Source organism: Micromonospora sp. NPDC006766, assembly GCF_040636055.1.
Taxonomy (GTDB): Bacteria; Actinomycetota; Actinomycetes; order Mycobacteriales; family Micromonosporaceae; genus Micromonospora.
Genome location: NZ_JBEYIX010000021.1, coordinates 1 through 55,545, shown reverse-complemented (window position 1 = coordinate 55,545; position 55,545 = coordinate 1). Strand labels below are relative to the sequence as shown.

The window sequence follows — 55,545 nt, the reverse complement described above, 5'->3', positions numbered from 1 at the left end:
GGCGGCCCCAGCTTCCCATGGCCACTAATGTCTGCTACACTTTGGGGTGTAGGCGGGTGAGCGACCCGCCCCAACCGAGGGAGACCCCGATGATCACTGAGGCCATGTTCGTCCGGACCGCCGAGATCCTCGAAGCCGGCCTGGCCGACGCCGTCGCGCAGGGCTGGGGCCGCGAGGCCCGCGCGGTGCTCGCCCCCGTCCGCGCCAGCCTCACCCACACCGCTGACGAGGCCCGCGCCACCATCACCGACCAGATGCGCGTCGTCGCCGCCGACCCGATCGCCGCCCGGGGCCTCTACATCGAGGAGATCCTCCAGCGGGCGATGGACGCGCTCACCACCGACGCCGACCGGGAGGCACACGCCCGGTGGGAGGCCGCACTGCTGGCCGACATGCGGTCCTTCCTCTACCCGCCGACCACCCCGGCCGTCGAGCCGGACCCGGCGGCGGTGCTGGTGGGCGCGCTGTTCTGACAGCCAGACGAGGGGCGGCACCGCCGGGTGCCGCCCCTCGTCTGTGTCCGGTATTGCCCACACGGGTTAATGCCGGCTACATTGAAGGGTGTGAGTGGGTGAGCGACCCGCTCCAAACGACTGGAGACCCCAGATGGACGCCATCGACACCGCCACGCGCGACGCGAAGCAGCTGCTCACCGAGATCGACGGACCGCCGCGGATGCGCCCGAAGGCCCCACGGCCGGCCAGCTCGGTGCCGGAGATCACCGTCGTCTCCGGGACGCGGCGCCCGTGCCCGCACTGCCAGCCGGGCAGCCGCCGCCACCGACACTGACACGACGTTAACCTCTGTTACGGTAAGGGGTGGCAGGTCGCCTGGCCGCCCCGCGAACCCCCTGGAGACCCCATGAACACGACCGAACCCGTCGACACGTACCGAAACCGTCTGGCCGAAGCGGCGGAACGCGCCGGCCCGGACCGGCCGACCGCCGGGAAAATCCTCGCCGGTGAGCTACGCGCCGCGCACCGCCGCGCCCTGGCCGAGCGGAACCGGTGGGGCGCCGCCCTGCACTTCCACCACGGCTGGACGTGGACGCAGCTGTGCACCGAGATTCACGGACGCCCAAACAAGGTCGCCCAGGTGCGGGAGGCCGTCGAGGGTGTGACACCGCCGCGCCGGGTGTCGAAGGCCCGCGCCGAGGAGACGTTCAAGGCCGCGCAGGGCGACGTGAAGGAGCTGTGGGCGCTCTACAAGCAGGCCAGCGCCCTAGCCGCCGAGGAGGCGACCGGCGCCGACGTCGCGGACACCGACGTGGTGCTGGACCTGCCGGATGCGTCGATCGCCCGGCTGGAGGCAGCTGCCGAGCAGCTGAGGACCGTCAGCGACGAACACGCGGACGCGATGGAGGCCCGCAACCGGGCCGCCGCGGCGCTGACCGTTCACGCGGGCTGGTCGAACCGGCAGGCCGCAACGCTGGCCGGCGCGGCCGTGCGGGACGTCTACCCACACCAGGCCGGGGCGCAGAAGGCGGAGGCCGACCCGGAGCTGGTCGCCGACCGAGCCGGCGAGGTGCGGCGCCTAGCCGCGCGGCGCACGGCGCTGACGCGGGCGCGGGACGAGGCGATCCGGGAGCTGTCGGCGGGGGGCATGGGGCCGGCTGATCTGGCGCGGCTGGCGCGGATCACCGACGAGCGGGTGGTGCAGATCCGCGACGCCAGCTGACCTGCGGAAACAGCGTCGGGGGTCGGCCTCGTGTCCGGCCCCCGACCTACATCCCGGGGCGAAATTCTGCTACACTTTGGGGTGTGCGGGTGAGCGACCCGCCGAAGTAAGGAGACCCCATGCACCTCCCTGACGTCCTCCTCATCACCGGCAGCGACCACCGCCGGGAGGAGTTCCGCGTCTACGCCGACCACACCGGCGCGTCCGTCCACATGACCGCCGACACCACGGCGGCCACCGACCTGTGGAAGGCCGCGCCGCTGGTCGTCATCGCCCCCGACATGGCAGCGACCGTCATCACCTCCACCCTGCCCGACAACGAGCACTGCGGGGACGTGGTGCTGCTGACCGCTTCCACCCTGCCGCTGGCCCTCCAGGCCGGCATCGCGGCCGGCGCGGGCTACGTCGTGCACGAGGGAATCGGCGCACCGTGGCTACTCACGATGATGCGCAAGGCCGCCGTGCGGGGCACCGAGGCCCGCCGCGCGTTGGACGAGGCACGCAACACCGACCGCTGACCATTCCACGCCGGGGGCGGGAGAGCGACCCGCCCCCGGCGCGACCAGGGGAGACCCCAGTGCAAGACGGCACCACCATCCAGCTGACCGCCCGCCGGTCGATCACCTTCACCACCATCCCCGACCAGTACGGCCGCTGCGTCTACCAGGTCCAGGGCATCGGCGCGTTCACCATCGAACCGGACGCCCACGGTCGCCTGTACGACGAGCGGGACTACGTGCACGTCACCTTCGGCCGGGTCGAGGGAGAGCACCGTTGGATCCGCACCGACCAGCTACCCGACCGGCCGGTGGTGTGCCGCGTCGAGCTGGAAGGCGCGAGCACCTTCAACCCTGCCGCCACCAACCCCGCCAGCCCGTACGGCTGGCTGTCCGTGCGTCGCTCCGGCGGCGGCAGCGCACCCACGGGCACCAGCCGCCGCGCCGGGGAGATCGTGCACGCCCTCGTCCGGCACTGGCTCGCCCGTGACGACCACGACGAACTGGTCGGCTACCACCGCTGGCACCTCGCCCCCGAGCGGATGCGCGGCCATGGCGTCCGCATTGACCGGCTCAACCAGCAACTCAGCCAGGTGCTCACCGTTCTCGCCAAGGAGCACGCCGGGTACGCCGAGCAGGCCGCGATCCGCGACCGGCAGCCCCTCGACCGAGGGTGGACGCCCGACCCGTCAACCAGGGAAGGGCAGACCATCCTGCGGCTCTACGAGCAGCTCGCCATGGTGAAGAGCGAGCACCGGGGCCTACCCGGCGCGGAGGTCGTGCCGCTGCTGGAGAAGTGGCTGACCACCATGAACCTGACCCTGCCCGACCGCTGACCGCGCCGCCGGGCCGACCTGAACGTCGGCCCGGCGGCGTACCCTCACCGAGAGCGATAGAAGGAGACCCCCGTGGCAGAGAAAACCAAGCCCTTCTGGCTTGACTGGGACTACGACCGGCGCAACGCCGACACCGGCACCAAGTCCCGCTACGGCAACTACCTGTACCAGCACGACAAGTCGTTCCGCGACATCTGGACCGACGACCCGAGCGTGGAGTTCGCCCGCATCGCCTGGCGGGTCGCCACCGGTCCCATCATGTCCCCGCCGCTGGTGCGCAGCCACCCCCGCATCATGGACGTGAGCCTGACCCGCAGCGACTGGAACGGCGAGATGACCGCCGACGTGCGGCTCGTCTCCCACCGCCCGCAGCCGCTCGGCAACGCCAAGACCGCCGACGGCGCCTACTACCGCGACTACCGGCTCAACGCCTGGGACGAGTACGAGGGGATCGGCGAGGACGACCTGACCCGCAGCTCGTACCTCCTCACCGAGGTCCGGCTGCTCTGGCAGCTCCCCGCCGGCAAGCTCCCCACGATCACGGAGGTGCCGACCGGCAGCGACGCCATCTTCCGCCAGGCCGTCGAGTGCCTGGACGTGCTGGTCTGGGCGCTCAACCGCGAGGTCGCCCCGGTGATCGAGCAGCTGGAGGCGTCCTGATGAACCGCATCGACCCCGCGACCGCAGCCGCCGAGCTGCACGCCCTCGCCGACGCGATCGCCGCCGGCACGGCGCCGCTGCCCGCGATGCGCCGCGACGAGGTGGACGGCTACCGAATGCGGATCGTGCCCCGCATCATCCACGACGTGCTCTGCACGTGGCGGATCGCCACCCCGCAAGAAACCGACCCCGTGGTGCTCGGTTGCGCCGGCTGCGGCCTCTGCTACCCGCCGGCCAGCGTCGACCCGACCGGCATGACGACCGGGATGCCGGTGGACCCCGCCATGCATGATCTGGTGAAGGAGATCAAGGCCACGCACGCCCAGCTCGCAAAAGCGGCGCGGAGGGAGGCCTGATGGACCAGAGCGAGGTGCGGCGGCTCCGGGACGAGATGCTGCGGCGCGCACGCCTGGCCGCCCAGCGGTACAACGTCGACCAGACGAGCGTGCAGCACTACGTCACGGCAATGGGCCAGCGCTGGAATATCGGCCAGGCCGCCTACATCGCCGGCAGCGCTCACCGCGTCCTGCTCGACCTGGCCGAGGCTCACGCCGAATGCGTCACGCCCGCCTGCCGGGAGTGCAGCCTGCTCGGTGAAGCGGTCGCGCAGATCATCGCCATGGACCAGGCTGACGTGGACGAGCAGTTCGCGGCCCTGGCCCAGGAAGCCCGTAGGCCCGGGTGGACGAGGTGGCCACGGCCACGACGCAAGGACGACCCGCGGTGACGGTCGACGGGATCGGCTTCGCCATCGCAGTCATGGGCGTCGCCCCGGGCATCCTGCTCACCGGCGCGGTCGTGAACCTGCGCCGGCGCGGCCGGGTGACCCGGGCGGCGGTGGGCATGGTGCTGGCCATCACCGCGGTGTCGACGGCCGGCGCGGTCGCCCACCTGGTCCTGCGTACGCCGCCGGTGTGGCTGCCGTGGGTCACGGCCGTGGTGTCGCTGGCGATCGGGTACGGCTTCCTCGCCCGCCAGCTCGTCCGGCACCGTGGGGCCCTCTGGCCGACGCGAGGGGGCGGCCGTGAGCGGGCAGCCGGGTGACGGGTGTGACGACCCTCGCGCTGTCCACCCTCACTGGTGCGGGTTCTGCGGGGCGGAGCTGCTCTTCAACGCCATCCAGTGTCGCCAGCTGGTGATCGTGCCGCCCTGCTCGCGCTGTGGTGAGAAGCAGTGGCGCAACGAGGTTGACGAACTGACGGCACCAGACCACCGGGAGAGGACGTGACGACCCCCAGCGGTAAGGCCGCCCAGGCGTGGGCCGGGCTAAACGAACGCCAGCAGGCGTATCTGAAGGCGATCTACAACGCTGACCAGGACCGGGAGAAGGAGATCGCCGGGAAACGTCTCGCCCGGATCGAGGTGCCACCGGCGGCGGAGTGGCGGAAGCTGTGGTTCTCCCTGAAGCTGCCCCGCAAACTGTTCGGGTACACCACCATCCAGGACGTACTGCGGGCTGCCGGCGAGCATGACTCCGGTGCCGGAGCGACGCTCGCGGCCCTGCGACGGCGCGGCCTGGTGAAGACCGAGCACGGGTGGGCGGACCTGGGCATCATGACGGTGGAATGCGTGTACGTCACGCTGACCACCGCTGGCCGAGCAGCTGCTCGCGCCGGTCTCCCGGCCGAGGCCGGGCCGGTGAAGAAGCCGGCCGGGTTGCTCGCCGAGTGGCTGTGGGAGTCCCTCGCGAAGCTGTACCGGGCCGGCGAGGACGGCATGACCCGCGGCCTGCAACCCCGGGGCACGCCGATGTCGGAGCGCACCCCGACCTGGACAGCGTTGCAGAAGCTCCGCGACGACCAGCGCGACGGCGAGTACATCGAGGAGTTCCAGCCGCAGGGGAGCCGCGACTGGTGGGTGCGGATCACGCCGGTCGGACGCAGGCACTACGAACTGCACCACGCCTGTTACCAGCAGCTCTATCCGGACATCAAGGCGGTCGCCCCGGAGCCGGTCAACGGCGCGCACACTGGCCTGGCGGACCACTCGCCGTCCCGTCGGCCGAAGCATCTGGTGCGGGAGCCGGACTGGCGGATCCTGGTCGAACTGACCGAGCTGGAGACGACAGGCCGGTGCCCGCTGCGTAGGTGGATGATCTACGAGTACGACAGCTCCAACCGGGTAGAGGCGGAGAAATACCGCGTTGAGGTGCCCGACGAGGTCAGGGCGATCCCGTCGGGGATGACAATGCCGCACGTCAAGAAGGTTGCCCGGTCGACGGCCGTCGTGGACCGGCTGAAGGCGTACCCGGGCGGCGGCTTGGTCGAGGTGCTCGATATCCGGATGCCGCTTCCTTACCGTGCCCCGGTCTGCGCCCAGCTCGTGTGTCTCACCGACGCTGGACGGGCGCACGTCGCCACGCACCGCGGCGAGTACCTGCGGCTGTACGCGGACGTGCAGGCTCCCGAAACACCATCCACCACCCCGAGCGACGGACCGCCCTGGTGACCACCGCCTCGGCGGGCAGCGGTGGTCGGCCGCTGGCACGATAGATCCATGCCAGAGCCGATCCCGAGGTACGCCGGCCCAGCGATGCAGATGCGCGAGTCAGCGTTCGAGCTGGCCGACTGCCTTCGAGGTGACGTTCAGGTCGACCACCCCGACGTGCTGCTCGCGCTGATCCGCGCCACGGCGATCGCCGTCGGCAACAGCGTCTCGGAACTGGCGGACGCCGCTGATGCGGCTGGCCAGGGCCCGGCAGCGGCGGCGCTGCGGCGGGCCCTGTCCAGCCAACTGGAGTCGGCGCAGGCGTTGGCGGAGGCGGTGCAGGCCCTGACGTCGCCTCGGGTGCTGCGGGGCTAGGTGGTGAGGGCGTCGGCCGCGGTCCGGCTGAGGGACCAGCGGGGCGTGGTGAACAGGACGTAGATCCGGGTGAAGCCGTACGGCCAGCGGGCGACCGCCCCGTATTGCATGAGGTGCATCAGGGTGCGGGAGGCGTCGGTGTGGCCGATCTCCAGCGGGATGTTCTCCCATGCGTCGGCGTCCCGAGCTGGGCGGTCCGGCTCGGCGTCGTCCAGCACTGTGAGCCCTTCCGGGATGGTGAGCATCGCGTCGCCGTCGAAGCCGTTGCCGTCGACCAGCTCCGCCGTGATGCCGTCAGGCAGGTTGGCGAGCTTGGCCTGGTTGCCGGTGCGGTCGGCGTCCCGGCCCGGCGTTGCCTCGACCTCGAAGTACGCCAGCTCGTACCGGCCGGTGCGGCCGTAGTGGAGCAGCTGCGACAGTGCCTCCACTTGGCCGGGCGTCCAGCCGCGGAAGGGCTGGCCGAGGATGTCCCGCAGCGTTGCGTTGTCCGGGTTCTGGAGCCAGGCGGTGGTGTGGTCGAAGATGCGGCGGCCGGCGGGGGTGGCGAGCAGCTCGATGGCGGCCTGGTCGGCGACGCGGGCGTGGGAGGTGGTCATAGTGTCTCCGCTCGTCAGAGTCCGACGCCGGTGAGGGCGTTCGAGGTGACCCGGTCAACGTCTTCGATGTAGCCGGCGAGAGTGGGGGAGCCGTCTTTCCAGCCGCCGTGGCGGCCGATGCGGATCTGGTCGTGGCCGGCGCGGCGGGCCTCGGTGGCGAAGCCGCGCCGCAGGGAGTGGCCGGAGAACGCGGATGCGGCGTCGATGCCGGCGGCGAGGGCGGTCCGCTGCACGATGATGGCCACCGTCTGGCCGCTGATCCGGCCGTCGGCCGCGCCGCGGCCGTGTGGTGCGCGGCCGAGCTGGCCGTGCTTGTCGATCCGCCGGAACAGTGCACCGCTGGTGACGCCGTGCTCGGCGAGGGCGGCGAGCCACGCCCGGACGGTCCGGACGGGGCACGTCTCGGCGTTCGTGCCGTACGGGACGTGGACCTTGCGACCCGCCGCCTCCTGGTCGGTCTTCGACCGGCGGATCGTCACCTCCAACCCGTCGTCGGTGAACTCGAGGTCGGCGATGTTGAGGCCGGCGATCTCGGAGCGGCGGGCGCCGAGCGCGAACCCGAGGACCAGGACGGCGCGGTCGCGGATGCCGGCGAGCTTCGTGGTGTCGAGGGTGTCCACCATGGCCCGCAGCGTGGTGACGACCAGCGGCTTGGCCCGGCGCACTGTTCGGCCGGCGTCGGCCGAGTCCCGGCGGTAGGTGCGCAGCACGTCCCGGGCCGCCTCGGTGGCGAGCCGACCGGCCCCTGCAGAACGGTGCGCGACCGCGACGGCGGCCAGGGCGCGGTCGATGGTGGCGGGGGCCTTGCCCTCGTCGGCGAGGTGGTTGACGTACTCGGTGGCCACCGCGTGCAGCTGCCCGTACCGGTGGAGGAGCGCGGCGAACGCGTCGGCGTTGAGGGCGTCGTTGATCGGGCCCCGGTCGGTGGGGGTGAGGTCAGCGGGGATCATGCCCCGGGCACCGGCCCAGGCGAGGAAGCGGCGGAGGTCGCCTCGGTACGCGCGGAGGGTGGAGTCGGCCTTGGCGCGGCGAAGCCGGTCCAGCGCGGACGAGGACAGGACGAAGGGGGCCGGCCGGTCGGGGGAAGCCGGCGCGGTGGGTACGAGGTCGGTCACAGCTGACTGTCCTCCTCCTGAAGGCGATAGGTGCAGGCGTGGCACAGGTCCAGCCAGCGGGGTCCGAGCTTCGTTTCGGCCACAAAGGCACACTCGGCACGCTGCCCGCAGCCCAGGCAGGTCTGCACCTCGTCAAGCCGGCGGTGGTCCATGTGCGCGCCGCCAACGAGCGCCGCCTCGGGCGCCGGCGGCAGCAGGGTCGGCTCGGCCCTGATCAGGGCGAGGAGGCCGATCATTGGTCCCATCAGCTCTCCTCGGCGTACGGGGTGAGGCCGAGCTCGGCGGCGGCCTGGTCGACGGCGACAGCGAACGACTCCGGGGGAGCCGGGTACAGATGCCGGCCGGTGGTGTTGCGCAGGGTGACGAAGACGCGCAGCGCGGGAGGCAGGTAACGGACAAGCCAGGCGAGTTCGTCGCGGCGCTTCTCGATGTTGGCGTACTGCCGGCGGAACTCCTTCTCTACGTCGTGGAACCGGCGGGCGTTGGCGTCCCGCTCGCCTTCTGCGGCTGCCACTCGCTCCGCAGCGTCCCGCTCGACCTCGGCGATACGCGGGGCGGCGATCTCCTGGGCGCGCTGCTCGATGTACGCAGCGAGGTTGGCGGTGGTGTCCCGCAGCGCGTTCGCGAGGCTGAGCTGCGGGGGGCCGGCTGGTGCCGGCGGGGCGTCGCCCGAAAGATCATTGATCTTGACGGCGGAGATCCGGGCGCGTCCGTGTTCGTCGGTGCCGACCCGGCTGACGAGGAGCACGGTGTCGTCGGGGAGCGCGCCGGCCGGCGCGATCTCGATGGGGAGTCCGAAGGGGTTGTTGGGGGTGTCCGGGTCGCTCACCCGGGGCCGATTCTCATTCACGAGAAGTAAGGTTATCGTGAATGAGCGCGCTAGGGCGACGCGACACGCACGACACGCCGGACGGGTTCGGCGCGCCCCCCACGCCTCCCGCTACTTGCCGGGCTTGTTCCAGGTGCCGAGGGCGTCACGGTGGCGCAGCTGGCAGAACCCCCACGCCCGGTCGCTGCTCATGTGCTTGGACGCCTCCAGATGACAGGCCGTGAGGTCCCCCGGCTGTCCCCACACCCATTTGCCGTCGCCTCCCCTGTTGAACCAGGCGATGAGGTGGCGGGCCCGCCAGCGGCCGGCGAGGTTGCTGCGGCTCCGCTGGCGGCGGTCGTCTTTGGCTTCGCGGCCGTCCCAGGGGGCGACAGCGTAGCGGGTGGTGGGGAGCGCGTCGTTCACATAGCGGACGGTAGATGGCGTGGTGGTTAGGGTCTGTCTGGGCAACGTGAAAAGCCTGGCTAGTTCTGCTACAGTTAGGGGTGTGCGGGTGAGCGACCCGCGCAGGATGGAGACCCTCGTGACGCCCATCAAGGTGCTCGGCAGGCTCGCGAACAGGTCGCGTAGCCCGTACCTCGCCGAATCGGTCGACGGGCTGTGGGGCTACCGCTGGGATGAGACCCCCGGCACGCCGTGGTGCGTGGAGTACCGGCCGACCGGCCAGTTGCTGTTCTTCGCCTCGCTGCGGGCCGCGCGGATCGCCACCGCGGCCGGCGACGCCATGCAGCAGTTGGTGTTCGACTGCGAGGCCGTGCTGCGCAGTCGAACCAGCACCACCGCCGAGCAGACCCGGGCGCAGCAGCGCCTGACGGTGTACCGGGAGGTGATGGCGCAGCACGGCGCGGCTGAGGCCGCATAGCTCTACCCGACGGCCGGGTGAGCGACCTGGCCGCAACGATCGGAGACCCTGTGACACCTGAGCAACTGGAGCAGTTGGCCCGCCGGCTGCGCACGTTCACGGCCGGCGCGTTCGTCGTGCTGGCCAAGTCGGAGAGCATCAAGCCGACCCGGCAGCTGGTGTACCTGACCGTGCACCAGCACGCCGACCTGATGCTGCGCCACCCCGACGGCTACCGATACACCACCGCCGGGGACGTCGCCGCGCTGATCGTCCTGGACCGGTCCACCGTGAGTGGGCACCTCGCCGCGCTGTCCCGCACTGGTGTGATTGCCCGCGTCGACACGAACGGCCGGGAGGTCGGCTACCGGCCGCTGCCGGAGATGGCGGCGTGGGTCGGATGAACGCCGATGCCTCCGCGCGTGCTGTTTACTGCGCACCGCTCGCGGGCCACCCCGGCGCCTACCGGGTTCGTCCCGCCGACGCCGAGCCGTTCGGCCAACAGGAGGCGGTGATCTGCCGGGCCGGGGACGGGTGGGACGTCATGTGGGGACTCACCGCCTACGGCCTGTTCCAGCACCACGCGACCATGCCCGGCTGGTCGGACATCGACACGGCAGCTCAGGCCGCAGTCGAGGTGGTGACGGCCGCCGCCGGCTGACCGACAGGGGTGGAGGGGTTGACTCAAGACGGGTCAACCCCTCCACCCCTGTTCGGGGACGTAAGGCCTGGCGGTCGGCACGATCTTCGGCATGTCCACGACGGGGAACGCCGCTGCCGCGCGCCCCGTCGTGCTCCTCCCCCGGGTGTCGATGTGGCCGACGTCGCCGGCGCCGCCCAGGTAGCCGCCGGCCGCCGGGCCGTGCGGTCGTCGGTGGCCGCCAGGATGTTGTCCGACCTGATGGCCGCCCCGGTGCCGGCCCGGCGGCGGGTGCTGGGTGCGCTGGACCGGGACGACCTGGTGGCGCTGCTGGCGGCGTCCACTGCGGAGTTGGGCACCCCGTACGCGGTGTGGCAGGGCGACCCGGTGGGATTCGCGGTTCAGGTGCTGGGTGAGGCGTTGTGGTCGGGGCAGCGGAAGATCCTCCGATCCATGGTGAAAAACCAGGTTACGGCCGTTCCGTCCTGTTTTGGGAGCGGGAAGACACGCTCGATGGCGCTCGCTGCCACGTACTTCGGGGCGGTGTACCCGCCCGGCACCGCCGTGGTGGTGACGATCGCGCCGCGGTGGCGTCAGGTGGCCCGGCAGATTTGGCCGGAGATCCGTGGCGTCGTCACGCGGGCGGATCTGTTCGGGACCGTGGATAAGACGCAGTGGAAGATCCCCACGCTCGCCGGGATCGACTACGCCGCGGCGTACGGCATCGCGGCGGCGCCGACCGCTGAGGACGCGGTGCAGGGTATCCACGCCCCGAACCTGCTGTTGGTGGTGGACGAGGCCGGGGGTATCTCGCAGACGATCGGCCAGAACATGCGGGGTCTGCTGACCGGTAGCAACGCGGCGATGGTGGCGATCGGGAACCCGCCCACGGACGACGAGGGCAGCTGGTTCGAGCGGCTGTGCGCGGCCGACGACCGGACGAACGTGATCCCCCTGGACGCGTACGGAACCCCGAACTTCACGGGCGAGGTAACTGCGCAGTGCCGGTCGTGCCCGCCGGCGGTGCCACCGCACAAGCTGGCAAAGCACCTGGTGGACGAGCAGTGGGTCGCCAACGCGATCGCCGACCACGGCGACGACTCCCGGTTCGTCATCGCGAAGGTGCGGGCGCAGTTCCCGCGTGGTGGCCCGAACACGCTGATCCCCTGGTCGTGGGTGGACGCCGCGGTGCGCGCCGACGAACCCGAAGGCTCCGAGTACGTGCGGCTGTGCGACCTGGGCCTGCCTGCGGAGGCGGCCCAGCACCGGGTGCAGCGCGGCGCGTGGGTGCGGCTGGGCGTGGACGTCGCGGCTGACGGTGGTGATGAGCTGGCCATCACCCGCTGCGTCGGTGACCTGATCACGATCGAGAAGACCAGCGCCGGGCAGGCGAACACCGACTCGGTGGCGGTGGCGGGCATGGTGCTCGAGGAAATCCGCCGAGCCGAGCAACTGGCCCGCGCGCTCGGCACCACGGCGCGGGTGCGGGTGAAGGTGGACATCATTGGTGTCGGGTGGGGTGTGTACGGGCTGCTGGACGCGTGGGGGCGGGAGGGCCGCCACCAGGCGGAGATCGTGGCGGTCGACGTGCGGGAGTCCCCGAACCGGGACGCGGACACGGCGACGCTGCGGCCGGCGCGGAAGCGGGACGAGATGTGGCTGGCGATGCGCGGACTGCTGGCGTCATCGGCCGGCGACGGCGAGCCGGTACTGCGGCTGCGGGTGGACGACCGAACCGTGTCGCAGTTGTCCGCGCCCCGCTACGCCACCGATTCGCAGGGCATGACGGTGGTCGAGTCGAAGGACAAGATGCGCGGCCGGGGGGTACGCAGCCCGGACCGGGCGGAGGCGTGCTGCCTGGCCGTGTACGAGCCGCTCGTTCACCGGGCGCGGGTTATCGCCTGACGGATATGCGGCCGGCGAGGCTCACTGGCGGGTCCGGTTGATGCCGAGCGCGCCGAGTTGCTCGTCCACCCACGACTGCGCCGGGGTTGTCTGCTCCACGACGACCTGTACGACCCGTGACCTTATGGCTTGGGACACGCGTGCGAGCCAGCGCGCCTCGCCGGCCATGTCCGCGGCGCCGCCCTCGACCTCGCCCGTGTTGGTGGGACGGCGTCCGGCCTGCTTGTCCCGGAGGGCGCAGGCCACCGTGGCGGCTTCGACCGTGGCGTCGAGGGTGTCGCCGGACAGGTCGGCCTGCTGCGCATGCCTGCGGGCGCGGTTCATCACGCCGGCGTCGATCCACGGCCGCATCTCCAGGTAGCCGTCCCTTATATCGATCACCATCCGGTTGACGGGGTAGTCGTCCCGCGCGGTGAGGCCGCTGATGATCGCCTGGGCGGTGTTGCGTGGTCCCTCGTCACCGCGAGGGCTGGGGAACACGTCGCGGATCGCGGACCAGAGCGGGCGGAGGCGGGCGGTGAGGATGGCTCGCCGGGAGCGGGTGGTAGCGGCGCCGATGCCTGGTACCACGGCTGCGGCGGCGACGAACAGCAGGCACAGGTACTGGCCGGTCCGCACGAGCAGGTCGAATGCGGGCTGCGGCAGCGGGTGGCCGAGCAGGGTGGCGACGGTGTTGATGACGTGGGTGAACGGGTAGAGCAGGCCGATCCCGGCGCCGATGGCGAACAGGCGCAGGGACATCTGGATTCGGGGGCGGTCATGGATGCGGTGGGCGTAGTGCCAGGAGGAGCGGCGCAGGTCGTACAGCATCCAACCGATCGCGAGGTTGAACAGGGCCACGTAGACGGCGATTTGCGGGATGTTGGCGTACCGGTCTTGCCACTCGCCGCGTTCCTGCTCGGTGGGGGTGGTCAGGAACAGCCCGATCATCGCTGTCGCGATGACGGTGGAGGTGATGATCTGGCGGCGGGTGGCGCGGCGGGCCTGGTCGGCGGGGTACGCCCAGTAGGCCACCATGCTTTGGGCGGCGCAGGCGGCGGCGACTCCGCCGACGATGTGGCCGATCAGCCGGGCGACGTTTGGTATGCCGGTCCAGGCGGTGAGCTGGTCGTACAGCTCCCAGGTGAAGGCGTTCACGCCAGTAAGGATCAGCGCGGCTGCCATCCACGCCCGTCCGGGGTTGCGGGTTGCGGGTCTAGTGGCCAGCCCATAGCAGATGTAGCAGCCGACGGCGAGCACGAACAGGAGGATGATCCGCAGCAAGGTGGTCTCCGGGGTCGAGCGCGGTCAGGACTCGGTCTACGGCGGGGTCGAAGGACACGACGGTGGAGCGGCCGGCGCGGAGCAGGATCTCGGTGGCGAACGCCTCGGCCTGTTGTTCGTGCCAGTCGTTGTGGGGCGCCGGCCCGTCGGCGGGGCGGCCGGGGTGGTCGCAGAGGATGTGCCCGACCTCGTGCAGGATGATGTGCTCGCTGTGGGCGGGGCTGGTGTGCCGCTCGTAGGCGATGTAGTCGGCCTGGGCGGTGGGCATCCACAGCCCGCACACCCCGCCTTTGGTGTCGGTGGGCAAGAGGTAGATCGGGCGGTCCCGTGACCGGCCGATCGCCTCCACGTAGCTGGCGACGTCCCACGGCTTGGGCGGGGCGTACAGGGCTACGAGGGGTGCGATCTCTCGTCGCAGTTGTGCGATGGACATGGAGGGTGGGCCTCCGGTGGGAATCGGGATTGCCGGGAATCGCTGGCCCAACGGTGCCGCACCGCCCTGGGAGCTGCAAGGACTGTCCGGGGTGGAGGCAGATCTCCGTACCGGCGTCGCCTGCCGTCGGGCTGTTCGGGCGGTGCGCGCGTCCGAACGCTGGTCAGTCGTCTCCGCTTTCTCGGCGGCGGATGGTCTCTAGGACGTCGAGGATCATCTGTTGGCTTTCGGGTGATACGCCTGCAGCGCGGGTGGCGATGTGCCGGACGCCGGCGTCGGCCATCGCGGCGCGCAATTCGGCATCTGGCTCCTCGGCCGCGCCGAAGAAGTAGCCGGGGGTGACGCCGAAGAATTCGGCGAGGGCGTGGATTGTTTCCCACGTCGGGTTCGCTGTCTGCCCGGTGCGTAGGTTCCAGACGGCGGTCTTGGATAGGCCGATCGCGGCGGCGATTTCGGCGTCACTGTATCGACGCCGTGACACGGGGTTGGGGTAGCTGGATAGCAGGTGCTCGAATCGTGCCGCGAAGGAATGCCGCAGTGGGGGGGTCGACATTCATCCGATCTTGCTGGCGCGGTCTACGCTCGTCAAGTCAAGTGAACGGTGTGGTGTTGCGGTCGTTCAGTCCAGTTGACGGGAGTCGGGGTGATCACCGTATGCTCTGGCATCGCAGCTACCTGCAACATAGATCAACATATCCTGGCAATCGATAGGGGCCACTCCGAACGGTCAGGCAGACCTCACCTGCCTTTGTTGCGCCGTCAAGCACTCCCCTCCCCCCTCTGCTTGGAGGTCACCGTGCCCGCAGCGGTATACAGCGACCAGCACACCTGGTATGCGGCAGCGAATATCACCATCGACCCCGCCCACGCCGAGCAGGCGCTGGAAGACGGCTACGTCGTGCTGGACGCGGGGGCCCGGATCGACGTGCTCGATCTCAGATGCTCCCAATGCCAAGGCTGGTACGAAGCCGTGCGCGGTCAGGTGTGCTCGGCCGCCACCGACGGCACCGCCCACCTGCGCGGCGGCCCCGACGGGCGCCGCAAACGCAAGTGCCCCACCCACCACATGACGTGGGACGCGTGCGAGCACCTGCACGAGGAGCCGCACAACTACGGCCGGCCGCCCATGCCGGCCCTAGCTGTCGCCTGACCACGCCTCGGGGGACGCTAGCCCACCCGTGGGCCTACCGTCCCGGCCGTGAGCCGCCGACTCCTGACCAGCCGCCGCGCCCGCGACCTCACCGGCGCGGGCCTGCTCGCCGCCGGACTGCTGACCGTCGCGGTCTGCGCGCTGGTGGCCGCGTTCCGGTGGGACGCGCTGGCCGGTCTCTCGCTGCTCGGCGGTATCACCGCCGGGGTCGGTTTCCTGCTGGGTAGGGAGTAACCGGGTGTCGCTGTTCCCCAGCCTCCGCCTCCGCCGCCGCGCCGGCGATGTGGAGACCAAAACGGTCGAGACGATCCGGTGGTCCACCCCGACCGAGCAGATGCCGGACTGGCTCGCCGGCCGGCGCGGCCGGCAACGGTGGGACGTCGAACGCGCCGTCTACCAGGCCTATGAGCGGACCGTGTGGCTGTGGCGCGGCACGTCGCTGATGGCCGGTCACTTCTCACGGTTGCCGTTCCGGTACAAGATCGCCGGCACGGACGACTACGTGGACGACCACCCGGTCGTGCGGCTACTCCAGCCGCACGCCCAAACGAACCCGATGGAGAAGGGCCGCGCGTTCAAACGGCGGCTGTTCATCCAGGTCATGTATTCCCCCCGCGGCGCGTTCGTGGAGCACACCCGCTCGCGGGGCGGGGACATCATCCGCCTGGACCTGCTGCCCCCGGGCCGTACCGTGCCGGTGCCCACGGAAAGCGCGAAGAACGGCCACGTCGTGCCGGGTGACCGGCTGGTCTCCCATTTCGAGACGAAGATGCCCGATGGGCAGATCCGGCGGGTCGACGCGGAGCGGGTGTGGTGGATCCGCGAACCCCACCCCTTGGATCCTTTCCGCGCGGACACGGTGATGTTGGCGCTCGGCGCGTCCGTTGAAATGGATGACCTGGCCCGGCAGATCAACGTCCAGTGGATGCTCAATGACGGCAATGTGCGGGCGATCGTCGGTATCAAGGGCGGCCTCAACGGTGAGGACACCGCACGGCTGGAGCGGCGGTTCGGTCGCGGGCCGGTCGACGCCGGCAAGGTCACCGTCGTCAACTCCGACCAGGTGTCCTACGCGGACCTGTCCGCCCGCATCCGGGACATGCAGTACCAGGAGCTCACCCGCAACGCGCGGGAGGAGATCCTCGGCGGCATCGGCGTCCCCGAAAGCCTCCTCGGTATCAGCAAGGGCTCCACGTACGACAACGCCGCCCAGGACAAGTACAACTTCTGGTCCGAGACCATGCCCGGCCCGATCGAGCTGATCGCGGCGGAGATGGTCGACCCGGCCGACGATCGGGACCTGGAACCCGAGTTCGATCTCAGCGAGATCGAGGCGTTGCGGCTGCCGCAGCGGGCCGTCCGCGAAGAGGCACGACTGGAGGTGCAGCAGGGCCTACGCTCCATCGAGTCGTACGCCCAGCTCGCCGGCTACGAGGTGCACTCGACGCCGGAGACGCGCGCGTTGTGGCTGCCCAACACGGGCCGGGAGGAGATCCCGCAGACCGCCGCCGATGCGAAGGCCCGGGAGAAGCGGCGTGAGGAAATGGCCGCGCAGATGCGCCCGGCGGCTGACGGCGGCGATGGTGAGCCGGGCGGCGGGGACGGGCCCTCCGGTGGTAAACCTCCGGCGGGCGGGAAGCCCCAAGCGGGCGGGAAGCCCCAAGCGGACGGGAAGCCCCAGGCGACTGGGGGGAAGCCGGCGGGCCAGGTGATGCCGCTGGCCGCCGGCCGGCCAGGCCAGGACGCCGCCGACGACGGGCCGAAACCCGCCGGTGAGCCGGCCGACAAGACTGCCCTCGGTCTCGCACGGTACGGGGTAAAGGCCGCCGCGCCGTCGCGGACGGTCAACAGCGACCGGCTCGGTGAGGCGGATGCGGAAGCGGCCGTGACAGCCGCGCTAACCGCGCTGACCACCCGGTGGGCGGCGCGTACCACCGCCCGGCTGCGGTCACCGAAGGCCCGCAAAGGCACCCGACACTGGGCGGCCGACCCCGACATGCCGGACGACCGACGCGTCGGGCTGAAGGCCCTCGACACGAACGCCGCCGTGGACGCGGACGGGTGGGCTCAGGACACCAACGATGCTCTGTCGCCGCTGCTCGCCGCCGCCGCGGTGGCGGCCGCGACCACAGCGGTCGGGGTGCTCGCCGGCCCGGCCGCGTCCGGCGCCGCCGTGACGGCCGCAGCGACGGCGGTGGCCACGTCGGCGGCAGCGGCGGCAGCAGACGCAGCCCGCAAGGCCGGGCAGCACCTCGCGGCGAGCCTCGCCGCCGGGGAGGCAGCCGGGGAGACCGTCGAGCAGCTGGCCGCCCGCGTGGATGCTGGGAGCCTGCTCGGCTGGGCGAAGACCACCGCCGGGCATGCGGCCCGCACGGCTGTGGCCGGCGGCATGTACGCGGCAGCGCGGGCTGCCAAGGCCCTCGGTGTGCCGGTGGTGGCGACGTGGCGGGACCGCCGGGACACGGCCGTGCGGCCCACCCACCGCGCGGCCAACGGGCAAACCCAGCCGGTCGGCACCGCCTTCACCGTCGGCAAGGCGCTGCTGCGGTACCCGCGCGACCCGGAAGGCCCGCTGAACGAGACGATCGGCTGCCGCTGCCGGCTGTCGCTGAGCGTGAAACGGCAGGTCAGGGCGGGCTAGAAATATTATTCCGGCCTCTCGTCCAGGTAGCGCGGGTGGCGGGCGGGGACGCTAACCGGCCGGTGCAGCCACCATGCCGGGGACTCTGCCCGCCCATCTGGAGGCACGCTCATGGGAGCAACCGCCGGCACCGCCGACCTGGACCTGTCGGCCCCACCGCCGCAGCTGGAGTACAAGGCCGCCGGCGCGTCCGGTGTGCTGCTCGGCCACGACGATAAGAAGGGCATCGTGGAATGCCTGGTCAGCGTCACGGGCATCAAAGACGACCAGGGGGACATCATCACCCCCGGCGCGTACGCCGAGACCCTCGCCAAGCGCAAGATGAAGGGCGTCCGGCACCACGACTGGGCGCGGATGGCCGCGAAGACCCTCGTCCAGGAGGAGTGGCTGCCGGGCGACTCGCGCCTGCCGAAGACCCTGCCCGACGGCTCGCCGTGGCCGAAGGACGCCGGGGCGCTGTACATCAAGGGCCAGTACAACCTGGAGACGAAGGACGGCAAGGAGGGCTACTCGAACGCGAAGTTCTACGCGGACGAGGGCCAATGGTCGATCGGCTACCGAGCGGTGCCGGGACACGTCACCCGCCGAAAGAGCGACGGCGCGCGGATCCTCGCCAAGATCGACAGCTATGAGTGGTCGGACGTGCTCCACGGCGCGAACACCCAAACCTCGACCCTCAAGGTCAAGTCGGCGGCCGGCGGGTTCGGCGACGCCCTGGACGAAGAGCCCGACGGGTTGGAGAAGAAGAAGTTCAACCCGGCGCAGCCCCGCGCAACGGACGGCGAGTGGACAGCCGGCCGGGCCGGCTCGGCCGCCTCCGGTTCCGGTGACGGGTCGGGGCTCGGCTCGGACTGGCTGAAGCGGGTCTTGCGCGGCGATTCGTCCGTGGTCGAGGGCCGCGGCGGCGGCCGGGGCGGGTCCGGCGGGGCGGGTGGAGACAAGAAGGAACAGGCCGCCGAGCAGGCCCGCCGGGACAAGGTCGAGGCCGCTTTCGACAAGGAACGTGCCGCCGAGCGGAAGCGCCGCGCGGACGCCGACCGGACGATCGAAGCCGCGACCGGCGACCAGAAGAAGGAACTGCAGGCGGCGGAGCGGGAACGCCGCCGCCAGTGGCAGGAGGCATTCGACTCGGCGCGGGACGCCGAGCGGAAGCGGCGCCGCGAGTGGTCCGCCGCGCAGCGGAAGAAGAAGACCGCCGAAGAGCCCTACCCGGACCTGGACCAGGATCTGGACCTGGCGGTCGATGACGACGCGCTCACCGACGAGGCGGGCGGCGAGGAAACCGCCGGGGACACCGGCGAGAAGGGCGGTGCTGCGGTGACGCTGAAAACCAAGGTGCGGGATGTGCTGCCCGGCAGCTACGAGGAGCGGCGCGACGCGCTGCGGGACGCCGCCCGGCGCGCGCTGTCCGGGCCGACCGACCAGCACGGCAGCCCCGAGTGGTACGTGTACGTGGTCGGCACGTGGGACGACCACGTGATCGTCAACCGGTCCCCCCGCAACGACGGCGAAGCCCAGACGTGGCAGATCCCGTACACCGTTGGCGACGACGGCACGATCACGTTCGGGGAGATGCTGCGGGTGCAGCTGGTCGCCCAGGTCGTCCCGGCCACCAAGGCCGGCGACACCCCGGCCGTGTCCGAGGCGACGGTCACCTCCGTGGCCGACCTGCTCGAGGACGCGACCGCGCAGCTGTCCCTCGCCGTGACCGCCGACGCGGCCGGGGTGAAGGGCGCGCAGATCCCGGCCGACGGGGCGGAGCGGCTCGCCGGCTGCGTGGCGCAGCTGCTCGACACGCTCGCCGAGGCGGGCGTGGACGTGGACAGCCTCGGCGCCCCGTCCGGCGTCGGGGAGGTCGGCGGGAAGGCCGGGAAGCCGGGCGAGGAGAAGACCGGCGAGCAGGCTGAGACCGGCGGGATGGTCCTCGACCTGGCGCAGATGCAGGCCGACCTGAACGCCCTGCGCATCGACTGAGTGAGTCGTGGAGGCGGGCCGGAGACGTTAACCCCGGCCCGCCTCTACGTTTCCCGCAGCCACGGGCGACCGGCCTGCGGGCGTTCCCGGCGATGGCCGGGCCGACGCGACGCCTCCCGCCCGGCACGACAACATCCGTGCCCACCTGGGAGACCACCATGACCACCAGCACGAAGGTGCGCGACGAGATCACCGGTCTCAAGAACGCGCTGAAGGAGAAGACCGGCGAGCTCGACGCGATGACCGACGCGTTCGAGGTGAAGGACGGCAAGGTCGTCCTCAACGACGCCCAGACCAAGGCGTACCTGGAGAAGACCGCCGAGGCGAACCAGATCAAGGCCCTCATCCAGGCCAAGTCCAGCCACGCCGGCCTGCGCGAGTGGCTCGACGCCCCCGAGGGCGGCTCGGTCGCCGGCGCCGCGAACGCCGCCCACCACGCGATGGCCGGCGGGCAGAGCCTCGGCGACCAGTTCCTCGCCTCGGAGTCGTGGGCCGAGTACAAGGGCCGCGCCTACCGGGGCCGGATGACTTTCGAGGTCGACGGCGAGTCGATGTTCCGCAAGGGCATCGACGCCGGGGAGATCGGCGCGAAGGACGTCTTCAGCGCCATGGCCGGGAACCTGACCGGCGTGCAGGGCCTCGGCAGCCACCAGGAACGGCCCCTGGTGGAGAAGCTGCCCCGGCTGATGCACGTGCGGAACCTGTTCCCGCCGGACGAGACGACCGCGGCGATCCTCTACGGCATCCGGCAGACGGGGTTCACCAACCGCGCGGGCACCGTGCGGGAGCGCACCGCCGCCGACGGCACCAGCGCCCCGGTCGGGGACGACACCGACGTCTTCGGACGCGCCCGCAAGAGCACCCTCACCCTCGCGATCGTGACGTACCCCCTCGCGACGGTCAGCCACGTCATGTACGCCCACCAGCAGACCCTGGACGACGAGCCGCGCATGCGCGGCCTCATCAACCGGCAGCTCATCGAGGGCGTCCGGCTCGTCGAGGACGACCAGATCCTCTTCGGCGACGGCAGCGGGGCGAACATCCGCGGCATCTTCAACACCCAGGGTGTGCAGACCTACAACCAGCCGGTCAACGCCGGCGCGGCCACCGAGAAGAAGACGGTGACCCTGCGGCGGGCGATCACCCGCGTCCAGCTGGCGGAGATGGCCCCCACCGGGATCATCATCAACCCGCTCGACTGGGAAGACATGGAGCTGGAGACCGACGACAACGGCCGGCTCACCCTCGTCACCTCCGTCGCCGTCGGCGCGGAGGAGCGGGTGTGGCGGCTGCCGGTCGTCGCAACCACCGCCATGCCGGAGGGCAAGTACCTGCTCGGCGCGTTCGGGCTCGGCGCGCAGCTGTTCGACCGCCGCACCGTTCAGGTCGACGTGTCGACGGAGAACCAGGACCTGTTCGAGCGGGACGCGGTCACTCTAAAGGGCCATGAAAGGATCGGTCTGACCGTGGATCGCCCGGAGGCGTTTGTCCAGGGTGACCTGGTCGTGGGCTGATTCTGGTAAGATCGTTGGCGGTGGCTGGCCTTCGGGCCGCCACCGCCAATGTGTTTCTCACCTTGTACCGACCGGATGGTTTCGGTGCTGGATGAAGATGCCCCGGCGGCTGTTGGCGCAGCCCCGGGGCGGGCGACCTGCGTGGAGGTCACGTGAGCAAGGATATCTGTGCCCGCTGCAAAGCCGAGGGGCAGGAGCCGAAGCCGGTCCAGGCGCGCGGTCTGTGCCGACGCCATTATCTGCGGGCGTACCGCGCGGGTGAGTTCCAGCCCGGCCCGGTGGGGATGCAGCCGCGCGGCCGGACGTGCACCGTCGAGGGGTGCGGCAGGCCACACAAAGCACACGGCTGGTGCAAGCGACACCTGTACGCCGCCGTTCGCGTGGGAAAGGTGGACGCCGCACCGCGCTGCGTCGGCCCCGAGTGTGACCTTCCGGCCGTCGCGCACGATCTGTGCCAAACCCACCGGCGCCAGGAACGCAAGGGTCTGCCGCTGACCCCGTTCAAACCTCGACAGCGACGTGAGGGAACGTGCGGCGGCCCTGAGTGCGGGAAACCGATCAAGTCCGCTGGGCTCTGCGACGGCCACTACTACCAGCAGCGCAAGGGTCTGCCGCTGACCCCGATTCGCAAGCCCAAGCCGAAGGGCGGACCGTGCGAGGCACGGCCGTGCCCACGGCCAGCACTGACCGATGGCCTGTGTCGCACCCACTACACCCGCCGCCTGTCCGGACAGTCGAACTGGGCTGACCTGATTCCAGATAAGGCCCCGGACGGAGCCGGCACTCTCAACCGGAACGGGTACCGCGTCATTCCCCACCCCCAACGGCCGGGACGGCGCATCTTCGAGCACCGGTGGGTGGTGCAGACCCTCCTCGACCGGGAACTGCTGCCGGAGGAGAACGTGCACCACCTCAATGGTGTCCGGCATGACAACCGGCCGGAGAACCTGGAGCTGTGGACGAAGAAGCAGCCGCCCGGGCAACGGGTCGAGGACAAGGTGGCGTTCGCCCGGGAGATGCTGGCGCTGTACGGCACGGAGGATGAGCGGGCGCGGTACGCCGAGCACGCGCCGGAGTTGACGCCGCTCGCGGGGACGTAAGGCGGCTGCGGCCCCTACGGTGCGGGGCGATCCGTCACCGTCCGCAGGAGACCCGCATGAGCAGCCGCAGCAGCACCAGGAAGGCCACCGCGCCAGCCAGCCCGGAGGAGACCGACCAGACCCCCGAGACCGGCGGCCCGGCAGCCCCGGAGGCGACCGTCCCGGCGGCACCGGAAGCCGCCGCGGCCGACGCCGCGCCGCTGGCCCCGCCCGCCGCGCCGCCGCAGGCCGTGCCCGACGTGGCACCGCAGCCGGCCGCTGCGCCGCTGGCCCCGCCCACCGCAGCGCCGAACACGGCGCCGGCCGCGCCGCTGGTCGCGCCGCTGCCCGTCGTGCCGGGCGACGTGGACGCGTTCCTCGGCTACGTGGACGACAAGGGCGCACCGATCGACCCGGACGACCTGTTCGACATGTCCGGTGTCGGCACCGTCGTCACCGCGCGAGTGCGGGCGAACGCGCTGGTGCGGCGCGGCGGCTCGAAGACCGAGCTGATGTCCCTCGCCTTCCCGCTGGGCATGGAGGTCACCCGGGCGACCGCCCAGGAGGCCATCGCCAAGGCCCGCGCCGCCGTCGAGCGCTGACCTGTGACGTCGCCGTTGCCGCCGCTGATCGTTCCGGTCGACCGGGTGGCCCGGCTCGCCGGGCTGGACCCGGCGGACGAGCAGGTGCAGTTCGCGGTGGAGGCGGCGATCCGGGCCGCCACCGTCGCCGCCGAGGGGCATCTGCGGCGGTTCGTCTCCCCGTTGCAGCTCACGCAGCGGGGTGTGCGGGCGTTGCCGGCCGGTTGGCCGTTACAGCACACCCCGACCCGCATCGTGTCCGTCACCGCTGAGACCGGCGGTGCCGGGGAGGAGACCGGCTACTACACGGTGGTGTACGAGACCGGGTTGGATGCGCGGGAGCCGCAGTACGGGGCGATCCGGGAATGGGTCGCCGCTGCTGCGCAGGTGCACCCGGCGGTGCGCCGCCTGGTGGGCTCGTCTGGTCGGGAGGTGCGGTCGGTCAGCGCGGAGGGCCAGTCGGTGTCGTACGAGCCGATCCCGGGTGCTGCTGCCGCGCCGACGGCGGGAGTGCCGCCGATGTCGAGCATGGACATGTGGCGTAGCGCGGACGGGTTGGCGTGGCAGCGGCCGGACTCCGAGGTGTCGGTGCCGGGTGAGGCTGCTACCTGGCCGTACGTGTTGTGATCTTGCGGCGGGACGCTATCCGGCGGCGGCGGATACTGTGCGGCCACGATCCGGGGGGGTCGTTCCTCCACGCGGTGGAGGTGTTGGTGGCGGGCCCGGTTTCACGGGGGCCGGGCTCGCCGTCCGACAGCGTGCTTCCAGCCGCGCTCTCTGGCGCGTCCTAGGACAACGGGTGGGTTGATGGCGGTGCTGCTGCCGGACGGCCGGTACGCCCTGCTGCGGCAGGCGCACCCGCAGGGCCGGGACGCTCACGGCACGCCGATACCCGCTGAGCCACCGGCCCCGACCGCGCCGGTGGACGGGGCTGCGGCGCGGCATCTGGACGGGTCGTGGACGCTGCGACTGGACCCGGCTTTGTGGCCGGTCGCGGCCGGGGACACGATCAGCCGGGCCGGGGACGGCCGCCGCTGGGTGGTGACCGGCACTCCCCTGCTCCAGCAGGTGCCCGGACACCCGGACGTCGACTATGTGGCGGTCACGGCGATGCAGGACCCGCCGGACGTGGACCGCGGCTACCCGGTGAGGAGCGTGGTGTGACCCGGTACCGGCCGAAGCAGGGTTTGGAGGCGGCGATCGCCCGGATGATCGCCCCGAAGGTGCAGCACATCACCGACCAGGTGGCCGACGCTGCGCAGCGGAACGCGCCGCCGACGAAAGTGTGGGTGTCGAAAGGTGACGCGGTGGTACGGCCTGAGCATCGGGAGGCGCACGGCCAGGAGGTGCCGGACAACCTGCGGTTCGTGGTGAAGTCGCCGGAGTACGACCAGCATCACTACGGTGCCGGCCCGCACCAGCAGCTGCGGAAGCCCCGTGATCCGGAAGGCACGCCGGGCCTGACCGCGAACTGCCGGTGCGAGGCCGTGAAGGACCCGGACGGGATCGCCCGCAACATCCACGCCCACCCGGTAAAGGTGTCCGGCTCCCGGGTGGAGGGGCACGTCACCTGCCACGGCCACCGCGTGGTCGACAGCGAGTTCGGCACCGACAAGGACGACGCCGCCCGGTTCATGGGCCGCGCCCTCGCGGAGATAGCCCGGCGGCTGCGCCGCCGCTGATGGCAGACTCGGCGGGCAGCGGCCAGGGACGCTAGCCGGCGGCGGTGCCTATCGTGCGGGCCGTCGAGCACCTGGAGGCACCCGATGGCGCGCACAACCCGGGCGGAAGCTGAGACCACCGATCCGGTGGTCGACGTCGACCCGGTGGCCATCGCGCTCGCCGAGCTGGCCTCGGCGACCGAGGTGCTCGCCGAGTACGGACCCGATGGTGCCGCCCACGTGTCGGGGCTGAACGAGGGCCCCTACCCGCACCTTCAGATCCGCCCCTCCCCGGGGGGGGATGACAACCGGTTGTTGTGGTCGGTGACCGGGGAGGTAGCTCTGCTGGCGTGGGCGCACCCGGATGGGCGGCCCGGGTCGGCGGAGCTGCGGCGGCTGCTGTACCGGGCGGTGAAGCACCTGGTGGGGACTGCGGACCGGGAGTCCATTCCCGGACGGCCGGTGGTGGTCGACGCGTACGCGGTCGGCAGCGCTCGGCTCCAGCCGGACCCGGCGACGGGGCAGCTGTGCTGGGCGCACACGGTGCAGATCATCGCCCACCCCGACAACGCCTGATCTGCGCTGGGACGTTAACCCCGGGCGGGTCCTAGCGTGCGGTCGTCCCGATCGGCCCAGCAGCGCGAGGCGTGAGATGACGCAACCCAACCAGCTCGTTCAGGCCAAGCACGTCGCCCTGTACCTCGGCGTGCTCGGGTCGACCCTGCCCACCGGCCTGGCCGTCCCCGACGAGGGGTTCTTCAACGTGGGTCTGACCACCCCGGACAGCTGCCGCTTCCGCGTCAGCCCGGAGTTCGAGAAGGTCATGGCGCACCAGTCGAACTTCCCGGTGAAGGTCATCCAGACCGCCGACGCGGCCGGTATCGACGTCGACCTGATGCAGTGGAACGGCAACAACATCAAGGCCGTGTTTGGTGGCGGCACCATCACGAAGGTGCCCGCGTCGCCGACGTTGTACAAGTTCGTGCCCCCGTCGTTCGGGAACCGTGCCGAGCTGATCGCCATCCTCGATGTGAAGGACGGGGCGAAGCACTACCGGTTCACCGCGGCCCGCGTGTTCAACGAGTCCGAGGTTGAGCTGGAGCTGAACAAGAGCCCCGAGTCGAAGTTGCCGCTGCGGCTGTCGATCTTGGGTGGGGATGACACCGACGCCTGGTTCATGACCACCAACGACCCGGCGTTCGCGCCCGAGGAAGAGGAGCAGGGCAGCTAGCCCTCTCCCTTCGCCTGTCCTTCATCACTTCGAAAGGTGGCCCCCCTGTGGCCCGTGTGATCGACCTCGACGTCAACGCCCCGGCCCGCGAGGCGGCCGGGGAGCCGCTGGTCTTCATCCTCAACCAGCGGGAGTGGACGCTGCCGCCGGAGTTCCCGGCATCGGTGCTGGACCCGCTGTTCGACGGCGAGTTGGACGACCTGCTCGCACTGCTCATCCAGGTGGTCGGCGACGAGGCCGACGACCTGAACTGGCAGAACGTCCTGCCGATCTTGAAGCGTAACCCGGGCCTGGTGTCCAGCGCCCTGCGTGCGGTGCGGCGGGCGTTCGCCGAGCTGCTCGGTGAGGAGCAATGGGCGGAGTGGCTGAAGACCCGCCCGGGCCTCGACGCCTACTTCCGGCTCGGCCGCGCCGCGTGGGCGGAGTACGGGGTGAGCCTGGGGGAAGCGTTGGGCTTGTCGCCCTCCTCCGACACCGGTGGGACGACATCGAAGCCGACCTCGAAGCGCGCGGCTACGACGCGCGGCGGATCTGGCTCCCGGCGTGGCACCCGCAACTGATCGGCCTACGCCGCGTCCGGGCGCTGATCCGCAGCCTGCCCCCGGACGCGGCGATCCGCCGGCGCCCCGGCACACCGCCGTGGGACGAGCAGCGGGAGCTACTCGCCATGCTGCTGGAAGAGCTGTCCGTCCTGTCGTCGGACCACCGGCGCAAGGAACCCCTCCGTATCCCTCGACCAGGGCGTAAGCCCGCGCCTCCCCCCGGCTCGGTCGGTATCGCGCAGATGGCCACAGCGATGGCCGCTGCCGGCAGAGTGAGGGTGGTCAGGGACGGTGACGCAGCCGGGGAAGGGTGAGGACGCCGGCCAGCTCGACCTGTCGGTCGTCGCTGACCTACGCGGGTTCGTGCGGGACCTTCGCCGCCGTGTCAACGAGGCGGCGGCGAAGGTCCAGGCCAAGGTGCAGGTCAAGGTCAAGACGACCGGGCTGCGGACCGAGCTGCGCAACGCCGTCAAGGAAGCCTCGGAGAAGAGCAAAATCACCGCGAAGATCGGGGTGAGGATCCCGGTCGCTGACTTCCGGCGTGCCGTCCGCGAGGTGGCGGAGAAGGCAAAGGCCCGGGCGAAGATCGGGGTGCAGATCCCGGTCACGGAGATGCGCCGCGCGGTCAAGGAGGCCGGGGACAAGGCGAAAGCCAAGGTCCGGGTCGACGCCGACACCAAGCCGGCCCGGCGGGCCATTGACCGGCTCAAGGACGCCAAGGCCGAGATCAAGGTCAAGGCGGACACCAGCGACTTCCACGCCAAGCTCAAGAAGGCCACCTCCGCCGCCGGGAAATTCGCGCTGGTCGCCGCGAAGGGCCTCGGCCTGGGCCTGCTGGCCGCGTCGGCGGCCGGGGCCGCAGCCAACATCCTGGGCTTCGCAGGCGCCATACTCACCGCCCTGAACGCCGTCTGGCTGGCTCCCGCTGCGATCGGCGGGCTCGCTGCCATTCTCGGCACCGTGAAGCTGGCCCTGTCCGGAGTCGGCGACGCCGTCGGCGAGGTGTTCAAGGCGTACGCGACGCTCGCGTCCGGCGGGAAGCTGACCGCCGCCGAGCAGGAAAAACTCAACGACGCGCTGGACCAGCTGTCGCCGAGCGCACGCCGGTTCGTGAAGGAGCTGGGCCGGCTCGCGCCCGCCCTGAACGGGCTCCGCCTGGACGTGCAAGAGCGTTTCTTCAAGGGCCTGAACGTCCAGGTGCGGGACCTCGCCGCCCGGTACCTGCCGGTGTTGAAGACGGGGCTCGGCGAGATTTCCGCCGAACTCAACGGTGGGATGCGGGAGGCGCTCAGCTGGCTGGACAGCAAGGCCGCGTCGTCGTCGCTGGCCGGGATGCTCGACAACACCGCCGGGGCGGCGCGTGACCTGCTGGGCGCGCTCGGCCCGATCGGTCTGGCGCTGCTGAAAATCGGCGACGTCGGGTCGTCGTTCCTGCCCGGCCTCTCCGAGGGTCTCGCCGGCTGGGCGGCCGGCTGGGCCGAAAAGATCGGCCAGGTTGCCAGCGACGGCCGGCTGCACCAGTGGATCCAAGACGGCCTGGACATGCTCGGGCAGCTGTGGCAGATGGGCAGCGACGTCGTCGGCATCCTGCGGGGTGTCTTCGACGCCGCGAAGTCGGCCACGGACGGCGGCGCGTTCGGCATGGTGGGGCAGCTGCTGTCCACCCTCAACGAGGCCGCCAACTCGGCTGAGGGTCAGCAGGCGCTGATCGCCGTGTTCCAGGGGCTGGCGGAGGTCGGGGCGGCGCTCAACCCGGTGGTCAAGGCGGTAGTGGCCGGGCTGGCGCCGCTGTCGGGGATCATCGGTGACCTTGCGACGGCCCTGTCGCCTGGGCTGACCATCCTGGTCGACGCACTCGCCGAGGGGCTGCGGCTGATGGCCCCCGCGGCCGGGCCGGTGGGTCAGGCGCTGTCGGACATCGCGGTCGCCCTGGCTCCGCTGCTGCCGATGTTGGGTGCGCAGCTCGCTAACGGGCTGAGCCTGCTCGCCGGCATCCTGTCCACCGTCGCCCGTGAGGCCGGCCCGCTGCTGGGCGTTTTCGGCGAGATGGCCACCGAGGTCGCCGCCACCCTGCTGCCCGTCATTGAGGAGCTCATCGCCGCTGGCCTCGGCCCGGCCGCCGAAGCCGGTATCGCGATCGCCAAGGCGTTCATGCCGCTGGTGCCGGTGGTCGTGGAGCTGGCGAAGGTCATCGCGTCGAAGCTGATGGAGCATCTGCCTGCGCTGCAGTCGATGCTAGCCGGTGAGCTTGTCCCGGCCATTGCCAAGATCGCCGAGGCTTTGAGTGGTGCGTTCCTCGACGCGCTGTTGGCGGTAGCGCCGCAGCTGCCCGACATGGTCGATGCGGGCCTCCGACTGGCGGAGGCGTTCACGGAGCTCGTGGTCGCGATCATCCCGTTCCTGCCGCAGTTGATGCAGATGGGTCTGCTGGCGATCAAGCTCCTCCCCTGGCTGTTCGGGCTGGCCGAACCGATATCCACGGTAGCCGATCTCATCACCGGCATGCTGGACGCTGGCGACGCCTTCAACCAGTGGCTGTCCGATGCCGCCTCCGCCGTCGGCGATTTCTTTTCCGACGCTGGCCAGGCTGTCGAGGACGCGGCCGGCGCGATCGGTGATTTCTTCACCGAGACCCTGCCCGGCTGGCTCGACAGCGCGGGCGAGTGGTTCGCTGCCCTGCCAGGGCGGATCGGTGAGGCCCTGTCCGACTTGCCGGGCCAGGTGGCGGCGTTCTTCGAGGACGCCGCCGGCGAGATGGCGTACTGGGTGGGCTACGGCGTCGGCCTGGTGATCGGCTTCCTGGTCGACCTGCCGGACCGGGCAACCGAGGCCCTGACGGACCTGGGCACGGCGGTGGCTGACGGCGTGGACGCCGTAGTCGCATGGTTCGAAGAGCTGCCAGGCCAGGTCTCGGCGATCGTGCAGGACCTCTGGGACCAGGCGCAGGATCTGTTCTCGACCGGCGTCGACACGGTGGTCGGGTTCGTCACCGAGCTACCCGACCGGCTCGGCGAAATCGTGGGGGACGCCTACTCCCGGGTGACCGGCGCGTTCGACCGGATGTGGTCGACGGTGCGGCAGGCCGTGTCCGACGGGGTGTCCGACACCGTCGACACGATCACCGGCCTGCCCGGCCGGCTGGGTGACCTGGGCGGCTTGCTGGTCGACGCCGGCCGGGACCTGATCCAGGGCTTGATCAACGGCGTGACGCAGATGGCGGACCGGGCTGTCGGCGCGATCCGGGGTGTGATCGGCAAGGGCATCCAGGGGGCGAAGGACGCCCTGATGAGCAGAAGCCCGTCCAAGGTGTTCATGAACATCGGCAAGGGGGTCGTGCAGGGCTACACGATCGGCATCGACCGGAACGCCCCCGCCGCGGTGAAGGCCGCGGAGCGGCTCGCCACTGCGACCGCCGTCGGGGCCTCCGCCGTGGCCCCGACCGGGCCGGCCGGCGGCCGGCCGGTGGCCGGGGACGCGGCGGCGGGCTCCCCGCTGATCGGGCAGGTGACGTTGCAGGGCGGAGGCAGCTTCGCCGACCAGCTGGATGAGCTGATGTTCAGGCTGCGGGTGATCCGCAGGGGAGGCGTGGTGGCCGGTGGCTGACGTGTGGACGCTGACCTACCCGGGCGTGTCGTACAGCTGGGGCACGGCCGCGCTGGGGGTGATGGACCGCGCCGGGGCACCACCCGATGTCGGGGCGGTCGAGCTGCGCACCGACGACGCAGACGTGCCCCGCGGTGACGGCCGCCGGTTCGGCAACGACTACCGCGGCGGGCAGACCATCACGTTCGACCTGCTGGTCCTCGGCGCCGACGAGGCGCAGGCGCGGGACCGGGAAGCGGAGCTGCGGCGGGTGTGGCGCGGCGACGCGATCCGCACCACCCCGGGGGCGGTGGCCGAGCTGCGGGCCAACCTCGGCGGCCGGCAGCGGGTCGCGTACGGGCGGCCGCGTAGGTTCGCGCCTGCGGGCAAGGACACCCAGCATGGGGTCAGCCGCGTGGTGTGTGACTTCGCGGCCGTGGACGACCTGTGGTACGACCCGGTGCAGGAGCAGGTGACGGTGGCGCTCGTGCCGCCGCCGTCTGGCGGGCTGACCGCGCCGTTGACCACCCCGCTGACGACCGTGCCCGCCGGCGCTGGCCCGGGCGCGATCGTTGTTGGTGGAAGTCTGCCGGTGTGGCCGGTCATCACCCTCCGCGCCGCCACCGGCACGCTCACCAACCCGGTCGTGCAGGTGACCAGTCTGTGGACGCTCGCGCTGACGGCGACGGTGCTACCCGGGCAGTCGATCACCGTCGACACCCGGCCGTGGCGGCGCACGGTGCTGCGGCAGGACGGCGCGTCGTTCGCGGGGGCCCTCACCCCCCGGACCGGGGTGCGGCTCGCTGACGCGAAGGTGCCGCCGGGCACCTGGGAGGTGGTGCTGCGAGGGCAGGACGTTAGCGGCACCGCCACGATGAAATTCGCCTGGCAGAAAACGTATGCGGGGCTGTAGGGGGCGCAGTGGCTGGCTGGGATCCAGTGCCGTGGATGGTCGGAGGCGGCGCGTCGCACTCCGCCGAGGTGGCCAGGCTCCTCGCCTACGTGGCCTTCCGCGGTAATGAGGGCATTATCGGGGTGGACGACCTGAAGGTTAAGTCGCTGCCCGTGCCGGGCGGGTCCGTGACGGTCGACCCGGGCGCGTGCGCGATCCTGTGCCGCGCTACGGGGCAGCTGCACCAGGCGTACGCTGGCCGTCTCCCCACCCAGGACACGGCGGGTATCGCCGCGACCGGCTCCGGAGCGGGCCGCTCTGATCTGGTGATCGCGCGGGTGGAAGACCCGTGGCTGGCCGGGGAACCGTGGCCGAACCCGTCCGACCCGACCGTCGGCCCGTACATCAGGACGCGGGTCATCCCGGGCGTGCCGTCGACCACCAAGCGGCTCACCGACCTGAACCTCGGCATGTCGGGGATCGCGCTGGCCCGGGTTGACCTTCCCGCCTCGACGGGCACCGTCACCCAGGCGATGATCACCGACCTGCGGAAAATCGCGAACCCGCGCCGCGACCGGGACATGGTGGTGAAGTTCCCCGTGGCGGACAACAACATGCCGGCGGCGTACACGCTGTGGCCGGCCGCGTCGCAGATCAGCGTGGATGTGCCGGTGTGGGCGACGCATGTGCGGGTCCACATCACGTTGCAGGGCATCCAGCACATCCCCGGATCCAGCACGCCCACGACCGCTGGCCTGAAGACCGTCTACAACGGCACCGACTACTCGCCCGAGAACGGCGTCCTGATCGAGACGGCGGCCGGTCGCGGCTACTACGCGGTGGCCGGCGAGCACACCATCCCCGCCGCGCATCGGGGCACCAGCCGCACCATCGCCGCGGCCGGGATGCGTTCCGGCGGGAACGGCACCTACCAGGCCGACTACCAGTCAATCATCACCATCGACTACGAGTTCGTTGAGCGGCCCTGATGGGTTGGAGGTACATCGCCCGGCGGGTGCTGACCGGCGAGATCCTCGACTTGGATTTGCCCGTGCACCGGGACGAGCTGACGTGGGGGTTGCGCCGGTCGGGGTCGCTGCGCGGCACCATCAGCCCCGACATTGGGCAGCTGCGCGCCCCGGACGGTCAGCTGCTGATCCAGGAGTGGGGCACGGAGCTGTTCGCCGAAGCGGACGGGCAGCTGCGATGGGGTGGCATCGTGGTCCGCTCCCGGTTCGAAGGCCCTGAGTGGAAGATCGAGGCCGCTGGGGTGTCCGCATACGCGCACGCCATGCCGTACATGGGCGAGTACTCGCGGGTGGGTGTCGACCCGATCGACGCGGCGCGGGAGATTTGGCGGCATCTCCAGTCCTACCCGAACGGCAACCTCGGCGTCGTGCTGGACGGCACGACCAGCCCCATCAGGCTCGGCAAACCTGGCATCCCCTCCTACCAGGAGGCTTTCATTGGCGGGAAGTGGGTGCGGAAGGACTCCGTGCCGGCCAGCGCGATCGAGCCGTCGGCTGAGGCGAAGCTGAAGGACAACATCGACGAGAAGGCCAGCAGTCTCACCCTGGCCGCGTTGGGCGCGTACGGGCAGCTGACACCCCCATACCTGGTGACCGTAGGCGCGGAGACCATGCGGGTGACCGGCCGTTCGGGGACGAAGCTGACGGGTCTTCAGCGCGGCTACGGGACCAGCGCCGCCACCACCCACCGCTCGGGCACCCTCGTCAAGCACCAGGGCACTCAACTGCGGACGGTGGCGGCAGTGCCCCCGGAGCCGTACTTGTTGGCGTGGTGGGAGGCGAAGGACTGCGGGCGGGAGTTCGCGGCCCTCGCGGCAGAGACGCCGTTCGACTGGGCGGAGGATGTCGCCTGGGGGCCTGGGGACACCATCGTGCACCGGATCCGGATCGGCTACCCGCGTCTCGGCCGCCGCCGCGACGACCTCGCGTTCGTGCAAGGCGACAACGTGATCTCGGTCGTGCCCGTCCAGCGGGACGGCGACATTTACGCCAACGAGCTGCTCGGGCTCGGCGCCGGTGAGGGCCGCACGCTCGTACACACCCGTCTGCCGGTCATAGATGGACGGCTGCGGCGGGTGGCCGTGTACTCCGACAAGAGCTGCACGTCCGGCAGCCGCCTCGACATGCTGTGCCGCGACGAGCTGGTGCGCCGGCAGGGCCTGACGGAAATCACCGAAATTGAGGTGATAGACCACCCGAACGCACGCATCGGGGCCTGGCAGCCGGGCGACGACATCCTCGTGCAGGCGGTGACCCCGTGGGCCGGTGAGGTGTCGATCTGGTCGCGGATCATCGGCTCGTCCCTGGTCGGAGAGCACAAGGTGCGGCTGGCCCTGCAGCGGGCCGACCGATTCACGTACGGGGCAGGATGATGGATCCGATCAACGAATTGGCGGACCAGCTGGCTGGGGTCGAGCAGCGGCTGACCGCAGTCGAGCGGGGCTCGCAGCTCGCGCATTCGAGTATCGAGGCCGGGCAGCTGGCCGTGTTTGACCCTGACGGCAACCCGGTGCTGCTGATCGGCGACCAGGGCGACGGCACCTACACGGTGGCCGGCGTCAACGGTGGGATCGTCGTCGCGCAGGATTTGGACCTGCCCGCCGGCACGATCACCGAAACCGACATCTCGGATGATGCGATCTCGACGCCGAAGTTGACCGCAAACGCGGTCACGGCCGACAAGATCGAGGCCGGTACGATCACCGCGCGGGAGCTGGCCGCCGCGGCGATCACGGCCGAGGCGATCGAGGCGAACGCGGTCACGGCAGACAAGATCGCCACCAACGCGGTCACGGCCGGGAAGATCGCCGCCGGGGCGATCACCACGGAGAAGCTGACCGTCGGCGGGCAGCAGGCGCTCGCGACGCGGGTGTACGACGCGTGCGGGGACCTGGCCGACTGGCAGGCCAACCAGATCCTTGGCAGTCTCACCGTGCAGCCGGTTGTCGATTCGGTGTCCGGTGGGACGGTGATCCGGGCGGTCGGCGCCGTCAACGGCCTTGTACGAATGCCGCTCATCCCTTTCGATCCGACGGCGTTGTACCGGGTCAAGGTGCGGGTGCGGCAGACGGTCGCGCCGACCGGTGACACCACCGCGTCGCGGGTGTACGCCGGTTTCGCGGCGGTGTCCGCCGACGGGGCGACCTACATCAACATTTCCGGAGCCATCACCGGTACCGACCCGGCCAGCGGCCACTACATCGCTGCACAGGGAGCCACCCTCGTCGCCGGCGGCGGGTGGCAGGAATACACGGGGTACCTGCGTGGCACCGGGGCGACCGGCACCGGCACGCCCCGTGCCGACCCGAACAACCCGGGCGTAGCCGTCAACGGCACCAGGTATTTACGGCCGCTGCTGTATCTCAACTTCCCGAACGGCAACGGCACCGCTGAGGTCGACCTGGTAGCGGTGGACATCGTCCCGGCCGGATCGGTGGCCGCGGTGTCCATCGCTGACGGGGCGATCACAGCGGACAAGCTGTCCGCGAACGCGATCACGGGCAAGGTGATCACCGGCGGGACGTTCTACACCCGCAGCTCGGCGCCTCGGGTGGAGATGGGCGAGACCGCGTACGAGGGCGGCGCGGTTGCAAGCATCAAGTGGGACCTACTGGGCCGGGGCTGGGATGAGCCGGTCATCCAAGCCGCCGGAATCACTGGCGGCAAGAGGCGATTCCAGATCCGCGGCCCGGCCGGCACCAGCGGCGCGGCCGGCACCAGCCTCATCGCGGAGGACACGGACTATTCGTGGAAGGCGGTCTGCTGGACCGATCCGGTGACCGCGATCTCTACCTTCAAGTTCACCCCGGCCGGCGGGCTGGAAATCTCCACGCCGCGCAGCGCCGCCGCTAAGCAAATCACCCTCAACGAGGGCTACGTGATCTACGCGGACAACGCCGGCGCGGGCTCGGCGGGCAACCGGGTCTGGCTGGACGGGCCCAACGGCGGCGAAGCGATCATCGGCCCGCGCGCCGGCAGCAGCACGTTCGGGTCAATCCGGTTGAGGACCAACGCGACCACGGCCACCGCCGCGAACGCGGTGATCGACTCCGCCACCTACCAGTTGTACCGGTCCACGTCGTCACTCCAGTACAAGACCGACGTCGAGGACTTGGGCTTGGACCTGGAGGCGCTGCGGCGGCTTCGCCCGCGCCGGTTCCGTGACAAGAGCGAGGTGGACGAGCAGGGCGACAGTGCCCGCTTCTACTGCGGGTTCGTCGCCGAGGAGGTGCACGACCTCGGCTTGGCCGAGCTGGTGACGTACGACGCGGACGGTGAGCCGGACGCCTTGCAGTACGACCGGTTCTGCGCCGCGCTGTTGCTACTGGTCCAGGATCAGGACCGGCGGCTCGCCGAGCTGGCCGCTCGGGTGGCCGAGCTGGAAGGCCGCTAGCGGTCCCACCGGCAGGAGGCGAGGTCGGCGGGCCCGGACTGGTCGACCACTCGACCGTCGATGACGATCGCGCAGAAGGCGGCGGTCGCCCGTAGCGGCAGATCGACACCGGGCTGGCTGACCTCTACCCCACCCTCGGGGGCACGCAGAAATATCTGCACACCGGCCAGCTGCTCGGTGAACTCGATCTCTCGCCCGATGGGCGCCGGCTCGATGATGCTGCCGTCGGTGAGGTAGATGGCGGCCGCCGCGCTGACGGTGGGCTGCACGATCAGCAGCACGCGGGTCGGAGGTTTGGTGGCTGCCACCGGTTCGGGGGCGACCGCGGCCAGGGTGACGGCGCCGGCGGCGAGGACGGCTGCGGTCACCGCGTACCTGTGGGGCGCGGACGCGGTGCGGGGTCTCCGATGGAGGGTGGTCACCGGGCGATTATGCGGGGTGATGACAACCCGGCACGGTCCGTGAGGACGCAAGGGGCAGATCGACCCTACGGTGACGCGGTCCGGGTTGCGGGGGTCGCGGGGGTTACGGGTGGACGTGTCACAGCTAGTGGGGCTGCTACCCGGCCTCGGCGCGTTCGGCACGTTCGCGACGGCGGTGGTCATCCTGGCGCGGATGATCGGCCACGACCGCGGCCAGCTCGACGCGGCGGACGCCCGCTACAAGCAGGAAGCGGCGGATCACGAGGAGACCCAGGCGAAGCTGGACCAGCAGATGCGGCTACGCCGGCAGGCCGAGGACACGGTGGCGAAGCTGGGTCGCAAGGTCGACGCGCTGATCGAGCAGATGGCCGCCCAGGGCCGGCAGATCGCGGCTCAGAGTGAGCTGATCCAGCGGCAGACCGAGGTGATCAGCGAGCAGACCGAGCGGATCCAGCACCTGGAGCGGGAGGTAGCCCAGCTCAGCGGCGCCGCTCGGGTCGAGGCCCGCTGACCGGGACGCTAACCCCACCAGGGCCGATCGTGGCGGCATGGATGTCAACCTCTTCTCGTGGGTGCTGGACACCCCGTCGTGGGCGCTGCTGCTCGGCGTCATCAACCCGCTGCTCGTGTCGGTCGTCAACCAGCCGCGCTGGTCGGCGACCGCCCGGCAGGCGGTGGCGATCGTCGTGGCCGTCGCGCTCGGTGTGGTCGGCTGCCTCGCCGACGGGTCGATCGGTGACGGCATGACCGTTCTGCAGGTGGCCGCCGTTGTGGCGGTCGCGTCGCACGCCGCGTACAAGACCGTGCTGTCGAAGGTGGCCGGGGCGGTGGAGCGGGCGACCAGCCGGCGTGAGGACTACGACCTGGCGACCTGACCGGTGTCGGACTCGCCGCGCGTCCGCTCTTCCCGCAGCAGTTCGATCATGCGGACGGGGTGGCGCGCGGCGATCTGCTCCAGCAGGCTCCGGCGGGCGTTCTTCGCGACCGGGCCGGCCCGGAGCGCCTTCAGTTCGTCCGGGTGTTCCTGGCCGAGGCGCTCGAGCGCGCGCCGGCGCGGCCCGGCGCCCTCGGGTGGCAGGGCCTGGAGGGCTTCCCGTTCGGCGCGGGCTGCTGTGCGGACGGCCCGCCACTTGGCGCGGGTCTGCTCGGGTGCGCCCTTGCGGTCGTGCTGGTCGGCCATTATCAGGAGCTCGCCGATGGCCTTGCGGGTGCGGCGGCGCAGGACGTCGCTGCGGAAGAGGGCGATGGTGTCGGGGGTGGGCCGGTCCAGGTGACGGAGCAGCTCCATGAGGAAGCCGCGGTCGTCGGTGGCGGCGATCTCGGCGAGGCGCCGGGGGTCGCTCAACCTGGGCCCTCCCTTTCTGTCGGCGTGTCGTTGGTCGGCTCAGCGTAGTTGCTGTCAGGGGTGGTGCCGTACCATGGGTGATGGAAAGGCCAACCGGCGAGAAACACGGCGGCTGCGGCACCTTCTGAGCCTTCTGGGCAATGGGGTCTCCACCGCACCGTTGTGCGAGGTCTGAGCGGTTCGCTCCCGCGATGACGATCTCAGCTCACCTGGGTTGGCCTTCCGTTTTTGTCAGGCCGCGCACGGGAGTGCGCGGCCTGACTCATTCCTGCTACACTTTGGGGTGTCAGGACGTTATCGTTCTGACGGCGTACGGCTAGGCCCGTGAGCGACGGGCCGGACGAGGAGACCCTGACCATGACTGCTGCCATTGAGCAGACCGACCAAGCGGTATCGACTGATGCCGTCCCGGTGGAGCCGGACGCACCGTCCGCTGAGCAGGCGACGGCGGAGACCGGCGACCAGCCGTCGGAGGAAGCCGCCCCGGCGGACGAGAAGCCGGCGGAGAGCGCCGGGACGGTGGCTGTGCAGCCGCCCGGCTTCCTGGCCATCGAGCCCGGCCAGCGGCGGCTGACGGCCGACCAGCGGACCTCCCTGAGCGCCATCGGCATCACCGACGACTACGACGTCGCGCAGATCCGGGTGTTCATCCACTTCTGCCAGGTGCGGAAGCTGGACCCCTGGGCCAAAGAGGCGTACCTGATCAAGCGGAAGGGCCGCAGCGGCGATAGCTACTCGATCCAGACGTCGATCGACACCTACCGTCGGAAGGCGTTCGAGACGAAGCGGTACCGGCGGAAGGTCGGCGTCTACTGGACGGGCCCGGAAAACGACCCGAACTCGTGGATTGTCGACCCGCAGACCCGGGTGCGGTATCGGGTGTGGGACGACGTGTGGCTGCGGCCAGGGAACCCGGCGGCGGCGAAGTGCGTGATCGAGTACTACGACGAGCGCGGGGAGATCGTGCAGTCGGAGGCGATCGCGAACTGGGACATGTTCGTTGGCACGACGTGGAAGAACAACGAGAAGGTGCCCAACGAGATGTGGGCGAAGGGCGGCGCGCACATGCTCGCGAAGTGCGCGGAGGCCCTCTCTCTTCGGCAGGCGTTCCCGACCACCCTGTCGGGGCTCTACATCCAGGAAGAGATGTCTCACCTGGACTCGGAGGCCAACTCCGAGTACATGGAGCGGCTGGTGGCCAAGCGGCGGGAGGCGTTCGCCAAGGCGCAGGCCGCGAGGGTGGACGAGGGCGGTGACGTCGTGGAGGGCACGATCGTCGGCAAGCCGGCCGATGAGGCCCCGGACACCGACGGCCCTGCGGCGGACGACGAGCGGCAGTGGCTGATGGAGGAGCTGGACGAGCAGGCGCGGATCCTCGGTCAGTCCCGGGTGAAGCTGCTCAACCGGCTCACCGTCGCGCACCGCTGCAACCCGGAGGATCTGCCGGTGGAGGCGCTGCGTCCGCTGGTGCTCAGCCTCCGGCCGCTGGTCGGCGAGGCGATGGAGTCGCGGAACGCGGTGGCCGGAGCGGAGCTGTACCGGACCCTGCCGCCGAGCGGGCACGCGGGCGCGAAGGCGATGCTCGACTGGGTGGCCGGTCCGGCCGAGGGTTCAGACCAGACCGGCTGAGACGGCGTTGGAGGGGGCGTCTGGTCCGCCGACCCTGGCGTACCAGGCGTCCAGCCTCCCGGCGAGCGTCGGGGGGTCGACGGCGGCGGCTTTGGCCCGCTGGGCGGCGAGACGCATCTCGATGGTCTCGACGGGCAGCGCCAGCCAGACGGCGATCTCCTCGACGGTGGCACCGGCTGCGGCTTCGACGGCGATCGTCGCGTCGATGACCCGCTCGGCGCACAGCCGCAGCCGGCGGGCGGCCTGAAGGTGCTCGCCGAACTCCATATGGTGGTCGGCGTAGGTGGGTACGAGGCTGGTGGCGAACTCGGCGGTCATCTGCAGCGCCTCGGACATGACAAGGCGGGCCCGCGCACTGTCGCCGACCTGAGGCTGATCTGTCACGGGCCCACCCTCCGGGGGGCTGGGGAACCGACCGTTTACCCGATCATTGTGTGGCTGTGCGGCCTCGCGCATCCCCTTGCGAGTCATGATGCACCGTTTGTACTGTCACACATACACACCACTCAGTTACTTGACTGGGTGGCCGGCCCCCGGCAACGGGGGCAGACCAGCGGGTGAGCGACCCGCCGCACGAATGGAGACCCCTGTGGTTCTGCAACCTCCCCCAGGTCGGGCGTTGGATCTTGAGCCGATTCTGGTGAATCGCTCGGCGGCCATCGTAGCCGCCGGCTGGCCGATCGGTCCCTGGCCGTCCGGCTGCCTGTGTGGGGCCGCCGCCCACCTGCACGCCGGTGAACTGCACGCCGGGCCCGGCCCGGACGGATGCCCCGCGTACCGGCCGGACCCGGCGTGGGACCTGGCGTGGGCGGTGCTTGCCGCCGACGAGCGCCTGGCCATGGACGACGTGGCCACGCACAACACTGCGGCGCGGGGCGAGCGTGCCGCCGGCCGCTGGCAGGTATCCCCCTCCGACGTGGGCAGCTGCCCCCGCCAGGTGTGGTACCGGGAGGCGCCGCCGGACGGGTACGAGCCGCTGCCGGACGACACCCGGCAGGCCGACGCCGGCACCGCCATGCACGCGGGCATCACCGAGGCCCGCGCCGCCCTGTACCCGTGGCGGGAGCACAAGGTGCGGGTGCACATCCCCGGCCTGGACCGCGGCGGTGAGGCCGATGAGTACGACCCGGTCACAGCCACGGTCGAGGACTGGAAGACCGCCGGTAAGGCTACGTGGGACCACATTGGGGTGTACGGGCCCTGGGAGAAGGCATGGAAGCAGAGCTTCATCTACGCCTACGCCCTGGCAGTCGCCGGCCGCCCGGTCCGCCGGGTGCGGATCCGCTACATCCACCGGGAGACCGGCGTCGAGGAGACCTTCACCCGCCCGTACGACGAGAGCTACGCGCTCGGCGCGCTCGGTGAGCTGGTCAACCTGGTCACCATGATGGAGGCCGGCCTGGAGCCGATCCGAGCCGGCCGCGGCCCCGACGTCGACCCGCTGTGCGACCGGTGCCCGGCCCGCGCGCACTGCTGGGCCATCTCCGCCGCCAAGGTGGCCGGTCTGACCCCGCAGACGTACACCGTGCACGGCCCGAACCCGACCGCCGACGACCCGCAGGTCGTGTGGGCGGTCGAGGAGGCCGGCCGGGCGCGGCTGGAGCGCCTGGACCGGGAGAAGGACGAGAAGGCGTACAAGGCTCTCGCCGACGTGCCGGAAGGCACCTACGGCACGTTCGAGGTGAAGCGGGGCAGCACCCGCCGGTCGCAGCACAAGGAGGCGTTCGAGCAGCTGGTCGACCGGTTGGAGGATTGGGCTGCGACGCCGGAGGACGAGAGGCCGCCGCTGCTGTCGATCGTCCCGAACGTGCGGGTGAAGCGGTTCCCGACGCTGGAGATCGTGCCCGTACGCAAGGCCTCGACGGAGAAGCCGGTTCCCGTCCACGCCGCCCGCGCGGTAGCCGAGGCCCTGCACCAGGCGCGCGTCGAGGCGGAGGTGCGGCCGTGAGGGTGACTGATCTGCGGCCCTGGATCAACGCCGGGGTGCTCATGATGTCCGACATGGTCGGCTGGCTCCCGGGCTGGTGGGTCAAGGACGCACGCTGCGCCGATACCGACCCCGAGGCGTTCTTCCCCCAGGAGCAGGGCAACGCGTGGCGGGCCGCCGCCCGGGTGTGCAAGGAGTGCCCGGTCCGGGACCTCTGCTTGGCCTACGCAGTGGTGACGGACGAGCGGATCGGCGTCTGGGGCGGGCTCAGCCAGAGGCAGCGCTACCGGTTGACGGAGCTGCGCATCCCTGGCACCACCGTCACGGTGCAGTTGGCCAAGCGCCGTCGTGGGCCGGCCGGGCCGCTGGACGACCAGGTGCACGAGCTGACGAAGGACGGCGCGAGCGCGGCCACCATCTCCAAGGTCGCCGGGGTGTCCGAGCGGTCCGTGTACCGGGCGCGGAAGCGTGCCCGGGAGGCGCAGATGGAGCAGCTCGGTGCGGCGGCGTGACCTGCCGGCCAGGCCGGGCCGGAAGCCGATCACGACACGCCGCGCGGGTTCCGTGTATCTGATTCAGCAATGGAGTACACCTGTGGCATGGCAAGCACCAAACCAGGACGGGTGCCGAAGGGCGGCAAACGCCGCCCCGTGCGCTTCCCCGACGAGCAACTCGACCGGTACGAGCAGGAAGCCCGGGAACTCGGCATCCCGTTCAGTGACTACGTCGCCAACCTCGCGGCGAGAGGCGCTGGACTGCCCGAGCCGTGGCCCGCGCCCGCCGCACCCGCACCGACGCTCCCCCTGGAGCTGGCGGCAGCCTAGAGACGAGAACACAACCGAAAAAGCAGATGGTCGCCTCCCGGATCCCACACCCAGAAGCGACCATCTCAGCCAACCGAGGAGCCACATGCGTGACCCCTTGGGTCGTACTCGTGTGCCCATTTTGGCACACGGGTCGCCCACCCGCACACACCTCCGTCCTGTGAATCGCCACAACGTCGAAGACGTTAAGTGCGCGCGGCCGGTAGACACCCGCTCCATGAAGTCCCCCCGGATCCCAGGCGGTGTCTCATGAGCATGGAGAACCCGCGCGGCGGCCTGCGCAAGCGGCGCCGCGACCCCTTCGTTCAGGTGCCGTCGAGCACCGTGGACGACTTCACCGTCCCGTTCCGCAGCCTCGGCGTGCTGACCTGGCTCCTGAACAAGCCGGACGGCTGGGACGTCAACTCGATCCAGATCGCCAACGAGGGCAAGGGCAAGACCCTCCGTGGCCGCAAGGCGGCCCGGGAAGGCCGCGAGGCCGTCCGTACCGCGCTGCGGGAGTTGGCGCTGGCCGGCTACTACCGGCTGGAGAAGCGGCGGATGCTCGACCGCACGTTCGTGATGGGCACCGCCGTGTCGGAAACCCCGGTGGCGTCCTGGGCGGCGCAGGCCGAGTTCTTCGGCGGGAAGTACGTGCCCCTGGTCGAACAGCCGGACGGCAGCTTCAAGGTGAAGTACCCGGACGGCACGCTGCTGGACGACGACTTCCCGCCGCCGGAGGGGCAGCAGTTGGCGGACGACGCCGGCGAAGACCCGGACGGAAGCGAAAACCTCGGAGACAGGTTTTCGGGCTCCGAGGGTCTCGACAACCTCGGAGACGGGTTTTCGGGCTCCGAGAATCCGGGCCCCGAGAACCCGGGGCCCGGAGAAGCAGCGACCGGAAACCTGTCCCCTATACAAGAGGGGTTACACCAGAGGGGTTACACAGATTCCGATCATCCTTCGGATGATCGGCGCGGCGAGGCTGCCGACGACCGAGCTGACGCAGTTCAGCCGGCCCTCGACGGCACGATTCCAGCCCCCCGTGCTTCGGATCCGAAGCCGCCGAAGGAGCCGACGAACCACGACCTGGCCATGGGCATCGCCCGCAGTTGGACCACCTACCGCGCCAGCAAGGGGTGGCCGGTGGTAGCCAGCAACCCGCTGCACGCCGTGAAGTCGCTGGTCCTGCCGTTCCTCGACGCGGGGTACACCGAGGACGAGGTCAAGCGAGCCCTCAACGGCATCGCTGAGGGCCTCCCCTCCAAGGCGCAGATGGAGCGCGCGCTGGTAACGATCCGGGGTCGCGCACCGCGACCGCCAGCTGGTGTCGGCGGCAGGCCGCCGGCCGGCGCACTGAAGGTCAACGACGCCTGGTCGGACGATGCCCGGCCGGTTCCTGCCGGCGCGGCTGCCGGAGGTGGATGGTGACCACGCAGCAGGAATCCCCCACCGAGCGGGCCATCGCCCGGCAGCGGAAGTCGGGCGAGACCCAGCAGGCCGGATGGCTCGCCAAGGGCCTCATGAGCCGGCTCCCCGAGCACCTCCGAGACGAGCTGATCGGGTTGGCCGCCGAGCGTGCCGACGCCGCCCGGCAGGCCAAGGCCGCAGGCCTGCCCAGCCCGGTGAGCACCCCGACCGGTGAGGTGCCGGCAAGCGAGCAGACCCTCCGTCAGCAGGCTGCCGCCCGGGAACGATCTCTGCAGGCGTGCCTGCCCGACGACCGGGTCGCCGCCGATGTCGGGTTGGCGTCCCTGGATCCGGACCAGCACCCGGACGGGATCGCCGCGTGGTTGGCTGACCCGGATGCCCGGACGGCGATCTTCGCCGGCCGCACCGGAAGCGGCAAGACACAGGCCGCGTACGCCGCCGCAGCGGAGGCCGCCCGCCGTGGCGCGGCGACTCGCCTGCGGTCCGGCGAGGTCGTCACGAAGCCGTTGCTGGTGCGGGCGTGGACCATGCAGGGCTACCTGGCCCAGCTCCGCCCCGACGGGTCGAAGCACAAGGTCTGGGAGATCCGCGACCGCGCCTACACCGCTGAGTTGCTGATCATCGATGACCTGGCGGCGGAAATGGACATCGAGGCGAAGGAGTTCGTCCGCCGGGAGCTGCTGGAGCTGATCGAGTACCGGCTGAACGCCCGCCTGCGGACGATCTTCACAACGAACCTGCGGGCCCGGGACGTGGAACAGCGCGACGGCACCCGGGTGGCCGGTCTGGAGACCATGCTCGGTGACCGGCTGTTCTCTCGCCTCCAGGACCGGGCCACCGCGTTCACGTTCCTCGGCCCGGACCGCCGCAGCCTGGCGGGTCTCGACTGGTGAGCGGCGACCCATGGACCGACCTGCGGTTCTGGCAGCAGGTCATCACGGATGCCCGCCGTACCGTGCTGGTCGAGCACGGCCGGGCCGCCGAGGTGACGGCCATGCTCGACCGGCACGGCGTCGCAGGCCAGTACGACGTGCACGAGTCCGGCGCGGTGCCGGCCGGGCAGATCCTGGTAGTCGACCACCACGCTGTGGACGCGATCGACCGCCAGTCGGCGCAGGCCATAACCGGAAGGATCTTGCGTCGAGACGCTAACCCGAGCGGTGCCGTACAACGTGAGGACGGCCACGGGACCGGGTGAGCGAACCGGTGCCTGGCCGCCATCGGGGGCCACAGCCGCACAGGAGGGCACCAGCAGCACAGCTGGTGCCCTTCTTGCCGTCCCGCATCAGCCCGCATACTCTGCCGGTACAAAACAAGCGAGGAGAACCCGTGTCGGATCCGCTCCGCTCCGCCCTCCGGCTCCGCCTGGGAGCGCAGCTCCGCGTGATCCGCCGCTACCGAGGCCTCTCCGGTGCCGCCCTCGCCGAACGCATCACCGTCAGCCAGTCCAAGGTGTCCCGGATCGAGTCCGGCACTCTGTGGCCGCCGCTCGCCGACATCATCGCCTGGCTCGACGCCTGCTACGTAGACCAGGCCACCCGGTCGCGGGTCATGTCCCTCGCCGAGGCCATCGAGCAGCGCGTCACCACCCTCCGCGACCTCCACCGCGGCAGTCTCGAGGTACGCCAGCTGGAGCTGGTCGGCCTCGACGGCCGCGCCGCCCGCGTGCGGCACTTCCAGCCGTTGATCGTGCCGGGCCTGTTCCAGACTGCCGAGTACGCCCGCGCCACCATCACCGCGGCGAACCTGCACGGGGAGCGGGACGTCACCGCCGCCGTCGAGGCCCGCATGCGGCGGGTAGCCCGGATGCGGCAGCCTGGGGCGCCCGCCTACCACGCGGTGCTGACCGAGGCGGCGCTGCGGTGGCGTCCCGCCGGTGACGTCGACCTGCGGCCCGACGTGTGGCGCAGCATTCTCGACACCGCCAGTGTGGACAGCATCACCGTGCAGGTCATACCCATCGGCACGCCGATGACCGCTGTGCCCACCTGCGGCTTCACGGCCTACGAGTTCGCCGACGACGACCCGCTGGTCATCGTGGAGGCCACCGCCGCCGAGATCACCTTCGCCGGTGAGGCGGAAACCGCGGACTTCGGCATCGTGTTCGACCGGATGGCCGTCGCCGCGCTGTCCCCCGATGACTCCCTTGGCTTCATCGCGCAGCTGCTGACGTAGCACGGTCCGCTCCCCCTGTCCGCACACCAACCCCCGCCGGTCGCCGGCGGGGGTTTTCGCCATCTGCGCGCCACTCGCCCGGGTCTTGCCTTGCCATGCCGCATCGACCCGCATAGTCTTACTGCGCACGCCAATGCGCAACTATGCGTAAGCGTCCCGCGAAGGAGACCCCATGACCGAGATCACTCGCGCCCAGGCCACCACCCCGGAGCGCACCCAGCGCCCGACCACCCTCACCAGCTTCGCCGTCACGGCCCTCATCGCCTTCGGGACGATGCTCGCCCTGCTCGGCGTCGCCATCGCCCAGAAGCACACCGGCGGCAACGCCGACGCCCCGTTCGCCGGCGCCGTCATCGCCCTGGCCGTCGCCATCCCCGCCGCGTTCGCCCACGACCGGCGCGCACGGGCCGCCAAGTAACCCGTGACCCCGCTGCGCACGATGCGCCTCCACCTCGGCCCGGCCGTTCAGGCCGAGGTGGAGGGCACCGGGACGGAGGCCCGACCGTGAGCATCCTCAACCGGCGGCCGGCCGGTCCCGTCAAGTCCACCCGGAAGACCCGCCGCGAGCAGCGCGAGGCCGCGAACTGGGCGCGGCGGTGGGCCGAGGCCGGAGACGACCCGGCCGCCCAAGCCGTCGTGGTATTTGACCAGATCCGCGCCGGCATCAAGGCGCTCAAGCCGGCGCAACGCTCGGCTGCCTGGCGCACCGTACGCGCCGGCCTCGAAGACCTGCGCCGCGACATCCAACCCACCCAGCAGTAAGGACCCCCCCATGAAGCCCGAGGCCACCTACGCGGTGTCCGCAGGGGTCGGCGTGGCGTGCCTCGTCATCGCCGCCCTGTTCTGGTTCATCGGCAACCGGATGCTGCCCCGCCTCACCACCTGCCTCGTGATGACCGGCGTCGCCGGCCTCATCACCACCTGGGCCGGTGAGACGGCCAGCGGCGCGATCGGCTCGATAACCAAGCTGATCGACAAGCTCACCCTGAGCAAGCTCGACGCGAAGGTGTCCGGCCTGATCGCCCTGGTCGCCGTGTTCATTCTCGTGATCCACCTGTGGCGCAAGCAGGTCGGCTGGCTCACCCTCGCCGCCGCCGCGCTCCTCCCCATCGCCGTCCGCTCCGCCACCGGGGACCTCGGCGATGGCCTCCACACGCTCGTGCAGGGCATCACCGACTTCTTCGCCAGCTTGGTCGGCCCGCTGACCGGCACCGCACCGCACGCCCCAACCCCCAAGCCGAGCGGGAAGTAGGTCAGGGATGCCCGACTTCGGCGCGATCTTCATCATCGTGGTCATCACGACCGTCATCTACCGGGCCGGCCGGCGCGGCAAGAACGCCGTCCGCAGCTTCTACCAGGGCCGCATCGCCGCGTGGAAGGGATCCAGCCCCGCGCCGGCACCCCGCGGTGTGAAGGTCGGCGCCGCGCTGGCCACCGGGCTGGTCGGCGGAGTCCTCTACACGCGGGGGTTCGTCGGGGGCCTGGTGCAGGGCTGGCCCGACGGGTCAAAAGCCGCCCACGACTGGTACGAGGCCCGCACCAAGAAGGAAGCCACCTCAGCTCCGGCCACCAAGCCGAAGCCGACCACGGAGCAGCCGGCAGCCGTCAAGGACCCGGGCTGCCGCTGGATCGGCCCAGACGTGCCGCGCGTCGGCATCAGCATCGGCATGAACTGCGGCGAGCGGATCGCGCCCGGGGCGCCCGAGCCGTACTGCGCGAAGCACCTCGCCATGGTCGAGAAGCTCCGGGCCGAGAAGGCCGCGCTGGACCGCCGCTCCGAGGAGCTGTGGGCCGAGCGCGCGAAGGCGGCCAACGGCGAGCCGAATCGGCTGTGCAGGTACGAGATGGCGGGCCGACGCTGCCTCGACCTGCGCGACGAGAAGCTGGGCAACGGCTACTGCACCACCCACGACGCGCTCGTCGCATCCGAGCGCGCCCGGACCGACGAAGAGCCGGCCGAAGGCCCGACCCTGCGCCTGGTCACCAACAACAGCAACCCGAACACCGAAGGGAGCACCGGAGTGCCCGTTGAGACCGCGACCGGCGGTGACGTGCGGAACCTCGAACAGGTCCGCGCCGAGCTGGACAGCATCATCCGCGAACAGGAAGCCGAGCGGGAGGACGCCCAGCAGCACCTCCAGCGGGCCATGGAGGACGCCAAGCGGCACCAGGCCCTCCAGCACTGGGTGGAGACCTCCGACTTCCCCGACGACGTGCGGGGTGCCGCCCTCGCCCTCGCCGACCACCTCCGCGGCCTGGTCGACGCCGCCGCCGCCCGGATCGCCGCCGCCGACGGCACCCTCAACGACGCCCGGCAGGCCCTCAGCGACGTCGACCCGCACCGCCAGGTCAAAACCGCCGTCGACACGGCCGGCGGCATGGCCGTCACCGACGCCTACGCCATCTGACCAGGAAGAGAAGCCCGATGAACCTCACCGACGCGAAGCGCCACCTCGAAGACCTCCAGACCGACGCCGGTCGGGACGTCGAGGACGCCCGCGCCAGCCGCCAGCTGGCCGACGAAGACCTTGGCCGATTCGACCGGCTGCACGGCAACATGATCCGCCTGTTCGGGCCGGCCGGGGCCGGTGTCACCGCCGTTGGTCGGCTGCGTGACCGGGCGCTTCAACGCGCCACGGCCGCCATCGACCGCTCCCGCTCGGCCGCCGCCGCCAACGCCGCTGCCGCCACCTTCGCCGCCCTGCTCGACCAGCACCTGTCCATCCGTGAGCGCGGCCAGGCCGCCGGTGGCCTCGCCCAGCGCGAGGCGTATGGCGCTGGCACCAACCGCCCCACCAACTGACCAACCCGAGGGGCCCCGGACCAGCCGGCCCGGGGCCCCCACCACGAGAGGAGGATGCCGTGTTCGGCAGGACCCCGCAGCCGCCGCCCCCGCCGCGCCGCCGCGTGTGGTGGCCGCTGCGCGCGCTCGGCGCCCTCATCGGCGGCATCGCCCGCGCCATCACCTGGATCATCCGCCTGTCTCTGCGCTGCGGCTGGCGGTACCGGCAGCTGCTCGCCCCCCTCTACGCCTCCCTGTGGCTGGCCATCGCCGCCCTGCTCATGCACGGCACCAACCGGCCGTGGCTGACCATCAGCGCCGGCACCGCCATCGCCGCCGTCTACCTCGCCCTCTGGATCCGCCGCCGCAGCAGGCAGGGCCGCCGGCTCCGCCGCGCGAAGCTGACCTACGCGTGGTCGTGCCTCACCGCGGCCGCCGTGTGGTCGCTGGTCCTCACCACGTGGACGCTGCCGCTGACCTGGACCGCCGGCATCCACACCGCGCTCACGATCGCCGCAGCGGGTCCGTGGATGTGGGACCGCCGGGTACGCCGCCCGAAGCCGCCAGCCGAGCAGCAGGTCATCTGGGCCGAGCGGCTCGCCGCCCCGAACCGTCGCCTCGCCGGCACGGAACTGGTCAACGTCAAGCCGGGCAAGGGCAACATCGAGTGGGAAGGCGTGATCCACGGCGAGCCGGGCCTGTTCACGACGTCGCAGGCCGTCGCTGCCCAGGAGTTCATCGGCTCAGCCTTCCGGTGCTCGATGGGCGAGTTCGTGGTCGAGCCCGAGGCGTCCGAGCGCCTCGACACCGCTCGGATCATGCGGGTCAACGCCAACAAGACCTACGCGAAGACCGCCTACGACGACACCTGGCGCGGCCTGGACCACGGCTCCGTCGCCCTCACCACCTACCCTGACGGCACGCGGGGCCGGTTCGCGATCTTTGTGCCGAAGGCCGGCACCGTCAACTCCGTGTTCGCCGGCGACTCCGGCTCCGGTAAGAGCAAGGGCTTCTCGACCGCCATCACCCAGGTCACCGACTCCGGCCTGGTCGTGCCGTGGGCAGCGTGCCCGCAGGGCGGCCAGTCCTTCCCCGCCTGGGCCGGCAAGCACGGCCAGGCCGACTACATCGCCCGGGACGCCGAGCAGTGCCTCGCGATGCTGGAAGCGTTCCGCGGCGCCCTGTTCGCCCGCTCCGCCATCCTGGGTGAGCTGCCGTTCCTGACCAGCAAGGAGAAGGTCCGCCACGGCATCGCCCGCTACGACCCGGACATCCTTGTGCTGGTCGACGGCGAGCCTGTGCGCCTCGGCGAGTACATGCCGATCCTGTCGGTCAGCGTCGATGAGATCCCCGTCCTGTTCGCCTACGACCCCGATAGCCGGTTCCTCGTCGCCCAGATTGTGAAGCTCGACGGCAAGGTCGGCGGCCAGCTCAACCTCGGCGTGCAGATGCCGTCGGTCCCCGAGCTGGGCAACAACGACACGATCAGGCAGAACATCAAGGGCAACGTCGTCGCGTTCCGCAACACCGAGGCCGTGAGCAAGGGCATGATCCTGTCCCCGCACATGCCGTCCCCGGACCGCATCCCGGTGCACCCGCCCGGCCAGCCATACGAGCACACCAAGGGCACCTGCGTGCTGGAGTCCGTCGCCCCGCACAGCGCCCGCGCCACCTTCAGTCGCACCCCGTCCATCGCGGACGAGGACGACTTCGAGCTGGCGGAGGCGGCAGCGGCCCACCGGCCGGCGCTGGACGAGATCACCGCCCGGGGGGCCGGCCGGGACTACTACGACCAGTGGCTGGCCCGGCCGTTGGCACCGAAGGCGGTGCGGCCCGACTACGCCCGCACGGTCGCCGAGCCGGGCACGCCCGCCGAGCCGGCACCCGCTCGGGAGGTCATCACCGTGCAGGCACCCGCCGGGCAGCCGCCGGCCGTGGTCCCGGCGCAGGGCGGCCGGACCCGCAAGGCCAACGCCACGGTGGTCGACCAGGCCGTCGACTGGCTCCAGCGCAACGGCGGCGTGGCCACCACATCGGTGATCGCCACCGGCATCGGCTCGACCCGCAGCACCGTGTCCACGTCCCTCGGTCGGGAAGCGAAGCGCCCCGGCGCCCGGGTACGCCGCGGCGACCGCGACGGCGAGTGGGCGCTCGCCGGCCAGCCCGCCCGTCAGCTTCAGGAGGTAGCGTGACCACCACGATCACCGGCCGCCGCTGGACGCGCGGCCAGCAGACCCACCCGGTGTGGTGCGACGTCGTCCGCTGCCAGGCCCTGAGTGTCAACGGGGAGCACCGCAGCGAGCCGATCCGCCGCCACGTCCCCGGCATCGGCGTCGTCGTCGCCACTCTCACCCAGTTCCCCGGCCGGCGCACGCGCCTCGACGTCACCCTCTCCACCCCGCTGCCCGGCGACGACCGGGACGTGCTGCACGCCGAGACCGTCACCAACGACCTGGTCGCCGCCCTCGCCCGCCTCAGCGCGCACCCCCGGCGCGCTGCTGCCGTCCCCTCCGGTGCGCGCCCGGCGCGCGCCATCGCCCGCTAGGAGTCCACCCCCGATGCAGCTGCAACACACCCACCCCACCCCCACCGCGCACACCAGTGCGCACCCGGCGGTACGGTCCACCGCCGTGGACACCCTGCCCTCCGTGGCGCGTGCCGACCTCGAATCGGCGCGCGCCACCAAGACCCGAATTGAGCAACTGGAGGCCGAGATCGCGTCGCTGCGCGGCGGCCTCGGCCTGCTGCTGCAGCGCCTCGTCACCGTCCACCGCGTGCCCAAACGCGCGCTGGCACGGCACCTCGACTACGCGTCCGACAACTCGGTACGCCAGAAGACCTGCGGCTGAGCGAGCCCCAACCCGTTAGGAGACCCCCGATGATCCCGTTCGACCCGGCGCAGTGGACGCCGGCACCGGACCAGGTGACCGCCTGGATCGTCCCGGCCGGCGCCATCCTGGCTGTGGCCCTGATCGGCCTGCTGTGGTGGCAGGTCCGCCACCGGTCGCTGGCGTCGGTCGGCCGCGCCATCACCACCCCGCTCGTCCTGGCATGGGAAGCGCAGGGCCTGCACCACCTGGCCGAAAAGACCGGCGTCAAGGGCGTCGCCGCATGGGTGCTCGCCCTGGTCACCAGCGCCGTCCTGGTCACCCTGGCCGCGTACGCCGACGACCACCACAAGAAACACGGCAACCTCGGCTGGCCCGGCCGGCTGGTGTGGATCGTCGCCGTACCCATGGGCCTGGTCGTCGCACTCACCGCGATGAGCGCGGCCGAGTTCGCGCTGCGAATCATCCTGCCGCTGCTGGTCGCTCTCGTGTGGTGGGTGCCGTACGCGCCCGCGATCATCCGCCGCGTCACCGCCGACGGGACACAGGCACTACGGACCGGTGCCCTACGCATCTCGCCCCGCCGGATCGGGGTGTGGCTGGGCCTGATCGACCCGACCGACGCGGACCTGTCCGTCGTCCATGAGGAGCGGCAGATCCGCCGGCTCACCACCGCCGCCCACAAACTGCACCACGGCTGGCGGCTGTGGCGCCCGATGCGGGCGGCCCGGCTGCGCCGCCTCGCGCTGGTGGCGACGCCCGAGATGGTGGACGAGGTGGCCCGCCGGGTGCGGCTGGTTCACGAGATCGAGCGACTGACCTCGCCCGTGAAGGCCGCCGCGCCGGAGGGCACCGACGCGGCGGCCGGCGCGCGCGCCGAGCCCACCGCCGAGCCGCAGGACGCGCGCGCCGAGGCGACCGCGCCGGACGACAGCGCGCGCGCCGAGCACAGCGCGCCAGCCCCGAGCATGCGCGCTGGCGGGCCACGCCGTCCGTCGCCGCGTCTGCGGAGCGCCCGCGCCGCCGCCCCGACCGCCGCTGCCAGCGCGCGCGCCCAAGCCGGCGCGGACGACCGCGCCGAGGACCAGCAGACCGACGCTGGCGCGCGCGCCGAGACGGCATATGCCCAGTACGCGGCCCATGTGGAGGAGGCCGGCGCGGAGCCGGACGGCGCTATGGTCGCGGGCTGGCTCGGGTACGCGCACGCGGGTAACGGCCGGAAGGCGCGCGAGCCGTGGCGCGCGCGCATGGCCAAGGAGATCGAGACCGGCGCGCGCGCCCGGCCCGTGAACCTTCCCGGCGCGGTCGCCGCGCTGCTGCCGCCCGAGTCGCGGACGCGCGCGCCGGAGACCAGCGCGCCGGCCGCCGACGGCGCGCTCGACGCGGCCGGCGCGCAGACGGACGACATCCTCGGCGCGCTGTCCCTCGACAGTGAGCCGGGCGCTGCGGCACCGGTGGAGGAGGCCACGCCGATCCCGGAAGTGGCCACCGCGTAGACCGTCCAGCACACGGAGGGGCCGATCAACTTCCCGGTCGGCCCCTCTTGCATGTTCACAGGTTCACAGGTATCGCGCGCGCCTGCGCGCATGCGCGCACCTAACGCGTTGGGCCCCCGAGAGGGCTGACAGCCGGTGTGACCCTGTGACTGTGAACCCCGCTCCCCCGCCGCCCGGCCCACGCCCGGTCATGCCGTCATGACCGCCGTCATGCCGTCATGACGCTCGCCCGCCCGAGCCGCCTTGGCTCTCGGCCGCCCGCAGCTGTCCCGGGTTGCCGGGCGGCGCTCCGGTACGGACGGCCGACAGCGATCCCGGACACTGACTGGTAGGCCGCCTACCTGTCGGGGCGACCACCAAGCACATCGGCCTACATGCGCTCTGACCTGCCCCTCAACGCGTGGAATGTGCCACTGAGGGGCCAATCTGGGCGCGCGCCTACTCCCCGCCCGGGCGCACCGCTGCCAGAATGCGCGGAGGTATCCCACACCCAACGCAAGGAGGCATCATCTTGTGGTCGGAATCCACAGACGAGGTGGCGCGCGCGTGATCCTCGCCGTGATCAATCAGAAGGGCGGCAGCACGAAGACGACCACCTCGGTCAACCTCGCCGCCGCTCTCGCCGCCGAAGGTAAAGCCGTCCGTCTGATCGACGCCGACCCGCAAGCCGGTTCCGCGACGTTCTGGCTCCCCCCGCAGGACGACGTGGGGGAGGGGCTCGTAGACGTCTTCAAGGACAAATCGACCATTGACGACGTAACATCACGAACCACTGTCCCCAACCTCTACATCGTCCCGTCGTGGCCCTCGCTCCGTCAGGTCGAGCGAACCCGCGAACCCGGCAGCGAACTGGTGCTCCGCTCCGCCCTGTCCACAAGCGAGGCACCGATCGACGTGGACATCATCGACAGCCCGCACACCCTCGACGTCCTGGCCGTCGCCGCGGTGGCCGCCGCCGAAGGGCTCATCGTCCCCGTCCAGGCGTCCGGCCTCGACGTGGTCGGCATGGAGGAGCTGCTGGAGATGGTCAAGACCGTCCGCCGGCGCATCAACCCGGACCTGCGGATCAGCGCAATCGTCGTCGGCCGCGCCAAGGCCATCGGCCCCGGCCGCTACACGAGCTTCGACCAGCAGCTGATCAACTCGTTCGCCGAGTCGTACCCGGACAGCCTGGTCGCCCCGATCGCGGACAGCGTGCGGATGCGCGAGGCCACCGAAGCCCACACCCCGATCAACCTGTATGAGCCTGGTGGCCGCTGTACGGGCGACTTCGCCTCACTCGCCGCCGAACTGATCAAGAGGGATGAGGCAGCGTGATGGCCAAGCCACAGCGACCAACGATCAAGGCACCCGGGAGCGGCAGCATCTTGGACGAAGTCGATGAAGCGGCCTCGACTCGGCCGCCCGGCCGGCCACCGTTCGCCCGTGACCCGCAGCCCGACCCGACCCCTGCGGCGCCAGAGGCGAAGCCTGCTGAGGTCGCGGCACCAGCGCCGCGCCGCCGCGCCGCCGCGCCAGCCCGGCCGTCCCGCCCCGCGCCGCCTCGGCCCACCGCCAGGCCAGCAGCCCCCGGCATCCCGCAGCCGCCGCCCGGCTACGTCGAGTCGACCAAGCCGTTGCAGGTGTACCTGCCTGGCGCGGACCACTGGTTGCTGAAGTACGGGGTCCTCGTGCGCGGCACCGACATGACGTCGGTCGTCGCCGCCCTCGTCAGCGCCTACAACCACGACCCCGAGGCGTGGCACTCCCTGATGGCCCGAGCCGACGAGGAGCGAGTGCCCCTCGGGGAGCTGCTCGCGCCGGCGCTCGCCCAGGCGGTCGAGCGGGAAGGCTGATCGGCCCAGCACAATGACAGCGCCCGCTCTCCCTGATGGGAGAGCGGGCGCTTCGTCGTCTGCTGGGTCAGTCCTTGCCGGCCCACTTGCGGACCGTCTGCCGGTCCACCCCGGCGGTACGGGCCACCTCCGCCTCGGCGCGGCCCTCCTCAAGGGCGCGGAGCACCCCGGCGCGCAGGATCGCGGTCTTCTCGTCGAGCACCCGCTTGGCGTCGGTCCGCTCCCGGCCCAGCTTGGCGAGGTCGACGGAGCCGACCGGCGGGTGCACCTGGACCTGGTAGTAGCCCTTCTCCTCGAAGTCCTCGCGAATCTTCTCGGCGCGCTCGGCGGTGTCGGCGTACTCGGTGCGGGCCTCCTGCGGGCGGAGCTGCCCGTACACGGCCCAGCGGGGGCCACGGTCCTTGACCCGATCCCACGCGACTGCCTTGACGTACATGATGTGTCTCCTTCTCAGGCGATGGCCGCCAGGGCGGCGGCGTTGGCGGGAAGCGGGCGGCAGATGCCGCGCGCCCAGCGGTAAATGGTGGAGATGCTGACGCCGATCATCTCGGCGATCTGGCGGACGGTGCGGCCGGCGGAGCGGAGGGCGGTTACCTGCTCTGCGGCGGTGCCGGTCGGGGTGAGGTCGTCGTCGTCGGGGGCCGGCTTGGTGCGGGCGACTTCGGCGGCGATGGCCTCGCGGATCTCGCGGCCCAGCGCGGCGTCGCGGGTGATGAAGATCTGGCTGGCCTCCCAGTAGACCTTGATGGCGGTGAGCTGGGCGGCGCGGCGGTTGGAGATCTTCTCGCCGTTGAGGGTGGCGTGGGCGATGTTGCCGCTCTTGTAGAACTCGATTTCCAGGCCGACCAGCGGGGCCCACACGTCGACGTTGAGGTAGACACGGAGGGTGCCGTCGCTCTTGCGCCACTCGCGTCCGCCGATGCGGGTGATCTGCTCTGCGGTGTAGGTGTTCATCGCCTTCCCCCTCGCTCGATCTGTAGACCACTCTACAGCATGCCTGTAGACATGTCTACAGGCTGCGCCCAGCGCACAGCGCCCCCGCCTTGGCCATTCCAGGCCGGGCGGGGGCGCCACGTTGTGGTGGTCAGCGCCGACGGAGGAGAGCGCGCAACTCGTACACGAGGCCAACGAGCAGCAGGCCCAGCAGCGCCAGGAGCCACATTGACCGCTCCGGTCCCAGTAGCGCGACGGCAGTGAGGCCAATGCCCATCCCGAACAGGGTGACGACCATCAGCAGCCAAAGCGGGAGTACCGTGCCGCCCGGCAGTCGAACCTTCAAGATCAGACCTCCTTGTTCAGCCCACCATTGTCGACGTATCAGGTGAGCAGCCGCTCAACCACGCGCTTTACGCGACTGTGCCCCGCTCCCTGGCTACAGCCAGAGGGCGGGGCGCGTCGTGCAGTCGGCGTGACCTACGAGTAGGTGAAGCCGTTCGCGACGGTGACGTTGCCCGAGTCGTCGGCCACGACCACCGCCACCGCCCCGGCGCCCTTGGCTGGGGTGGTGAC

General features: G+C 71.1%; 67 protein-coding genes and 1 pseudogene. 54 read left to right on the top strand and 14 right to left on the bottom strand.

Annotation, left to right across the window (positions count from 1 at the left end; genetic code table 11):
• Positions 1-89: 89 nt before the first annotated feature.
• From ABZ671_RS18740 to ABZ671_RS18690, 11 genes are all read left to right on the top strand, one after another.
• Entirely contained in the window at positions 90-473 is a 384-nt protein-coding gene (locus ABZ671_RS18740; protein ID WP_357859227.1) for a hypothetical protein, read from the top strand.
• Between the two features lie 133 nt (positions 474-606).
• A complete protein-coding gene (locus ABZ671_RS18735; RefSeq protein WP_357859225.1) occupies positions 607-789 on the top strand; it encodes a hypothetical protein in 183 nt (60 codons plus the stop codon).
• Between the two features lie 72 nt (positions 790-861).
• Entirely contained in the window at positions 862-1,677 is an 816-nt protein-coding gene (locus tag ABZ671_RS18730; protein WP_357859222.1) for a hypothetical protein, read from the top strand.
• A gap of 119 nt (positions 1,678-1,796) precedes the next feature.
• Positions 1,797-2,195 carry a hypothetical protein gene (locus ABZ671_RS18725; RefSeq protein ID WP_357859219.1) on the top strand — a complete coding sequence of 133 codons (399 nt, stop codon included), beginning with the start codon at positions 1,797-1,799 and terminating at the stop codon, positions 2,193-2,195.
• Positions 2,196-2,254: 59 nt separating this feature from the next.
• Entirely contained in the window at positions 2,255-3,010 is a 756-nt protein-coding gene (locus ABZ671_RS18720; RefSeq protein ID WP_357859216.1) for a hypothetical protein, read from the top strand.
• A gap of 72 nt (positions 3,011-3,082) precedes the next feature.
• Positions 3,083-3,670: a hypothetical protein gene (locus ABZ671_RS18715; protein WP_357859213.1), complete on the top strand. Its 588-nt coding sequence runs from the start codon at positions 3,083-3,085 to the stop codon at positions 3,668-3,670.
• A complete protein-coding gene (locus ABZ671_RS18710) occupies positions 3,670-4,026 on the top strand; it encodes a hypothetical protein (protein ID WP_357859210.1) in 357 nt (118 codons plus the stop codon). Before ABZ671_RS18715 ends, ABZ671_RS18710 begins: the two co-directional genes overlap by 1 nt.
• Positions 4,026-4,397, top strand: a complete 372-nt coding sequence (locus tag ABZ671_RS18705) for a hypothetical protein (RefSeq protein WP_357859207.1) — start codon at positions 4,026-4,028, stop codon at positions 4,395-4,397. The genes ABZ671_RS18710 and ABZ671_RS18705 overlap by 1 nt, the downstream gene beginning before the upstream one ends.
• The gene (locus ABZ671_RS18700; RefSeq protein ID WP_357859204.1) at positions 4,394-4,714 is read left to right on the top strand and encodes a hypothetical protein; all 321 of its coding nucleotides are present in this window, start codon (positions 4,394-4,396) and stop codon (positions 4,712-4,714) included. The genes ABZ671_RS18705 and ABZ671_RS18700 overlap by 4 nt, the downstream gene beginning before the upstream one ends.
• A 180-nt stretch (positions 4,715-4,894) precedes the next feature.
• Positions 4,895-6,118 carry a hypothetical protein gene (locus tag ABZ671_RS18695; RefSeq protein ID WP_357859201.1) on the top strand — a complete coding sequence of 408 codons (1,224 nt, stop codon included), beginning with the start codon at positions 4,895-4,897 and terminating at the stop codon, positions 6,116-6,118.
• Positions 6,119-6,166: 48 nt separating this feature from the next.
• Positions 6,167-6,472 carry a hypothetical protein gene (locus ABZ671_RS18690; RefSeq protein ID WP_357859198.1) on the top strand — a complete coding sequence of 102 codons (306 nt, stop codon included), beginning with the start codon at positions 6,167-6,169 and terminating at the stop codon, positions 6,470-6,472.
• Here ABZ671_RS18690 and ABZ671_RS18685 read toward each other — a convergent pair.
• The 5 genes from ABZ671_RS18685 to ABZ671_RS18665 all read right to left on the bottom strand — a co-directional run bounded on the left by ABZ671_RS18685 (position 6,469) and on the right by ABZ671_RS18665 (position 9,417).
• Positions 6,469-7,068 carry a hypothetical protein gene (locus ABZ671_RS18685; protein WP_357859195.1) on the bottom strand — a complete coding sequence of 200 codons (600 nt, stop codon included), beginning with the start codon at positions 7,066-7,068 and terminating at the stop codon, positions 6,469-6,471. The genes ABZ671_RS18690 and ABZ671_RS18685 overlap by 4 nt on opposite strands.
• Positions 7,069-7,082: 14 nt before the next feature.
• Entirely contained in the window at positions 7,083-8,183 is a 1,101-nt protein-coding gene (locus tag ABZ671_RS18680; protein WP_357859192.1) for a site-specific integrase, read from the bottom strand.
• The gene (locus ABZ671_RS18675) at positions 8,180-8,428 is read right to left on the bottom strand and encodes a hypothetical protein (protein ID WP_357859189.1); all 249 of its coding nucleotides are present in this window, start codon (positions 8,426-8,428) and stop codon (positions 8,180-8,182) included. Before ABZ671_RS18675 ends, ABZ671_RS18680 begins: the two co-directional genes overlap by 4 nt.
• Entirely contained in the window at positions 8,428-9,033 is a 606-nt protein-coding gene (locus ABZ671_RS18670) for a hypothetical protein (protein ID WP_357859186.1), read from the bottom strand. Before ABZ671_RS18670 ends, ABZ671_RS18675 begins: the two co-directional genes overlap by 1 nt.
• A gap of 90 nt (positions 9,034-9,123) precedes the next feature.
• Positions 9,124-9,417 (bottom strand): hypothetical protein, encoded by a 294-nt coding sequence (locus ABZ671_RS18665; RefSeq protein ID WP_357859183.1) that lies wholly within the window; start codon positions 9,415-9,417, stop codon positions 9,124-9,126.
• Between the two features lie 118 nt (positions 9,418-9,535).
• Between ABZ671_RS18665 and ABZ671_RS18660 the strand changes: the two genes are divergently transcribed.
• The 4 genes from ABZ671_RS18660 (at position 9,536) to ABZ671_RS18645 (ending at position 12,398) form a co-directional block, all read left to right on the top strand.
• Positions 9,536-9,874 carry a hypothetical protein gene (locus ABZ671_RS18660; protein WP_357859180.1) on the top strand — a complete coding sequence of 113 codons (339 nt, stop codon included), beginning with the start codon at positions 9,536-9,538 and terminating at the stop codon, positions 9,872-9,874.
• Between the two features lie 50 nt (positions 9,875-9,924).
• Complete coding sequence (locus ABZ671_RS18655; RefSeq protein ID WP_357859177.1) at positions 9,925-10,257, top strand: hypothetical protein; 333 nt, start codon at positions 9,925-9,927, stop codon at positions 10,255-10,257.
• On the top strand, positions 10,254-10,514 hold the full coding sequence (locus ABZ671_RS18650; protein ID WP_357859174.1) for a hypothetical protein: 261 nt from the start codon (positions 10,254-10,256) through the stop codon (positions 10,512-10,514). The genes ABZ671_RS18655 and ABZ671_RS18650 overlap by 4 nt, the downstream gene beginning before the upstream one ends.
• 153 nt (positions 10,515-10,667) lie before the next feature.
• Positions 10,668-12,398 carry a hypothetical protein gene (locus tag ABZ671_RS18645; RefSeq protein ID WP_357859170.1) on the top strand — a complete coding sequence of 577 codons (1,731 nt, stop codon included), beginning with the start codon at positions 10,668-10,670 and terminating at the stop codon, positions 12,396-12,398.
• A 21-nt stretch (positions 12,399-12,419) separates the two neighbouring features.
• Here the strand turns inward: ABZ671_RS18645 and ABZ671_RS18640 are convergent, their stop codons facing one another.
• From ABZ671_RS18640 to ABZ671_RS18630, 3 genes are all read right to left on the bottom strand, one after another.
• Positions 12,420-13,661: an MAB_1171c family putative transporter gene (locus ABZ671_RS18640; RefSeq protein WP_357859167.1), complete on the bottom strand. Its 1,242-nt coding sequence runs from the start codon at positions 13,659-13,661 to the stop codon at positions 12,420-12,422.
• Entirely contained in the window at positions 13,594-14,094 is a 501-nt protein-coding gene (locus ABZ671_RS18635) for an ImmA/IrrE family metallo-endopeptidase (RefSeq protein WP_357859163.1), read from the bottom strand. Before ABZ671_RS18635 ends, ABZ671_RS18640 begins: the two co-directional genes overlap by 68 nt.
• Before the next feature lie 163 nt (positions 14,095-14,257).
• Positions 14,258-14,647 (bottom strand): helix-turn-helix domain-containing protein, encoded by a 390-nt coding sequence (locus ABZ671_RS18630; protein WP_357859160.1) that lies wholly within the window; start codon positions 14,645-14,647, stop codon positions 14,258-14,260.
• Positions 14,648-14,890: 243 nt separating this feature from the next.
• Here ABZ671_RS18630 and ABZ671_RS18625 point away from each other — a divergent pair, with 243 nt between their 5' ends.
• The 18 genes from ABZ671_RS18625 (at position 14,891) to ABZ671_RS18540 (ending at position 35,363) form a co-directional block, all read left to right on the top strand.
• Positions 14,891-15,244, top strand: a complete 354-nt coding sequence (locus tag ABZ671_RS18625; protein WP_357859157.1) for a hypothetical protein — start codon at positions 14,891-14,893, stop codon at positions 15,242-15,244.
• A 48-nt stretch (positions 15,245-15,292) separates the two neighbouring features.
• Positions 15,293-15,478 carry a hypothetical protein gene (locus ABZ671_RS18620; RefSeq protein WP_357859154.1) on the top strand — a complete coding sequence of 62 codons (186 nt, stop codon included), beginning with the start codon at positions 15,293-15,295 and terminating at the stop codon, positions 15,476-15,478.
• Positions 15,479-15,482: 4 nt separating this feature from the next.
• Positions 15,483-17,885, top strand: coding sequence for a phage portal protein (locus ABZ671_RS18615; RefSeq protein ID WP_357859151.1), 2,403 nt, complete (start codon positions 15,483-15,485; stop codon positions 17,883-17,885).
• A 111-nt stretch (positions 17,886-17,996) separates the two neighbouring features.
• Positions 17,997-19,859 (top strand): hypothetical protein, encoded by a 1,863-nt coding sequence (locus tag ABZ671_RS18610; protein ID WP_357859147.1) that lies wholly within the window; start codon positions 17,997-17,999, stop codon positions 19,857-19,859.
• Positions 19,860-20,017: 158 nt separating this feature from the next.
• Entirely contained in the window at positions 20,018-21,373 is a 1,356-nt protein-coding gene (locus ABZ671_RS18605; RefSeq protein WP_357859145.1) for a phage major capsid protein, read from the top strand.
• Between the two features lie 857 nt (positions 21,374-22,230).
• Positions 22,231-22,473, top strand: a complete 243-nt coding sequence (locus ABZ671_RS18600; protein WP_357859142.1) for an HNH endonuclease — start codon at positions 22,231-22,233, stop codon at positions 22,471-22,473.
• Between the two features lie 56 nt (positions 22,474-22,529).
• Entirely contained in the window at positions 22,530-23,054 is a 525-nt protein-coding gene (locus ABZ671_RS18595) for a hypothetical protein (RefSeq protein WP_357859138.1), read from the top strand.
• Between the two features lie 3 nt (positions 23,055-23,057).
• Positions 23,058-23,660 carry a hypothetical protein gene (locus ABZ671_RS18590; protein ID WP_357859135.1) on the top strand — a complete coding sequence of 201 codons (603 nt, stop codon included), beginning with the start codon at positions 23,058-23,060 and terminating at the stop codon, positions 23,658-23,660.
• Positions 23,661-23,840: 180 nt separating this feature from the next.
• Positions 23,841-24,197: a hypothetical protein gene (locus tag ABZ671_RS18585; RefSeq protein WP_357859133.1), complete on the top strand. Its 357-nt coding sequence runs from the start codon at positions 23,841-23,843 to the stop codon at positions 24,195-24,197.
• A complete protein-coding gene (locus tag ABZ671_RS18580; RefSeq protein WP_357859130.1) occupies positions 24,194-24,715 on the top strand; it encodes a hypothetical protein in 522 nt (173 codons plus the stop codon). Before ABZ671_RS18585 ends, ABZ671_RS18580 begins: the two co-directional genes overlap by 4 nt.
• An 84-nt stretch (positions 24,716-24,799) precedes the next feature.
• Positions 24,800-25,270: a hypothetical protein gene (locus ABZ671_RS18575; RefSeq protein WP_357859127.1), complete on the top strand. Its 471-nt coding sequence runs from the start codon at positions 24,800-24,802 to the stop codon at positions 25,268-25,270.
• Positions 25,271-25,346: 76 nt separating this feature from the next.
• On the top strand, positions 25,347-25,925 hold the full coding sequence (locus ABZ671_RS18570; protein ID WP_357859124.1) for a hypothetical protein: 579 nt from the start codon (positions 25,347-25,349) through the stop codon (positions 25,923-25,925).
• A 47-nt stretch (positions 25,926-25,972) separates the two neighbouring features.
• A complete protein-coding gene (locus tag ABZ671_RS18565; RefSeq protein ID WP_357859121.1) occupies positions 25,973-26,485 on the top strand; it encodes a hypothetical protein in 513 nt (170 codons plus the stop codon).
• 273 nt (positions 26,486-26,758) lie between these two features.
• Positions 26,759-30,070, top strand: coding sequence for a hypothetical protein (locus tag ABZ671_RS18560; RefSeq protein ID WP_357859117.1), 3,312 nt, complete (start codon positions 26,759-26,761; stop codon positions 30,068-30,070).
• Positions 30,063-30,962, top strand: coding sequence for a hypothetical protein (locus tag ABZ671_RS18555; RefSeq protein WP_357859114.1), 900 nt, complete (start codon positions 30,063-30,065; stop codon positions 30,960-30,962). The genes ABZ671_RS18560 and ABZ671_RS18555 overlap by 8 nt, the downstream gene beginning before the upstream one ends.
• Before the next feature lie 35 nt (positions 30,963-30,997).
• Complete coding sequence (locus ABZ671_RS18550; RefSeq protein ID WP_357859111.1) at positions 30,998-31,930, top strand: hypothetical protein; 933 nt, start codon at positions 30,998-31,000, stop codon at positions 31,928-31,930.
• Complete coding sequence (locus ABZ671_RS18545) at positions 31,930-33,342, top strand: hypothetical protein (protein ID WP_357859108.1); 1,413 nt, start codon at positions 31,930-31,932, stop codon at positions 33,340-33,342. The genes ABZ671_RS18550 and ABZ671_RS18545 overlap by 1 nt, the downstream gene beginning before the upstream one ends.
• Positions 33,343-33,359: 17 nt before the next feature.
• Positions 33,360-35,363 carry a tail fiber domain-containing protein gene (locus ABZ671_RS18540; protein WP_357859106.1) on the top strand — a complete coding sequence of 668 codons (2,004 nt, stop codon included), beginning with the start codon at positions 33,360-33,362 and terminating at the stop codon, positions 35,361-35,363.
• Here the strand turns inward: ABZ671_RS18540 and ABZ671_RS18535 are convergent.
• Positions 35,360-35,785, bottom strand: coding sequence for a hypothetical protein (locus ABZ671_RS18535; protein WP_357859103.1), 426 nt, complete (start codon positions 35,783-35,785; stop codon positions 35,360-35,362). The genes ABZ671_RS18540 and ABZ671_RS18535 overlap by 4 nt on opposite strands.
• A gap of 115 nt (positions 35,786-35,900) precedes the next feature.
• On the opposite strand from ABZ671_RS18535, the gene ABZ671_RS18530 reads away from it, so the two are divergent.
• On the top strand, positions 35,901-36,296 hold the full coding sequence (locus tag ABZ671_RS18530; RefSeq protein ID WP_357859100.1) for a hypothetical protein: 396 nt from the start codon (positions 35,901-35,903) through the stop codon (positions 36,294-36,296).
• Positions 36,297-36,333: 37 nt separating this feature from the next.
• Positions 36,334-36,660: a hypothetical protein gene (locus ABZ671_RS18525; RefSeq protein WP_357859097.1), complete on the top strand. Its 327-nt coding sequence runs from the start codon at positions 36,334-36,336 to the stop codon at positions 36,658-36,660.
• Here the strand turns inward: ABZ671_RS18525 and ABZ671_RS18520 are convergent.
• Entirely contained in the window at positions 36,642-37,130 is a 489-nt protein-coding gene (locus tag ABZ671_RS18520) for a hypothetical protein (RefSeq protein ID WP_357859094.1), read from the bottom strand. The two genes, ABZ671_RS18525 and ABZ671_RS18520, sit on opposite strands and share 19 nt — an antisense overlap.
• Before the next feature lie 357 nt (positions 37,131-37,487).
• On the opposite strand from ABZ671_RS18520, the gene ABZ671_RS18515 reads away from it, so the two are divergent.
• Positions 37,488-38,759, top strand: coding sequence for a recombinase RecT (locus tag ABZ671_RS18515; RefSeq protein WP_357859091.1), 1,272 nt, complete (start codon positions 37,488-37,490; stop codon positions 38,757-38,759).
• Here ABZ671_RS18515 and ABZ671_RS18510 read toward each other — a convergent pair.
• A complete protein-coding gene (locus tag ABZ671_RS18510) occupies positions 38,742-39,143 on the bottom strand; it encodes a hypothetical protein (protein ID WP_357859088.1) in 402 nt (133 codons plus the stop codon). The two genes, ABZ671_RS18515 and ABZ671_RS18510, sit on opposite strands and share 18 nt — an antisense overlap.
• A gap of 256 nt (positions 39,144-39,399) precedes the next feature.
• On the opposite strand from ABZ671_RS18510, the gene ABZ671_RS18505 reads away from it, so the two are divergent.
• From ABZ671_RS18505 to ABZ671_RS18420, 18 genes and pseudogenes are all read left to right on the top strand, one after another.
• Positions 39,400-40,707: a hypothetical protein gene (locus tag ABZ671_RS18505; RefSeq protein WP_357859085.1), complete on the top strand. Its 1,308-nt coding sequence runs from the start codon at positions 39,400-39,402 to the stop codon at positions 40,705-40,707.
• A 44-nt stretch (positions 40,708-40,751) separates the two neighbouring features.
• Positions 40,752-40,994, top strand: a pseudogene (locus ABZ671_RS18500) (WhiB family transcriptional regulator); the annotation flags it as partial.
• 291 nt (positions 40,995-41,285) lie between these two features.
• The gene (locus tag ABZ671_RS18495) at positions 41,286-41,510 is read left to right on the top strand and encodes a hypothetical protein (RefSeq protein WP_357859082.1); all 225 of its coding nucleotides are present in this window, start codon (positions 41,286-41,288) and stop codon (positions 41,508-41,510) included.
• Positions 41,511-41,759: 249 nt separating this feature from the next.
• On the top strand, positions 41,760-42,920 hold the full coding sequence (locus ABZ671_RS18490; RefSeq protein WP_357859080.1) for a hypothetical protein: 1,161 nt from the start codon (positions 41,760-41,762) through the stop codon (positions 42,918-42,920).
• Entirely contained in the window at positions 42,917-43,813 is an 897-nt protein-coding gene (locus ABZ671_RS18485; RefSeq protein WP_357859077.1) for a hypothetical protein, read from the top strand. The genes ABZ671_RS18490 and ABZ671_RS18485 overlap by 4 nt, the downstream gene beginning before the upstream one ends.
• Complete coding sequence (locus tag ABZ671_RS18480) at positions 43,810-44,118, top strand: hypothetical protein (protein ID WP_357859074.1); 309 nt, start codon at positions 43,810-43,812, stop codon at positions 44,116-44,118. The genes ABZ671_RS18485 and ABZ671_RS18480 overlap by 4 nt, the downstream gene beginning before the upstream one ends.
• Before the next feature lie 131 nt (positions 44,119-44,249).
• Positions 44,250-45,095: a helix-turn-helix transcriptional regulator gene (locus ABZ671_RS18475; protein WP_357859071.1), complete on the top strand. Its 846-nt coding sequence runs from the start codon at positions 44,250-44,252 to the stop codon at positions 45,093-45,095.
• 172 nt (positions 45,096-45,267) lie between these two features.
• Entirely contained in the window at positions 45,268-45,513 is a 246-nt protein-coding gene (locus ABZ671_RS18470) for a hypothetical protein (protein WP_357859068.1), read from the top strand.
• Between the two features lie 86 nt (positions 45,514-45,599).
• Positions 45,600-45,857: a hypothetical protein gene (locus tag ABZ671_RS18465; protein ID WP_357859065.1), complete on the top strand. Its 258-nt coding sequence runs from the start codon at positions 45,600-45,602 to the stop codon at positions 45,855-45,857.
• 10 nt (positions 45,858-45,867) lie between these two features.
• Entirely contained in the window at positions 45,868-46,347 is a 480-nt protein-coding gene (locus ABZ671_RS18460; RefSeq protein WP_357859062.1) for a hypothetical protein, read from the top strand.
• 7 nt (positions 46,348-46,354) lie between these two features.
• Positions 46,355-47,503, top strand: coding sequence for a hypothetical protein (locus ABZ671_RS18455; RefSeq protein WP_357859059.1), 1,149 nt, complete (start codon positions 46,355-46,357; stop codon positions 47,501-47,503).
• A gap of 17 nt (positions 47,504-47,520) precedes the next feature.
• Entirely contained in the window at positions 47,521-47,898 is a 378-nt protein-coding gene (locus ABZ671_RS18450) for a hypothetical protein (RefSeq protein ID WP_357859056.1), read from the top strand.
• A 59-nt stretch (positions 47,899-47,957) separates the two neighbouring features.
• Positions 47,958-50,069 (top strand): hypothetical protein, encoded by a 2,112-nt coding sequence (locus tag ABZ671_RS18445; protein ID WP_357859053.1) that lies wholly within the window; start codon positions 47,958-47,960, stop codon positions 50,067-50,069.
• Entirely contained in the window at positions 50,066-50,422 is a 357-nt protein-coding gene (locus ABZ671_RS18440) for a hypothetical protein (RefSeq protein WP_357859049.1), read from the top strand. The genes ABZ671_RS18445 and ABZ671_RS18440 overlap by 4 nt, the downstream gene beginning before the upstream one ends.
• A gap of 13 nt (positions 50,423-50,435) precedes the next feature.
• A complete protein-coding gene (locus tag ABZ671_RS18435) occupies positions 50,436-50,726 on the top strand; it encodes a hypothetical protein (protein WP_357859046.1) in 291 nt (96 codons plus the stop codon).
• A gap of 29 nt (positions 50,727-50,755) precedes the next feature.
• Positions 50,756-52,201 carry a hypothetical protein gene (locus ABZ671_RS18430; protein WP_357859043.1) on the top strand — a complete coding sequence of 482 codons (1,446 nt, stop codon included), beginning with the start codon at positions 50,756-50,758 and terminating at the stop codon, positions 52,199-52,201.
• 546 nt (positions 52,202-52,747) lie between these two features.
• Positions 52,748-53,518, top strand: a complete 771-nt coding sequence (locus tag ABZ671_RS18425; protein ID WP_357859040.1) for a ParA family protein — start codon at positions 52,748-52,750, stop codon at positions 53,516-53,518.
• A gap of 50 nt (positions 53,519-53,568) precedes the next feature.
• Complete coding sequence (locus ABZ671_RS18420; protein ID WP_357859037.1) at positions 53,569-54,036, top strand: hypothetical protein; 468 nt, start codon at positions 53,569-53,571, stop codon at positions 54,034-54,036.
• Positions 54,037-54,103: 67 nt separating this feature from the next.
• On the opposite strand, the gene ABZ671_RS18415 is transcribed toward ABZ671_RS18420, so the two are convergent.
• The 3 genes from ABZ671_RS18415 to ABZ671_RS18405 all read right to left on the bottom strand — a co-directional run bounded on the left by ABZ671_RS18415 (position 54,104) and on the right by ABZ671_RS18405 (position 55,315).
• Positions 54,104-54,472, bottom strand: coding sequence for a hypothetical protein (locus ABZ671_RS18415; RefSeq protein ID WP_357859034.1), 369 nt, complete (start codon positions 54,470-54,472; stop codon positions 54,104-54,106).
• A 14-nt stretch (positions 54,473-54,486) separates the two neighbouring features.
• The gene (locus ABZ671_RS18410) at positions 54,487-54,990 is read right to left on the bottom strand and encodes a helix-turn-helix domain-containing protein (RefSeq protein WP_357859031.1); all 504 of its coding nucleotides are present in this window, start codon (positions 54,988-54,990) and stop codon (positions 54,487-54,489) included.
• Between the two features lie 130 nt (positions 54,991-55,120).
• The gene (locus ABZ671_RS18405; RefSeq protein WP_357859028.1) at positions 55,121-55,315 is read right to left on the bottom strand and encodes a hypothetical protein; all 195 of its coding nucleotides are present in this window, start codon (positions 55,313-55,315) and stop codon (positions 55,121-55,123) included.
• Between the last annotated feature and the right edge of the window lie 230 nt (positions 55,316-55,545).

Excerpts from the sequence above, each read along its gene's own strand:
- ABZ671_RS18740 (WP_357859227.1), top strand. The coding sequence starts at position 90 with ATGATCACTGAGGCCATGTTCGTCCGGACCGCCGAGATCCTCGAAGCC.
- ABZ671_RS18735 (WP_357859225.1), top strand. The coding sequence starts at position 607 with ATGGACGCCATCGACACCGCCACGCGCGACGCGAAGCAGCTGCTCACC.
- ABZ671_RS18730 (WP_357859222.1), top strand. The coding sequence starts at position 862 with ATGAACACGACCGAACCCGTCGACACGTACCGAAACCGTCTGGCCGAA.
- ABZ671_RS18725 (WP_357859219.1), top strand. The coding sequence starts at position 1,797 with ATGCACCTCCCTGACGTCCTCCTCATCACCGGCAGCGACCACCGCCGG.
- ABZ671_RS18710 (WP_357859210.1), top strand. The coding sequence starts at position 3,670 with ATGAACCGCATCGACCCCGCGACCGCAGCCGCCGAGCTGCACGCCCTC.
- ABZ671_RS18705 (WP_357859207.1), top strand. The coding sequence starts at position 4,026 with ATGGACCAGAGCGAGGTGCGGCGGCTCCGGGACGAGATGCTGCGGCGC.
- ABZ671_RS18690 (WP_357859198.1), top strand. The coding sequence starts at position 6,167 with ATGCCAGAGCCGATCCCGAGGTACGCCGGCCCAGCGATGCAGATGCGC.
- ABZ671_RS18685 (WP_357859195.1), bottom strand. The coding sequence starts at position 7,068 with ATGACCACCTCCCACGCCCGCGTCGCCGACCAGGCCGCCATCGAGCTG.
- ABZ671_RS18675 (WP_357859189.1), bottom strand. The coding sequence starts at position 8,428 with ATGGGACCAATGATCGGCCTCCTCGCCCTGATCAGGGCCGAGCCGACC.
- ABZ671_RS18650 (WP_357859174.1), top strand. The coding sequence starts at position 10,254 with ATGAACGCCGATGCCTCCGCGCGTGCTGTTTACTGCGCACCGCTCGCG.
- ABZ671_RS18635 (WP_357859163.1), bottom strand. The coding sequence starts at position 14,094 with ATGTCCATCGCACAACTGCGACGAGAGATCGCACCCCTCGTAGCCCTG.
- ABZ671_RS18630 (WP_357859160.1), bottom strand. The coding sequence starts at position 14,647 with ATGTCGACCCCCCCACTGCGGCATTCCTTCGCGGCACGATTCGAGCAC.
- ABZ671_RS18610 (WP_357859147.1), top strand. The coding sequence starts at position 17,997 with ATGGGAGCAACCGCCGGCACCGCCGACCTGGACCTGTCGGCCCCACCG.
- ABZ671_RS18605 (WP_357859145.1), top strand. The coding sequence starts at position 20,018 with ATGACCACCAGCACGAAGGTGCGCGACGAGATCACCGGTCTCAAGAAC.
- ABZ671_RS18595 (WP_357859138.1), top strand. The coding sequence starts at position 22,530 with ATGAGCAGCCGCAGCAGCACCAGGAAGGCCACCGCGCCAGCCAGCCCG.
- ABZ671_RS18585 (WP_357859133.1), top strand. The coding sequence starts at position 23,841 with ATGGCGGTGCTGCTGCCGGACGGCCGGTACGCCCTGCTGCGGCAGGCG.
- ABZ671_RS18575 (WP_357859127.1), top strand. The coding sequence starts at position 24,800 with ATGGCGCGCACAACCCGGGCGGAAGCTGAGACCACCGATCCGGTGGTC.
- ABZ671_RS18570 (WP_357859124.1), top strand. The coding sequence starts at position 25,347 with ATGACGCAACCCAACCAGCTCGTTCAGGCCAAGCACGTCGCCCTGTAC.
- ABZ671_RS18550 (WP_357859111.1), top strand. The coding sequence starts at position 30,998 with ATGGTCGGAGGCGGCGCGTCGCACTCCGCCGAGGTGGCCAGGCTCCTC.
- ABZ671_RS18545 (WP_357859108.1), top strand. The coding sequence starts at position 31,930 with ATGGGTTGGAGGTACATCGCCCGGCGGGTGCTGACCGGCGAGATCCTC.
- ABZ671_RS18525 (WP_357859097.1), top strand. The coding sequence starts at position 36,334 with ATGGATGTCAACCTCTTCTCGTGGGTGCTGGACACCCCGTCGTGGGCG.
- ABZ671_RS18515 (WP_357859091.1), top strand. The coding sequence starts at position 37,488 with ATGACTGCTGCCATTGAGCAGACCGACCAAGCGGTATCGACTGATGCC.
- ABZ671_RS18495 (WP_357859082.1), top strand. The coding sequence starts at position 41,286 with ATGGCAAGCACCAAACCAGGACGGGTGCCGAAGGGCGGCAAACGCCGC.
- ABZ671_RS18490 (WP_357859080.1), top strand. The coding sequence starts at position 41,760 with ATGAGCATGGAGAACCCGCGCGGCGGCCTGCGCAAGCGGCGCCGCGAC.
- ABZ671_RS18470 (WP_357859068.1), top strand. The coding sequence starts at position 45,268 with ATGACCGAGATCACTCGCGCCCAGGCCACCACCCCGGAGCGCACCCAG.
- ABZ671_RS18460 (WP_357859062.1), top strand. The coding sequence starts at position 45,868 with ATGAAGCCCGAGGCCACCTACGCGGTGTCCGCAGGGGTCGGCGTGGCG.
- ABZ671_RS18455 (WP_357859059.1), top strand. The coding sequence starts at position 46,355 with ATGCCCGACTTCGGCGCGATCTTCATCATCGTGGTCATCACGACCGTC.
- ABZ671_RS18450 (WP_357859056.1), top strand. The coding sequence starts at position 47,521 with ATGAACCTCACCGACGCGAAGCGCCACCTCGAAGACCTCCAGACCGAC.
- ABZ671_RS18435 (WP_357859046.1), top strand. The coding sequence starts at position 50,436 with ATGCAGCTGCAACACACCCACCCCACCCCCACCGCGCACACCAGTGCG.
- ABZ671_RS18430 (WP_357859043.1), top strand. The coding sequence starts at position 50,756 with ATGATCCCGTTCGACCCGGCGCAGTGGACGCCGGCACCGGACCAGGTG.
- ABZ671_RS18415 (WP_357859034.1), bottom strand. The coding sequence starts at position 54,472 with ATGTACGTCAAGGCAGTCGCGTGGGATCGGGTCAAGGACCGTGGCCCC.
- ABZ671_RS18410 (WP_357859031.1), bottom strand. The coding sequence starts at position 54,990 with ATGAACACCTACACCGCAGAGCAGATCACCCGCATCGGCGGACGCGAG.